The sequence below is a fragment of the Nocardiopsis sp. iso_40 genome (assembly GCF_056173285.1).
Genome location: NZ_CM149666.1, coordinates 1,775,984 through 1,830,903 on the forward strand (window position 1 = coordinate 1,775,984; position 54,920 = coordinate 1,830,903).

Sequence of the window (54,920 nt, forward strand, 5' to 3'; positions counted from 1 at the left end):
CACCACCTCGGGCTCCTGGGCCTCCACCGCCGGGTTGCCGCGTCCGCGCAGCAGGAACCAGGCCTGGAACGCCGCCGCCAGCACGATCACCACGGCGATGACCGAGGTCAGGTGCATACCTTCGGTGAACGCCAGCCGCGCCGAGTCCATCAGCGCCGCCCCGCTGGTGCCGCCCAGGTCGGCGGCGGTGTCGGCGGCCCCGCCCAGGGTCTCCCGCGCCGCGTCGGTGGCGTCGGCGGGAACCCCGTCCACCTCGGTGAGGTGGTTGCGGTAGAACGCGGTCAGGACGCTGCCCAGCACCGCGACGCCCAGGGCCCCGCCCAGCTCGTAGGCGGTCTCGGAGATCGCGGAGGCGGCGCCCGCCCGCTTGGGCGGGGCAGCCGACATGATCGCCCCGTTGGTGAGCGTCTCGGCGAAACCGGCACCCAGGGCGATCAGCAGGAAGGCCGTGACCACGAGGCCGATGCCGCGGCTGACGTCGTCGGCGGGGGTGAGCACCAGGGTGGCGAACCCGGCCGCCGTCACGAGCAGGGAGGCCCCGATCACGGTGGCCAGGCTCAGGTGCCGCGCCACCCGGGCGGCGATCAGGCTGGCCACGACCGACAGGACCAGTCCCGGCAGCAGCACGACGCCCGCGCGCATCGGTGAGACGCCGAGCACCAGCTGCAGGTACTGGGTCAGGAAGAACAGCGACCCCACCATGGAGAACACGATCATCAGGTTGGTGAGCACAGCCACGCTGAACACGCGGGACCGGAACAGGTCCACGTCGATCAGCGGGTCCCTGAGCCCGCGCTGCCGCCGGACGAACAGGTAGCCCAGGGCCAGGCCGAACACCAGGGACAGGACCGGCAGGAGTTCGGGGCCCTCGGTGGCCAGTTTCTTGACGCCGTAGACGGCGGGCAGCATGGCGCCGAGCGAGAGCACGACGCTGAGCAGGTCGATCCGGCTGGAGTCGGGGTTGCGGGACTCGCGCACCAGCAGCGGCACCAAGCCCAGGATCAGCGCCATCACGGGCAGGTTGATCAGGAAGACCGAGCCCCAGAAGAAGTGCTCCAGGAGCCAGCCGCCCAGGATCGGGCCGAGGGCGGCGCCGCCGGAGAACCCGGACGCCCAGATCGCGATGGCCAGCAGCCGCTGGCGCGGGTTCAGGAAGATGTTGCGCAGCAGGGACAGGGTCGAGGGCATCAGCGAGGCCCCCGCGACGCCGAGCAGGGCCCGGGCGAGGATCAGGGTCTCGGCGTTGGGGGAGAAGGCGGCCAGCAGGGAGGCCGTGCCGAAGGCGGCCGACCCGGCCATGAGCAGGCGGCGCCGTCCGATCCGGTCGCCGAGCGACCCCATGGTGATCAGCAGCCCGGCCAGGACGAAGCCGTAGATGTCGATGATCCACAGCAGTTGGCCCGAGGTGGGTTTCAGTGCCTCGCTCAGGGCGGGCACGGCGAACCCGAGCACGGTCATGTCGACCGAGATCAGGACGACGGGCAGGACCAGGACGGCGAGTGCCGCCCACTCGCGCGGTCCCGCGAGCGCGGGCGGGCCCCCGTGGTTCCCGTGCGCGCGGGTGGTGCCGTTGCCGGCCTCGGCGGAACTCATCTTTCCCTCTCGGTCGGTGGGTGTCGCGCCGCTCGGAGCGAGGGGCGTGCGGGGCCCGGAGGGGTGTCGTTGCCGTCCGGGCGGGGCGGGAAGTCTGGTCGACCGAGGGTGAGGACACGGCTCGGGACTCTTCAACCGTCCAGCCGGTACAGTACCGTCCAGCCGGTACAGTGTCAATCGTGAGCACATCGAACACACGCGAGCGCATCCTCGACGCCCTGCAGGACATCCTGATCAGCGACGGCTACTCCTCGGTGACCCTGGAGGCCGTCGCCAGGGCGGCCGAGGTGTCCAAGGGCGGCCTGCTCTACCACTTCCCGTCCAAGGCGGACCTGATGGACGGGCTGGTCAAACGCCTCGGTGAACTGGCCGAGGCCGAGTTCGCCGAGGCCAGGGAGAGCGAGGAGGGGGTGGTCCGGATCTTCCTGCGCACCTCGACGCCGCAGAGCACCGAGGAGAGGGAGCTGTACTGGTCGGTCATCGCCGCCCTGCGCAGCCACGAGGACCTGGGGGAGGAGTCGGTCCGCTACGTGCAGTACCTGTTCACCCACTGGGGCGAGCTGCTGCACGAGGAACTGACCGACCCGGTCCTGGCGGAGACCATCCTCCGCGCCGGCGACGGCCTGTACATGGCCGAGATCGCCGGGCTGCCCAGGCCCGACCCCGAGCTCACCCGGAGGATGATCGACCGGCTGGTCGAGGAGTCGGACCGGGTGCGCCGCAAACGTTGAGCGGGCCCGGTCGGAGCCGGTCATGCGGTACCCGGACCCGACCCCGCCCGGTCGGTCACGCGACGGCCTCGCCGGACATCCCCGGAGGTTCCGGGGGCGTCCTCCGGGCCGCCTCGGCGCAGCCGCACGGGCCGTCCTCCCCGCTGCTTCTGGGATCATCGTGGTCGGTGCACCCCGCGGTGGTCCCGGCCTCGGCGGGGCATTCCGTTTTCCGCCGCCCGGGGGCGGGTATTGCGCGGGCACGAGCGCCGGGCGTCGGCCTCGGGCGGTGTCGAAGGCCCTTGCCGACAGGTGCCGGGGCTGTCTCCGGAAGGTGACGGTGTGGTGCTGTTCACGTGTCCCGGAACGTGGTTTACTTCCCAGTAACTTCGTTGCCGCTACCGGGCTCCGGGCACCTCGGAAGCCCGCCGAACTGGCGAGGTGAGGTGTGCACTACCTGGATATGCGGGGCGTGCCGTGTCGAACGGGAGGATTCCCTTGGCAAGACTGTTCACACCCCGCCGGAGCGTCCACGGGGTGAGGACACGCACACGGGAGAGCGGGGAGCGGATGCACAGGCTCACCAACCAGGTACGGCCGTACGCCTGGGGAGCGCGCACCGCCATCCCGCGCCTGCTGGGAACCGAGCCCGACGGCACGCCGCAGGCGGAGCTGTGGCTGGGCGCCCACCACGGCGCCCCCAGTACCGCCCACTGCGACGGCGGCCCCCGGCCCCTGCCCGGCCTGATCGCGGAGGACCCCCGCCGCGTGCTCGGCCCCGGCACGGCCGAGCGCTTCGGCGCCCGCCTGCCCTACCTCCTCAAGTACCTGGCCGCCGAGGCGCCGCTCTCCCTCCAGGTGCACCCCGACGCTGCCCGGGCCCGCTCCGGCTACGAGGCCGAGGAACGCGCCGGGATCCCGGTCGACGCACCCCACCGCAACTACCGCGACCCCCACCACAAACCCGAACTGCTCCTCGCCCTGGAGCCCTTCGAGGCGCTGTGCGGCTTCCGTGAGCCCGCCGCCACCGTCGCCGACCTCATCGGCCTGGACAACGAACTGGCCGACCTGCTGCGCCGGGACCTGTCCGCCGCCGACACCCACGGCGCGCTCCGAGCCGCCCTCACCCGCCTGCTGACGCTCCCCGACACCGACCGCGGCCGACTGATCGGCGACTTCGTCCGGGAGTGGTCCGGCAGGGGCAGACGCGGCGCCCACGCCGAGATCGTCGTGGACCTGGCCGACCGCTACCCCGGCGACCCCGGCGCGGTCGCCGCGCTCCTGCTGAACCGGGTCACCCTGTGGCCCGGGCAGGCCCTCTTCCTCCCCGCGGGCAACCTGCACGCCTACCTCCAGGGCACCGCGGTCGAGGTGATGGCCAGCTCCGACAACGTGCTCCGCGCCGGTCTGACCGCCAAGCACGTCGACGCCCCGGAACTGCTCGACGTGGTGGACTTCTCCGTACTGCCGATCCCGTACGCCCAGCCCGGTTTCCTGGACGGCCGCCGCGAGTTCCGCCCGTCCGCCCCCGAGTTCGCCCTGCACGAGATCGGCCCCGGCCGGATCGCCGCCCACCTGCCCGGCGACGGCCCCACCGTGGTCCTGGCGCTGCACGGCAACGTGGACCTGGTCGCCGAGGTCGGCGAGGGGGTCACCCTGCGCCGCGGGGAGTCCGTGTTCGTCCAGGCCGACAGCGGACCCATCAAGGTCGAGGGCCACGGCCACGTCGTCGCCGCCACCGTCGGGGAGCACTGAGGGCCGGGGCGGGGCACCCGGCGGGACTGGCAGAGAACACCGGGCACCACCGATAGCCTGGGCCCTTCTGTCCACGTGTTTCCAAGAGGGGGACCCCACCATGGCGCTCGAGCGTCCCGAGATCGACTTCATCGAGGGCCCGCCGCCCGCGGACCTGGAGATCACCGACATCACGGTCGGCGAGGGCGACCAGGCCGGGCACGGCAGCACCGTCAGCGTGCACTACGTCGGCGTCGCGCACTCCTCCGGCGAGGAGTTCGACGCCAGCTGGAACCGCGGCGAGCCCCTGCGCTTCCGTCTGGGCTCCGGTCAGGTCATCTCCGGCTGGGACCAGGGCGTCATGGGCATGCGTGTCGGCGGCCGCCGTCAGCTGGTCATCCCGCCGCACCTGGCTTACGGCGACCGCGGCGCCGGCGGCGTCATCAAGCCGGGTGAGACCCTGGTGTTCGTCGTCGACCTGGTCGACGTCAACTAGGCCTCCGAGCACAAGGGCCCGTGCCGCGCTGGCGCACGCGGCACGGGCCCTCCCTCGTTCCCGCTAGCTACCCAAGGGTTGCGCCCACCTTCACGTGGCCCTTGAGCAGGTCGCGGGCGATCGTGCGGCGCTGGATCTCGTCGGTGCCCTCGAAGATGCGCAGCAGCCGGACGTCCCGGTAGAAGCGCTCGATGGGCAGCTCGCGGGTGTAACCCATGCCGCCGTGGATCTGCATGACGCGGTCGACGATCTCGTTGGCCTTCACGCCGCCGAACAGCTTGGCGATCGACTGGGCGTGCCGCGAGTCCTTGCCCTGGGAGACCTGCCAGGCGGCGTGCAGCACCAGCAGGCGCAGCGCCTCGATCTCGGTCTGGGAGTCGGCGATCATCCACTGGATGGCCTGCCGGTCCGCGATGGGCGCGCCGAAGGTCTCGCGGGTCTTGGAGTAGTCGACGGCCATGTCGAGCAGGCGCTCGCAACCGCCCAGCGCGCGGGCGGGCAGCAGGTAGCGGCCCTTGCCGATCCACTTCATGGCGAGGGCGAAGCCGTACCCCTCCTCGCCGAGGATGTTCTCGTGCGGGACGCGTACGTCCTGGAAGATCAGGGCGGCCGGGCGGCGCTCGCCCATGGTGTCGATGGGCTCGGAGGTCCAGCCCATGTCGCGGTCGACGAGGAAACAGGTCACCCCGCCGTTGGCGCCCTTCTCGGGGTCGGTGACCGCGAAGACCATGGCGAAGTCGGCCTCGTTGCCGCCGGTGATGAAGGTCTTCTCACCGTTGATCACCCACTCGTCGCCGTCGCGGACGGCCTTGGCGCGGATGGCCTTGGCGTCGGAGCCCGCGTTCGGCTCGGTGATGGCGAAGCAGGACTTGCGCTCGCCCTCGATGGTGGGCAGCAGGTAGCGGCGCTTCTGCTCCTCGTTGGCGTAGTAGAGGATGTTGTCGGCCTCACCGCCGAATTTGAAGGTGAGGAAGGTCCGGCCGAGCTCGATCTCGATGAGGGCCTCGCTGATCGCGTCCAGCCCCATGCCGCCGTACTCCTCCGGGGTGGCGACCCCCCAGAAGTCCGACTTGCGGGCCAGTGCGCGCAGCCGGTTGTTCTCCTCGCGGGTCAGACCGGGCGGGTGGCCCTCGCGCTCGCGGCGCAGCACCTCGTTCTCCAGCGGCATCAGCTCCCGCTCGACGAAGGTTCGCACCCAGCTCTGGACGGCGCGCTGCTCTTCGCTCAGTGAGAAATCGATCACGGCTGCTCCCAAGTAACCTAACGCTGTTCGGTTATTTGAGGGTACGTTGTGCCCCCTTGTCCGCGCAAGGGTGGAACCGAACGGTGTGAGGTGGCAGGTGGAACCACTGATCCCCCCGGGGAGCGGACCGTTCCGGCAGGTCCCGCGGGGTCCCGGGCCGCTTCCGGCCGGTCCTCGGCGGGAAGGCGGGCCGCGGTGGAGGGGTGCGCGGGCCGCGGTGGGGGCCGCCGAGCGGCAGAATACGGAGCACGCCGTGCGATGATCGGCGCGGATGCCGGACGGACCGGCCCGACGGCGCAGTGCAGAAGGAGAGCCTTTCCGTGGCCCGACCGAAGACACCGATGCTGAGCAAACCGGCGATCCGCGGGGCCGCGCTCACGCTCATCGACCGGGACGGGCTGGAGCAGCTGTCCATGCGCAAGCTCGCCCAGGAGCTGGCCGTCCAGGCCGCCTCGCTCTACAGTCACTACCGCACCAAGGAGGAGCTGCTCAGCGAGGTCGCCGAGGTGGTCACCACGCACATCGACGTGTCCGGTTTCGAGGGCGGCGACTGGCGCGGGGGCCTGGCCGGATGGGCCCGCTCCTACCGGAGGGCCCTGGCCGAACACCCGAACCTGCTCCCGGTGATCGCCGCCGGGCCCGGCCGCAGGGAGGAGGCGCTGCGTCGCGCCGACGCCGTGCACGGGGGGCTCGTGAGCGCGGGCTGGCCGCCCCGCTACGCCACGATGATCGGGGCCTCCACCAAGTACCTGGTGGTGGGTGCCGCGACCAACTCCTTCGCGCGCGGGTTCGACGACGACGTCCGGATCTACCAGGACCGGTACCCCAACCTGTCGCAGGCCCACCGGCTGCCCGAGGTCGCCGCGGAGATCGACGAGGACAGCTTCGAACTGGCGCTGACGGCCTTCCTCGACGGCCTGGTCCCCGTCTACGACCGGGTCCGGAGCTCGGTCGGGGACGGCGCCGGGCACTGAGCCACCGGTCGGGCCCGTCCGGGGCCGAGCCCCGGGTCAGGGAGCGGGGGCCATCGAGTCGATCCACGCGCAGAGCAGGTCGAGTCCGGCCTCACCGCGTCCCCGGTCGCCGGTGACGAGGTAGTCGGTCTCCAACCCGGAGAACGCCGAGTTCAGCAGGGTGGCCAGGCTGAGCGCCCGGTCCCCGGGGACCCCGCGCAGGGTCAGGCAGGAGGCGACGAACTCCGCGCGCCCGCGCACGAACCCCGCGCTGGCCGCGGGCAGGCGGCCCGAGGCGGCGAGCCCCTCGATCTCCCGGATGAGCCGGGTCATGGGCAGTTCCTCGCCGAGCCCCCGCCGCCAGGCGTCCCGGACGATGCCGCTGACCGGGACCGCCGGGTCCTCCCAGCCCTTCGTGGCGAGCAGTGCCCGGTGCTGGCGCTCGTCCAGGCGGGCCAGGACCGCGGAGAGCAGCTCCTCGCGGTCGGCGAAGTGGTGGGTCAACACGCGTGTGCTCTGGCCCAGGCCCTGGGCGAGGCCGCGCAGGGTGAATCCGGTGATCCCGGTGTGCGCGAGCTGTTCGATGACGGCGTCCAGAACCTCGCGGCGCCTTGCGGGGTCAGCTTTCCGGGCCATGTCTACCTCCTGGGCCAACTCTGGCACACGGATTCAGGTAACACTTGTTACCCTCATTTCATGCGCTGCCCTCCACTCTGGCTGTCCGCCCTCTCCCTGGCCGCCTTCACCGTGCAGACCGACGACTTCATCGTCGTCGGGGTCCTGCCCGCCATCGCCTCGGACACCGGGACCTCCGAGACTGCCGCGGGCCAACTGGTCACCGTCTACTCCCTGGTCTACGCCCTCGCCGCGCCGCTCTGGGCGGTCCTGCTCGCCGGGCTGCCGCTGCGGCGGGTCCTGCTGGCCGCCCTGGCCGTGTTCACCCCAGCCAACCTGGTGGTGCTGTGGGCCGACGACTACCCGGTGCTGATGGCGCTGAGGGCGCTCGCGGCGCTGGCCGCCGCCGTGGTGCTGCCCGCCGCGCTCGCCGAGGCGGCGGAACGGGCGCCCGAGGGGCGCAGGGGGCGGTACCTGGCCACGGTGATGACCGGCCTCACCGGTGCCGTCCTGCTGGGGGTACCGGTCGGGACGTGGGTCGGTGCCGCCTTGGGCTGGCGGGCCGCGTTCGTGTTCTGCGGGCTGCTCGGCGCGCTCGCCCTGGTCCTGGTGGCACGGTCGCTACCGGGCTCGGAGGCGCCACCGCGGCGGGGAACGGGTCCGGGCACGGCGACAGCGGTCCGCGCCGGACAGGCGGCGTCCCTGCGGCCGCTGCTCGACCGCGCCGTCACGGGTCTGCTGGCGGCCACCGTCCTGGTGGTCGCGGGCAACCTGGCCTTTCAGACCTATCTGGCGCCCTTCCTCGCCGGGCTGTCCGGAACGGGCCCCCGCCAACTGGCCGTGCTGCTGATCGCTGCCGGGATCGGTGGTGTGGTCGGGACCCGGTACGTGGGAAGGATGGTGGACCGGGTCGGCGCGCGCAGGGCGTTCGGGCTGGCCTGTACCGCCTTCTGCCTGACCATGGCCGCCTTCGCGCTCCTGTGGGTGTTCGCCCCGGTCCCGGCCGGGGTGGCCGCGGTACTGCTGGTGTGCTGGTCCACGGCGGCCTGGGCGGTGCCGACCGCGGTGCAGGCGCTCACCCTGGCCCGGGCGGGGCAACGGGGCGCGACCCCGGTGATGGCGGTGCTCAGCAGCGCGGTGTACGCGGGTGCCGCCCTCGGCGGGTCGGTCGGCGGGGCCGCCGTGGCCGTCGGCGCAGGGGCGGTGCCGGTGGCCGCGGCCCTGACCGCCGCGTCCGGCATGGCCCTGGCGCTGCTGGTCACCAGGCGTCGACGTAGCGGCCGGACCGCTCACCGGGACCGTCCGTCGCCGGGGCCCCGGCCAGGGCCGCGGTGACCCGGGCCCGGGTCTGGGCGGGGTCGATCACGTCGTCCAGCTCGAACACCGAGGCCGCGCTGGTCGCCCTGCCGCGCTCGTAGGCCGCGGCGAGCAGGGCGTCGAAGGCGGCCTCCCGCTCCCGGGGGTCCTCGACGGCCGCCAGCTCCTTGCGGAACCCCAACCGGACCGCTCCCTCCAACCCCATCGGGCCGAGCTCCCCGCTGGGCCAGGCCAGGCTGGCGACGGGGGCGCGCAGGTGGCCGCCGGCCATGGCCTGGGCGCCCAGGCCGTAGGCCTTGCGCAGCACCACGGTCACCATCGGAACGCGCAGTTGGGAACCGATCAGGAACAACCGGGAGAAGTGCCGGACGGTGGCGGTGCGTTCGGCGTCCGGGCCGACCATGAACCCCGGGGTGTCGCACAAGGAGAGCACGGCGAGCCCGTGGGCGTCGCACAGCTGCAGGAACCGGGCGGCCTTGTCCGCGCCCTCGGCGTCGATGGCGCCGCCCAGATGGCCCGGGTCGTTGGCGATCAGGCCCATCGGCCGCCCCTCGATCCGCACCAGGGCGGTGACCACACCCGGCCCGAAGCGGCGGCGCAGCTCCAGCACGGAGCCGGTGTCGGCCAGGGTGTGGACCGCGCGGCGGACGTCGTAGGCGCGCAGCCGGTTCTCCGGGACGACGTGGCGCAGCAGCCGCTGGTCGGCGGTCTCCCAGCCGCCGACGGGGCCCTGGAAGTAGGACAGGTAGTCGCGGGCCGCGCGCACGGCCGCCGCATCGTCCTCCACGAGCAGGTCGATCACCCCGTTGGGCTCCTGGACCCCGACCGGGCCGACCTCCTCGGGGCGGTGGACGCCCAGCCCGCCGCCCTCGATCATCGCCGGCCCGCCCATGCCGATCGTGGCATCGCGGGTGGCGATGACCACGTCGCAGCAGCCCAGCAGGGCGGCGTTGCCCGCGAAGCAGCGGCCCGAGGCCACCCCCACGGTGGGGACCCGGCCGCTGAGGCGGCCCATGGCGGAGAACGTGGTGACGCCCAGGGCGGACGCGGTGTTGGGATCGATGTCCCCGGGACGGCCGCCGCCGCCCTCCGCGAAGAGCACGACCGGGAGCCGGCGCCGGTGGGCGAGCTCCAGCATGCGGTCGGTCTTGCGGTGGTTGATCACGCCCTGGGTCCCGGCCATGACGGTGTAGTCGTACGACATGACCACGCAGTCGGTGCCGTAGTCCGGTCCGTCCGCGGACCGGGCGCCGCGCTGCGCACCGGTTCCGGCCCCCGTCCCGTCGCCGTACCGGTCGGCGTTGACCCGGCCGATCCCGGTGACCATGCCGTCGGCGGGGGTGTTGGCGGCCAGGTCCTCGTCGGAGCGGCGGCCGCGCTGTGCGGCGACGGCCAGCGCACCGTACTCGGTGAATCCGCCGTCCCCGCACAGGTCGGCGATGTTCTCCCGGGCGGTGCGCCGGCCCAGGCGGTGCCGTTTGACCACCGCCTCGGGGCGGCGCTCGTCGGTGCCCATCGCGTGGCGTTCGAGCACCTCGGCCAGGTCGGGGCGGATGCGGTCGGGGTCGACGCCGTCCTCGGCCGGCCCCGCCTCCTCCTCGGCGCCGTCCGGGGCGAACCCGAGCAGGTCCTCGCCCTCGCCGACGGCGGCCCCGACCACGGCTCGGACCTCGCCGACCGTCCCGGAGGCGGGCGCGGCCAGCACGTGCTCCAGCTTCATCGCCTGGAGCACCACCAGGGGAGCCCCGGCCCGGACCCGGTCGCCGGGTTCGGCCTCGACCGAGACGACCGTCGCGGCGAAGGGCGCGGTGAGGCCGGTGGCGGAGCCCCCGTTCGGTGTTTCGGCGGTGGCGGTCCCGGCCGCGGCGATGAGTTCGGCGAGGTGCTCGCCGACGAAGGCGGTGGTGGCGGTTCCGGAACGGAAAACGGGGTGGCGCAGCACCGCCCGCAGGAAGGCGATGTCGGTGTCGGCCCCGGCCACGGTGAACTCGGCCAGGGCCCGCTCGGCCCGGTCGGCGGCGGCGGTCAGCCCGCCGCGCGGGGCGTGCGCGACCACCTTCGCCAGCAACGGGTCGAAGCCGTCCCCGGCGGTGTGCCCGACCGCTCCGTGGGTGTCCACCCGTACACCCGGTCCGGTGGGCGGGGCGAAGGCGGTCAGCGTCCCGGAGGAGGGGAGCGCCGCCCCGTCCGCGCCGGTGGTCTCCAGGTTGACCCGGGCCTGGACGGCGTAGCCGCGCGGGGCGGGGACGTCCTCCTGCCCGAGGCCCTGTTCGGCCAGGGTGCGGCCCAGCGCCACCTCGATCTGGGCGGTGACCAGGTCGACCCCGGTGACCTCCTCGGTGACGGTGTGCTCGACCTGCAGGCGCGGGTTGGCCTCGACGAAGTGGAAGGCGGGGGCGCCTGAGTCCTCGGCGGCCCCGGGAGCCCCGACGAGGAACTCGAAGGTGCCCAGGCCGGAGTAGGAGACCTCGCGGGCGAGGGTGAGGGCGGCGTCGAGCAGCCGTCGGCGGAGTTCTTCGGGCAGGCCCGGGGCGGGGGCGGTCTCGACCAGTTTCTGGTGGCGGCGCTGGATGCTGCACTCGCGCTCCCACAGGTGGGTCACGGCACCGGTGCCGTCCCCGAGCACCTGGACCTCGACGTGCCGGGCGCGTCGCAGCAGCCGTTCCACGTAGAGGTCGCCGTGCCCGAGGGCGTGTTCGGCCTCCGAACGGCAGCGCTCGTAGGCGAAGGCCAGGTCCGCCGGGTCGGCGACCGCGCGGATACCGCGCCCGCCGCCGCCCGCCAGGGCCTTGACCATCACCGCCCCGCCGGGGCCGAGCCGTCTCAGGAAGGCCTCGGCCTCCTCCAGGGAGGTCGCGCCGAAGGTGCCGGGCAGGACGGGGACCCCGAGGCTCTCGGCCAGGGCCCGCGCGCGTGCCTTGTCGCCGAACAGGGAGAGCGTCTCGGGGGAGGGGCCCACGAAGGCCAGGCCGGAGGCGGCGCACAGTTCGGCGAAGCCGGCGTTCTCGCTGAGGAAGCCGTAGCCCGGATGGACGAGTCGGCAACCCGTCTCGCGGGCCACGGCGACCAGCCGTTCGCCGTCCAGGTAGGCGGAGGGGCCCGCGGCGCCGAGCGGGCGGGCCTGGTCGGCGAGACGGACGTGGGCGGCCCCGGAGTCCTCCGCCGCGTACACGGCGACGGTGCCGATCCCCAGGGAGGCTGCGGCCCGGAGCACGCGCACGGCGATCTCACCCCGGTTGGCGACGAGCAGGCGGGTGGGTTCGGACACGGGGGGTCCCCTTCCTCGGCCGGTGGGCGAACCGAGTCTGCACCCCCGTTGACATTGATGTCAACGATTGTGGTTCTGGGATACTCGCCCCCATGGAGAAGAAGGAGTGGGCGACCCGCGCCAAGTACGACCGAGCCGACAGCGCCACCCGCGCGGCCCTGCTCACGGCGGCGCGGAGGGTGTTCGAACGCAACGGCTACGCGCGCACGACCGTCGCGGGGATCACCGCCGGGGCCGGGGTCGGCCGGGCCACCTTCTACGTGTACTTCGCCTCCAAGGAGGAGGTGTTCGCGGTTCTGGCCGAGGGGGTGCGGGACCGGTTCCTGGCCAGCCAGGAACTCGACGGGATCGACGCCGACGACCCGTACGCGGTGGTCCGGGCGACCGTCACCGCCTTCCTGGACGCCTACACGGAGAACCTCGCGTTCGTCACCGTGCTCCAGCACCAGTCGCTGTCCGACCCGGCGATGGGGGAGCTGTGGGAGGAGATCCACGGCCTGCCCCGCCGCCGCTCCGCCCGCTACACCCGGCGCCTGGTGGAGCGGGGGGCGGCGGACCCGGCGGCCTCCCCGGAGGCGGTCGCCCGGGCGGCCGGAGGCATGGTCGCGGCCTTCGCCGGCGGCCTCGCCTCCTCCCCGGGCGACCGCGACCGGGCCGCCCGGGAACTGACCGCGATGTACCTCCGCCTGCTGGGGCTCCCGGAGGAGTGACGGAGCCGGGCAGGGGCGCCCCGGGCGGGCTCAGCCGCGGGCGAAGTCCTCGCCGGTCAGCTCGGCCGACCAGGCCCACAGCCGTTCGGCCTGTTCGGGGTCGGTGGCGTGGGCGGCGACCCCTCGCTCGCCCCGCTCCGGGTCCGCCCGCTCCGGGAGTTCGGCGATGTCGGCGTTCTCGCAGTACAGGCCGCCCATCCCCGCTAGCCGGGCGGAGGTGGCCGCCCACACCTGGGTGGCTGCGCCCTGTTCGGGGGTCTTGAAGGTCGGGTTGACCGTGTTGCCCTGCTCGTCGATCCACCCGCGTTCGACCATCTCCCCGGTGGTCATGTGCCGCTGCAACCGGGTGAGGATCGCGCCGGGGTGCAGGGAGAAGGCCCGGACCCCGTGGCCGCTGCCGAGCCGGTCCAGGTGCACGGCGAAGAGGACGTTCGCGGTCTTGGCCTGGGCGTAGGCCGTCCAGCGGTCGTAGCCCCGCGCGAACCACGGGTCGTCCCAGCGGACACCGGAGGCGTGGTGTCCGGAGGAGGCAACCGAGACCACCCGCCCGCCGCCGTTCGCGATCCTCGGCCACAACCGGTTGACCAGTGCGAAGTGCCCCAGGTGGTTGACGGCGAACTGGGCCTCCCAGCCGGGGCCGACCACGGTGTGCGGGCAGCCCATGATCCCCGCGCTGTTGACCACCAGGTCGATCCGCTCGTGCGGGAAGGCGTCCGCGAACGCGCGAACGCTCCGCAGGTCGGCCAGGTCCAGCTCGCCGACCTCCGTGCCCGGGATCCGCGCGAGAGCCTCCTCCGCCTGGCCGGGCCTGCGTGCCGGGACGACCACGCGGGCGCCCGCCCCCGCGAGGGCCCGTGTGGTCTCCAGTCCGATCCCCGAGTGGCCCCCGGTCACCAGGGCGACCTTCCCGGTCAGGTCGATGCCGTCGAGGACCTCGGCCGCGGTGCTGCGCATACCGTGGCCGGAGCCGATTCTGCTCTGTTGTGTGCTCATGCGGCTCACGCTAGGAGCTGGAGCGCGCTCCAGGTCAAGGACCGTGCCCCGGATCCGGGACGTCCCCCGGGGCCCGCGGAGGCGGCACGCGTACCCCCGGTGGCATGCGCGGGAGGGCGACCCGACATGCGGGGAAGGACATCCCGGCGCTGCGCGTTTCCCGGAGCGGGGGGAACGTAGCATCTGCTTCGACACGGTGTTCGACGAGGAGAAGACGGTACTCATGGCTGAGAAGCGCGTGGTCTGGGCGAAGAAACTGCCGCAGGTCTACAAGAAGCTCGACGAGGTCGACCTGGTGATCGCCGAGCACCTGGATGTCCGGCTGCTGGAACTGGTCAAACTCCGCTCCTCCGTGCTCAACGGCTGCGCGTTCTGCGTGGACCTGCACACCCGGAAGGCCCTCGGCGAGGGCGAGTCCCAGCAGCGCCTCTTCCTCGTGTCCACCTGGTACGAGGCCGGGGACCGTTTCACCGAACGGGAGCGCGCCGCCCTCGCCCTGACCGACGAGATGACCGAGCTGGGCGGCCACGGCGTGTCCGACGAGGTCTACGAAGAGGCCGCCGAGCACTTCGACGAGACGGAGCTCGCCGCGCTGATGTCCGCCATCGCCATGATCAACCTCTACAACCGGCTCGCCGTCACCAGCCGGTTGCATCCCAGGGAGCACTGACCGGCCCTCGGCCGTCCGGGGCCGACGGACGTTCCGGGACGGGGCGCGCACGAAGGCCGCCCCGCCCCGGAACCGCGGGACGGGGCGGCAGCGGCGCTCGGCCGCGCCGGGTCAGCCGGTGTGCTGCTGACGCTGGCCCGGCCCCTGCTCCTGGCCCTGTTCGGGGGAGCGGGCGGGGTGGGGCGTCGAAGCGGGACGTTCGTGGGCGGCCCGGTATCCGGCGCGGTAGCCGGACTCGCGGGAGTCCTCGGACGCCTCGCCCTCCTCGCCGCGGATCGCGGCGGGCCAGCCGGCGGTCAGGCCGTAGACGACCAGGAGGTCGACGGCGATGACCACCACCGACCACAACGGCATGGCGACCAGGAAGGCCAGTTGGGCGATGGCGTTCAGGGAGGCCAGGACGATGCCGAAGGCCCGGGCCCAGGTGCTGCCGGAGAGGACCGCCAGACCCGCCACGACCAGTACCGCACCCCACAGGCCGAGCAGGAGGCCCCAGGCCTCGTACTCCAGGACCAGCATCTGTGACTCGGCGGCCACGTAGAAGCCCGGGGTGAAGAACGCCGCCAAGCCCTGGATGATGTTGATCGCGCCGGTGACGATGAGCAGCGTCGAGACGAAGTACTGCCAACCGTTGGCCTGTGTCCGCATAGGTGCTCCTTTGCCGGTCGATCCGCGGGCCGGACGGTCCGCCGGAGCCGACCCCTCGGGTGTGACGAGGAGGCGGTTCGTACGCCGCACCTTCATCATCAGCCACGCGGTGTAAGGGGGAGGGAACCGGTTCGCCCGGATCCGGCAAAGCCCGGGTGCGCCTTTGCGGCCCGCTCCCGGGGAGGCGGGGAGGGGCGTGGCGTCCGGCGGAGCGGGGGCGTGTCCGCGGACGGCGGGGCCTGGTTCCGGTCCGGACCCGCGGTCTTTTATTTGCTTTTACGTAACAACGTATAATCCTGTACCGTGGGGCCGTGCCAGAACGAACCACGCAGGAACGCCTCGCCGAGCTGGAGGCCCGGGTCGCCGAACTGGAGCAGCGGGGCCGGGCGCGGGGGGCCCAGCGCGCCGATCCGGACTACGCGGAGCGCTTCTTCGCCTTGGAGGCGCTCAGGGAACGTGCTCCCGAAGAGGGAGCCGTGGTCTTCGCGGGCGTCGTGCCGGTCGGGGGGCAGCCGGTCGAGTGGCAGAGCGGAATCCCGGTCGACCGGCTCGAAGGCCTCGACTGGTCCCAGTTGGCGGGCGGTCTCGACGCCCTGGGAAACCCCGTTCGGCTCAGCCTCCTCCACGCCGTCTGGTCCGGAGTCGGCACCGTCGCCGAACTCAAGGAACGCGCGGAGTTCGGCACCAGCGGCCAGATCTACCACCACGTCAACCTGTTGGCCGCGGCGGGCTGGCTCACCACCCGCAGGCGGGGCCACTACGTCATCCCACCGGAACGGCTGGTCCCCCTCATGGTGATCCTCGCCGCGGCCAGGGGCTGATCCCTTCCGGTCCCTTCCGGGGAAACCCCCGTCCCCGCACCCGTTCCCCGCACTGTTCACCGTGAAGGCGTTTCGGCCTCCTGGAGCCCACGCATCCTCTCTTTATTGACAAAAGAGAAAAACCGGTCATCTCCCTTTTGTTGCTGTTCCGTGTGGTGCCGATAATTTTTTCTGTGCTGGCTGTCGGGCCTGATCGGCGGAAAGTCCACGTTCCTTCCGGCGGTGGACTAACGTGAAATCCACCCCCCGGAAGAACTCGGTTCCGGGGCGGTGGGACCCCTGCTCTTATTACGGGCCCGTGGAACGAAAAAGACTCCGCCAGCCGCACGAACGCCGTGAGGAATCCATTCATGGCAGTACACCTGTCCGACCGGAAACGCCCCCTTCCGCGCCCCGGCCAACAGGCACTCGTCGCTCTCCTGGCCGCATCCGCACTGACCGCCCCGGCCTGGTCCTGGGCGGTGTTCGAGAGCCCGGCGCCGACCCGCACCCTCATCGCCCTGGTCGGCGGCGCGGTCGGGGTCCTGCTGTGCGCGGCCGTGGCCACCGCGGCCCACCAGGCGGCGGCCGCACGCATCGCCCGAGCCCACAGCACCAGGGTCAGCGGTGGCGCGCGGATTCTGGAGGAGGAGGCGGCTTGGGTCGTCGACGCGCTCCTGCCCGCCGTCTCCCAGGCCGCCCGGGAGGGGCGCTCGGCCCAGAGCGTGCTCGCCCGGCACCCCCGCCCCGGCCACCCCACGATCGACCGGCTCGCCCACGCCGTCACCACCCAGGTCGCCAGCGCCGAACACCGCTCCGCCCAGGACCGGGACGCCCGCGCGGAGATCGAGGACGAGGTCGCCGACCTGGCCGACTCCGTCCTGCCGCTGATCGTCCACCGGGTCCACGAGGACCGCACCACAGCCGCCGAGACCCTCGCCCAGGAGTTCCAGGACGTCCACGAACCCGTCGCGAGGCTGCGCCGCCGCGTGCTGGACGAGATCCTGGCCGCCGAACGCCGTTCCGCCACGGCGCTGGTCTCGGCCGCCAACTCCGGTGCGCGCATCCAGGCCCACCTCACCACCCTGCTCGCCCAGCTCCGTGACCTGGAGGACCGTTACGGCGACCGAGCCGACATCTTCTCCGACCTCCTGAGGGTCGATCACAACGTCTCCCGCACCGGCCGCCTCGCGGACGCGTTCGTGGTCCTGGCCCAGGGACGCTCCGGGCGCCGCTGGACCCGGCCCATCGTGATGGAGAGCATCCTCCGCGGGGCCATGGGCCGCATCACCGCCTACCGGCGGGTCCGCCTGCACTACACCAGCAGGGTCGCGGTGGTCGGTTACGCGGCGGAGGGTGTCATGCAGGCACTCGCCGAACTCATGGACAACGCCGCCAACTTCTCCGCGCACGGTACCGACGTCCACGTCTACGTCCAGGAGGAGGACACCGGGGTCACCGTCACCGTCGAGGACAGCGGGATGGGGATGCGCCAACGCGAACGCCGCGTCGCCGAGAACCTCATCGCCGAGCCCCGGACCCTGGCCACCCTCCCCGGTATTCGGACCGGGCTGGCGGTCGTGGGCTGCCTGGCGGACAAGTACGGCCTGAAGGTGAGTTTCCGGCCCTCGGCCAGGGGCGGCGTCGGGGTGGTCGTCCTCATTCCGCCCAACCTCATCACCGAACCCCGTGCCCGGGTGCGGCGACCGCGTGCGGCCACCGCCGGTACCCCCGTGGTCAGCGTCCCCGGGGCCGACGCCCCCGGGGCCGGTACGCCGCCAGCCGCAGTGCCCCCGGCAGGCACTCCCGCCGCCGGGATTCCAGTGGCAGGGACGCCGGCAGCCGGGACGCCGGCCGGTCCGCCGCCCCCGGCAGGGGGCGCCGCGGACCGCCCGCCCCTGCCCCGGCGCGACGCCCGCTCCGGTCCCGCGGGCCCGGAACCGTCCCACACCGGCCCCGGACAGCCGACCGGGCCCGTCAACCTGCCCCGGCGCCAACGCGGCCACACCCTGGCCGAAGCGGTCCGGGAGAACCCCGAGCAGCTCCTGCCCACCGCGCGCAGGCACCTCGACCCCCAGGCGCGCAACGGGATCCCCACCCGGTTCGCCGCCTTCCGGGACGCCGGTGCCCCGCCCGAGGAGAACGGCCGGGACAACACCCGGGAGGGCGGCCGATGAACACGGTCCCCGCCGCGTACCAACCGAAACCGACCGAAGAGGAACGGAGGGAGGGGCACCGGGCCGTACCGGGTCCGGACCACCGCCCCAAGAACCCGATGACGACCACGGATGCCAGCCTCAACTGGCTGCTGGAGAACCTGAGGCACCGGACACCGGGCATCCGACACGTCCTGGTGCTGTCCAGGGACGGGCTCAGGATGTGCCACAGCCGGGAACTGGACACGGACCGGGCCGACCAGCTCGCCGCGATCTGCGCCGGGATCCAGAGCCTGTCCCTCAGCGCCTCCGCCGAGTTCGGCGACGCGACCGGTGCGGGCCAGGCCATGCTGGAGTACGGCGGCGGGCTCCTGCTCGTCGTCGGCGCCGGCGAGGGCGCCCACCTGGCCGTCGTCGCCGGTTACGAGGCGGACGTCGGCGCGGTCGCCCGCCACATGAACGAACTCGTCGAACGGATCGCCGTCCACCTGCCGGCCGAACCCCGCCGCAGGCCCCACGAGGCGGCCTCGCCCCGATGAACACGGACCATCTCGACAGTGAGGCACCGGACCGGCTGTACACGGTCACCGGAGGGCGCGGCGACCCCGCAGACCCCGGCGTCCCCGCCCTCGACTCCGTCACCCTCCTCGTGGCCGAGTCCGAACCCGCGCCGCACATGCAGTCCGAGCACGCCGACATCCTCCGGTTGTGCACACGTCCCACCGCCGTGGTCGAGATCTCCGCCGAACTCGGGCTCCCGGTGAGCGTCGTGCGGATCCTCCTCGTCGACCTGTTGGACACCGGGGCGGTGGTGGCCCGGCACCCCGTCCCCTCCACCCCGCAGGAGGGGCCGCGGCACGACCCCGACACCCTGAAGCAGGTGCTCCTTGCCCTCCAACGCCTCTGAACGGACGACCGGGACGGCCACGGCAGCCGACCGGGGGACGACGGCCACGGGACGGCTGCCCCTCGCCAGCACGGCGAGCAACGCCCTCAAGATCGTCATCGTGGGCGGGTTCGGCGTGGGGAAGACGAGCATGGTCGGTGCGGTCAGTGAGATGCGCCCGCTGAGCACCGAGGAGATCATGACGCGGGCCAGCACCGGGGTCGACGACCTCAGCGCCGTCCGCGACAAACGCACCACCACGGCCGCGTTCGACTTCGGCCGGATCACGGTCGACGCCACCCGGGTCCTCTACCTCTTCGGCGCCCCCGGCCAGAAACGCTTCTGGTTCCTGTGGGAGCAGCTCTTCGTCGGCAGCCTCGGCGCGGTCGTCCTCGTCGACACCGACCGGGTGGAGGAGTCCTGGTACGCCATCGACCGCCTCGAACACCACCGGACGCCGTTCGTCGTCGCGGTCAACCGCTTCGGCCCGGGCCCGAGCCTGGCCGACGTGCGCACCGCCCTGGACCTGTCCGACGACGTCCCGCTGCTGGAGTGCGACGCGCGCCGCCGCGAGTCCAGCCGCGACGTCCTCATCGCTCTCGTCCACCACCTGGCCAGACACCGTCCGACCACGTCCGAGGCCGGGCACGCGTCCATTTCGGAGGGGTCGTCATGAACAACACCGCGGGAACACCGGGAACCGCCGTCCGCCCGCCGGGGCGGGGTCCGGCGCCCCTGTCACCCGATCACGAGAACGCCATGCGGTTCTACGGGCCCGACATCGCCCGGGACCCGGTACCGCTGTACGAGGAGATGCGCAGACGCTTCGGCCCGGTCGCCCCCATCCTCCTCGACGGCGACATCCCCGCGTGGTTCGTCCTCGGCTACCGGGAGCTGCACCACGTCACCGGCAGGCCCGAGTGGTTCGCCAGGGACTGCCGCCGCTGGAACCTGTGGGACCACGTCCACGACAGCTGGCCCCTCCTGCCGTACGTGATGTGGACCCCGTCGGTGATGTTCACCGAGGGCGCCGAACACCAGCGCAGGGCCGGGGCGATCGGTGACGCCCTCGACGCCACGGACCGCGCCGACCTGCACGCTCTGTGCCGTCAGATCTCCGACCGGCTCATCGACCAGTTCGCCGGTGACGGTGAGGCCGACCTGGTCAGCCAGTACGCCCACCGGATCCCGGCAGCGGTGGTCGCCCGGTTGTACGGCCTCCCCGAACCGGAGGTCCCCGGAACGGTCCGGGACATCCTCCTCTCCCTGGACGTCACGGCCGACGCCACCCGGGCCCACCAGCGGGTACAGGAGCGGATGCGGCGGATCGTCGGCGAGCGTCGGGCCCACCCGCGCGACGACGTCCCCTCCCGGCTGCTCCTGCACCCGGCGGGGCTCACCGACGAGGAGGTGGTCATCGACCTGCTCGTGATCATGTCGGCGGCCCAGGCGCCCACGGGGAACTGGATCGGCAACACACTGCGGCTCATGCTGCTCGACGACGACTTCTCCCTGACCCTCCAGGGCGGGCGCAGCAGCGCGGGCGAGGCGCTCAACGAGGTGCTGTGGAAGAACACCCCCACCCAGAACTTCATCGGCCGCTGGGCGGTGCAGACCTGTGAGCTGGGCGGGCGCCGGATCAACCGGGGCGACCTGTTGGTGCTGGGACTGGCCGCGGCCAACTGCGACCCCCGGCTCAACACCGGGGACCTGGGTATCCACGGAACCAACCGGGCGCAGATGTCGTTCGGGCACGGGGAACACGGCTGCCCGTTCCCCGCGCCCGAAGCGGCGGAGGTGATCGCCCGCACCGCGGTGGAGACCCTGCTGGACCGGCTGCCGGACGTGCGGATGGCCGTGCGTCCCGAGCAACTGCGCTGGCGGCCCTCGGTGTGGATGCGCGGTCTGTTCGAACTGCCCGCGAGGTTCAGCCCGATCACCGGCTGAGGACCCTGCCCCGCGCGTCGTGCCCCCGCCAGCGGCCAGGCGCCCTCAGCGGGTGGGACGGGGGCGGGGCACCGGTGAGAACTCCAGCGGGAGTTCGCGCAGGCCCCGGGTGAACAGGCCCTGCTCGACCAGTTCGGCTCCCTTGGCCAGCCGCACGTCCGGCATGGCGTCGAGCAGGTCGTTCACCCCCACCCGGACCTCGGCCTCGGCCAACAGGGCGCCCACGCAGAAGTGCCGGCCCAGGGCGAAGGAGAGGTGTTCGGCCGCGGCGGAGAATGAGGTGGCCTCCGCCAGTTCCGTGCGGAACAGGTCGAAGGTGTCGGGGGCTGCGAAGCGGTCGGGGTCCCGGTTGGCCGCCCCGATCAGGCAGGTGACGGTGGCCCCCGCGGGTACCGTGCCGCCGCCGATCCGTACGTCCCGCACGGCCTGGCGCATGATCATCTGCACGGGCGGGGTGAACCGCAGCGACTCGGCGAAGGCGCGGGGGATCAGGGAACGGTCCTCGCGCACGGCCGCGAGCTGGTCGGGGGACGCGATCAGGTTGGCGAACAGGCTGGCCAGGGCCTTGTCCGTGGTCTCCCCGCCGGCTGCCAGCAGGAGGCTGCAGAAGGCCTTGACCTCCTCGTCGGACATCCGGGCGCCGTCCACCTCGGCCAGGCAGAGCCGGGAGAGCAGGTCGTCGCCGGGGTTCTCCCGGCGTTCGGCGATGATCGGGAGCATGTACTCCGCGAACTCCTCCCGGGTCCGCAGCCCGGCCTCGGCCACCCCGGGGTCCTGGGAGAGGTTGCCGAGGAAGGCGATGATCGAGGTGTACCAGTCGTGGAAGCGGTCGTGGTCGGCCTGGTCCAGACCGAGCATGTCCACGATGACGTTGATCGGGAACCTGGTCGCGTACTGGGAGACGAGGTCGACGCGGCCGGCGGCGCGGAAGCCGTCGATGAGCGCGCGGCTGTTGCGCTCGATCACCGGGAGGAACCGCTCGCGCAGGTCCCGGCCGCGGAAGGCGGGCACGACCAGGGCCCGGCGCACCGAGTGCTCGCGCCCGTCGAGCTGGAGGATGGTCCGCCCGTGGACCGGTTCCAGCTGCCAGCCGTAGTTGTCCGTGCAGAAGTCTCCCTCCCGGTCCTGGAAGACGCGCCGCACGTCGTCGTAACGGGAGAGGACGTAGCTGGAGGTGGGCTCGTGCCACAGGAGCGGGGAGCGCTCGCGCAGCAGGGAGTAGGCGGGGTAGGGGTCGGCGAGGAACTCGGGGGAGAGCAGGTCCGGGATGCCGTGGGCGGTGGTCACACGATCACGCTCCAGGTCACGGGGTGGCAGGGGGAGGCGTCCGCGGTGGGCGGGTGCCCGGTCACAGTCCATCCCTGCCCCCGATGCCCGCGCCGTGAACCCGGTGCCCGGGCGAAAAGGGCGCCGGGCCCGCGTCCTCCGCTGCCCGCGGCTCCGCGCCCGGACACCACGACCGTCCCGGTCGGGGGCCGTCACGGCTCCCGACCTCAGCGGACGAGTTCCCGCCAGTCGGCCGGAACCCGGTCGGCGGGAGCGGGCACCGGCTGGTCCCGCGGGCGCGAGGTCGGCGCAGCCAGTTCCGGACCCCGGCCGACCTCGCGGGTACGGAAGTCGTAGAACCACTCCTCGCCCGGTTCGAAGCTCTGCACGATCGGGTGGCCGGTGGCCTCGAAGTGGCGGGTGCCGTGCCGGGCGGGTGAACTGTCGCAGCAGCCGACGTGCCCGCACTCCGCGCAGCGGCGCAGGTGCACCCACCACCCGTCGCCGGCGAGACACTCCTGGCAGCCGTCGCCGCTGGGCGGAACGGCCGGGTCGATCCCGTTGCTCATGGCGCCACGCTACCCGCCGCGGCGGGCAGGGAGGGTGAACCACGCCCGGGCCGCGCACCGGCGCCCGGGGTGCCGGGCCGAGCGGGGCGGCCGATAACCTCGTCGCCGTCGCCCCGAACAACCTGGAAGGCACTCCCATGAGCGAGGAGCTGTCCGTGCGCGTCGACGGTCACGTCGGCGTCCTGGAGATCCACCGCCCCCCGAACAACCACTTCGACCTCGACGTCCTCACGGAGCTCGCGGACACCGCCGAGGAGCTCAGCGCCCCCGGCGGCTGCCGTGCCCTCGTGCTGTGCTCGGAGGGCAGGAACTTCTGTGCCGGGGTGGACTTCGCCTCCGGCGGGGTCGGCGACACCCCCGTCCGGACCCTCGACGCCATCTACGGCCAGGGGCTGCGCCTGTTCTCGCTGCCGGTGCCCGTGATCGCCGCCGTCCAGGGTGCGGCCGTGGGCGGCGGGCTCGGCCTGGCGTGCGCGGCGGACTTCCGGGTGGCCGCGCCCTCCACCCGTTTCCACGCCAACTTCGGACTGCTCGGCCTGCACCAGGGCTTCGGGCTGACCGTCTCCCTGCCCCGCATCGTGGGGGAGCAGCGGGCCGCCGACATGCTCTACACCGCCCGCCGGGTCCACGGCCACGAGGCGCACACCATCGGACTGGCCGACCAGCTGGTCGCCGACGGCGCCGTCCGTGAGGGCGCGCTGGAGTACGCGCACCGGATCGCCGCCTCCGCGCCGCTGGCGGTGCGTTCGATGAAGGCCACCATGCGGGCCGACCTGCTCGCAGCGCTGCCCGCAGCGCTGCACCGGGAGGTCGTCGAACAGACCAAACTGCTCGGCACCGAGGACAACGAGGCCGGGGTCGCCGCCTCCCTCGACCGCACCAGTGCGACCTTCACCGGGGATTGACTTCCTCCCCTCCCTGAAGGGAGGGGATTCCGATACGCGCTTGCGCGCGTATGGGCCCTAAGGCCCGGCCCTCACAGGCCCGGTTTCCTGCTTCGTTGCCGACTGCGGAAGGGAGGACCCTTGCCGACTGACACCAGCTCCCCAGGCATCACCCGAGACTGCTTCTCGGGCTGCGACTCGACCAGCCGCAAGGATGTTCTTGGCCGCGTTGACATCACGGTCGTGCCGTGTGCGGCAGGCCGGGCACGTCCAGTGCCTCGTGCCCAGGGAAAGCTTGGCGAGCAGGTGCCCGCAGTCCGAGCAGGTCTTGCTGCTGGGGAACCACCGGTCGACCACCGCGATGGTGCGTCCGGCCCGGTGGGCCTTGTACTCCAGATGGCGGCGGAACTCGCCCAGGGCGGCGTCCAACACCGAACGGTTCAGCCCGGACTTCTGGGCGACCTGCTTGCCGGGGGCGTCGACGGTACCCCGGCAGGAGCGGGTCATCCCGGACACGTTGAGGTCTTCGATAGCGACCAGGTCGTGCTCGCGCACCAGACGGGTCGTGGTCTTGTGCAGGAAATCTTGCCGTGCGTGGCGGACCTTGCGGTGCGCGATCGCGACCTTGCGCTTGGCCTTGCGGCGGTTGTTGGAACCGCGCTGTGTGCGGGCCATCCGCCGCTGGTACCGGGCCAGATTCTTCGCCTTACGCTCCAGGTGCCGGGGGTTGGGAATCTTCTCCCCGGTGGACAAGGTGGCGAAGTCCTTGACCCCCAGGTCGATACCGACCTCGGAGTTGCACTCGGGTGCGCGCTCGGGATCAGCCGCCTGTACAGCGAAGGTCGCGTAGTAGCGGCCGTCCGGCTCACGGGAGAGGACCACCATGGTCGGGTTCAGCGCTGTGAGATCCACCTGCGGCCAGGACCACGCCACCGCCAAGGGCCGGGTCTGCTTGGCCAGGAACACCTGCCCGTTGCGGATGCGGAACGCGCTGCGGGTGTAGTGCGCCGACTGGCGACCGGTCCTGCTCTTGAACCGGGGGTACTTGGCGCGTTTGGCGAAGAAGTTCGCGAACGCGGTGTGCTGGTGCCGCAGGGCCTGCTGGAGCGGGACCGAGGACACATCGGCCAGGAACGCCAGGTCTTGGCCGCGCTTCCACCCGGTCAGCGCCTGGTCGGTCTGCTTGTACGAGGTTTTCTCGCCGCGCTGGTGGTATGCCGTGTGGCGCTCAGCGAGGGTCTTGTTCCACACCAGGCGCACGCATCCGAACGTGCGGCCCAACTGGGCCGCTTGTTCGGGGTCCGGGTAGGCCCGGCACTTGTACGCCGTCCGCATACAACAAAGCATGCACCAAGGAGGGGCATGTGTAAGGCAAAACAGCAGAGCGCAGGCGGGCTGTCCCGGATTCCTCCCCGGCCTGAAGACCGGGGCATCCTCCGGGAGGAACGGTGACCCGCCCCGGTGGCGGCGTCGGCGGGGCGCGTGGCCGCCGGAGGCCGGGGCCGCGGGCGGTCTCCCGACCGCCCGGGTCACCCGGGTTCGTCCAGGGCTCTCAGGTCTGCCGCTCGGAGTGGCCCAGAGGCCGCTCGGGGGCGACCCGGTCCCGGACCAGCCTCTTGACGTCGGCCGCGTCGGTGAAGGCGGCGTCGCTGCTGCGGGACCAGACGGCCTCGCCGTCGACACGGATCTCGAAGACGCCTCCGGTGCCGGGCACCAGGGCGACCTCGCCGAGTTCGGCCTCGAAGGTGGTGAGTAGTTCCTGCGCCATCCACGTCGCGCGCGGCAGCCACCTGCAGCGCGTGCAGTACTCGATTTCCAGCCGGGGTTTCCTCACCTGTTCTGACACGGTCACCAGTATGCCCGGTGCCTGACAGCGGGACCTCCACCGTCGCCGTCAGGGTCCTCCCGTCGGCCGCGGTGGTCGCGCCGCGCACCGCGGTCCGGCCCCGTCCGACCCGTTCAGCCGACCGGGACGTCGATCCGTACCCGGTCGGTCCCGCCGTCGGAGAGGAACAGGGCCAGCAGCTCGGCCCGTTCACCGACCTCCGTCCGCTCGGCCCCGGTCAGCGCTCGCAACGGGGTGACGGCCACGGCGCCGTCCTCGGACCGCCAGGTCGCGGCGACGCGGCCGTCCACCAGCACCACGCGCTCACCGGCGACCGACAGGCCCCGGTGCCGGTCGTCGATGATCCGCCCGCGGTGGTGGTAGCCGAGGACCGCGTTGTCGAACGCGGGCAGGAACCGCACCGGGGCTTTTGTGGCGGGGTCCGGGCGCGGGGCGTCGGGCAGGTCCAGCAGTTCCCGGCCGCGTTCGTCGCGGAAGGAGACCAGCTCCTCGCGTGTGGCGGCCACCGCAGCGGGCAGCCCGGCCAGCCCGCACCAGGAACGCAGGTCGGTGGAGGTCGCGGGTCCGTAGGCGGCGAGGTAGCGCCGGACGAGGGCCCGGCCGACGGGGTCGGTGCCCTCCGGGGCGGGCGGGGCGGGCTCTCTCCCGAGCCAGGAGGAGAGCAGGACGTTGCGTACCCCGCCCCTGGCCCGCCACAGGCCGCGCGGCGGGGCCTGCACGACGGGGAGCAGCGCCGAGACCAGCATCTCGCCCAGTGGCCGTCGGCCCGGTTCGGGCCAGCGGTGGGCGAGCGCCGCCACGAGTTCGCCCATGGTGCGGGGCTCACCGTCGGACATCACCGCTCGGCCCGCCCCGGCGAGCTCCGCCAGGTCCACCTCCCGGAGTTCGTTCCGGTAGACGCCCATGACCTTCTGGCGCAGCATGGCGTCGAACCGGCTCCGCCAGGCGAGGGCGTCCTCGGCGGTGACCAGGTGCACGGTGCGCCGCATGAGGTGGACCCGCACCACGCGGCGTTCGGTCAGCAGTTCCGACAGTTCCGACGGGTCGAAGGAGCGCAGCCGCGACCAGAGCCCCACGAACGGCTCCTGCGGCTCCTGCGCCTGGAGGCCGCCGAGGTGGGCCACGGTCTCCAGGGCCGACGTGTCGGTCGGGGCGAGCAGCGCCTGCCTGGCCAGCGTGGCGCGGTTGAGCGCCCGCTCGTCCAGGACGGGCTCGGTTCCGGTGGGCATCGCCTGCTCCTGAGGTCCTCGTGGTTTCCACGGGAACGATCCCAGAGGTGGAGGTCGGGACGTGTCCGCCACTTCCCGGGGCCGGGCCCGCCCCGGCGGTCAGTTGGACCGGATCGGCTCGCTCGCCTCCGCCGCGGGTTCGTCCTCCGCCGGTGCGGGGTGCGCGGTCGGCGCGCCGACCGGCTCCGCCCGCTCCTCGCTTCTCAGGTCGCGGCAGAAGCTGACGACCACGCCCACGATGATGACCAGGAAGGGCGCCGAGGCCACGATGACGGTCTGTTGCAGCGCGTTGAGCCCGCCCGAGAACAGCAGGATGATCGCCAGGGCTCCGGTCATCGCCCCCCACAGCAGCAGGATCGGCGTCCGGGGCCGGATGGAACCGCGTGTGGTGAGCATGCCCAGTACGTAGGTGTTGGCGTCGGCTCCCGAGACGAAGAAGAGCACCGCCAGGATCACCACCAGAGCCGTCGTGACCGAGGGGACCGGGAACTCGGCCAGGGTGGCGAAGAAGGCGCTGTTGAGGTCGGCCGCGGTGGCTCCGGCGATGTCCGTGCCGTGGTTCAGGTCCAGGTCGATGGCCGAACCGCCGAAGACGGAGAACCAGGCGAAGAAGGCCAGGCTGGGCATGCCGAGGACGACCAGGACGAACTGGCGGATCGTGCGGCCGCGCGAGATGCGGGCGAGGAACAGGCCGACGAAGGCGCCCCAGGACACCCACCAGGCCATCATGAAGTACGTCCAGCCCTGGAGCCACTCCGCGTCGCCGAAGGCCGGGCCCCGCAGGCTCATCAACAGGAAGTCGCCGCCGTACTGGCCGAAGGACTCCAGGAAGAGCGAGATCAGGAACGCGGTCGGGCCGAGGAGGAGCACGAACAGGAAGAGCACCGCGGCGACCGAGAGGTTGATCTCGCTGATGTAGCGGATGCCGCGCTTGATCCCGGAGGCCGCGGAGAGGCTGAACAGCGCCGTGACCACGACCACGATGACGACCTGGGTGGTGATCCCGGTGGGGGTGCCCAGGAGCCGGTTCAGCCCGTTGTCGATCTGCAGGGCTCCCAGGCCGAGGGAGGTGGTGGTGCCGAACAGGGTGGCGAAGACCGTGAAGACGTCGATGGCCTTGCCGAGGGGACCGTCGGCGTGCCGCCCCATCAGCGGCCGGAACAGGGCGCTGACCAGTCCGGGGCGCTTCCTGCGGTGCATCGAGTAGGCCAGGGCCAGACCGAAGATCGCGAAGATCGCCCAGGCGTGCAGTCCCCAGTCGTAGAAGGAGTACTGCAGGGCCAGAACCGCCGCCCCCGGGGTCCCCGCCTCGGCCAGGCCGTGGGGAGGGGTGGTGAAGTGCGAGATCGGCTCGGCGATCCCGTAGGAGACCAGGCCGATGCCCATCACCGTGCACAGGATCATGGCGATCCAGGTGTGGGTGGCGAACTCGGGGCGGTCCTCGTCCGAACCCAGCCGGATGCGCCCGTACCGGCTGCAGGCCAGCCCGGTCAGGAGCGCCAGGAGCAGGAGGGGGAGCAGCAGGTACGCCCAGCCGAAGCTGCTGGTGATCCGGTTCAGCGCGGAGCTCATGGTGGCCGTCTGGTGCTCCGGGGCGGCCACGCCCCAGACCACGAACAGCGCCGAGATGGAGAGGGAGGCCCAGAAGACCACCCCGACGGTTCCTCGTTCGGTGGTGTCATTCATGGGTCGACTCCTCTCTCGCGACGTCGGCCACCTTCGGTGGTGACACACGGCACGAGGGTTCGCACGGCTGTGGGCCGTCGCGTTCGTCTGGTCTGGGGCCAAGGGCGGGTTGCACGGAAACGGGCCGCCTGTTCGTCGGTGGATGATCGAGACCCCGGGAGCCCCTCCGCGGTGTGCGGGGCGTGCCGAGCGGAGAATCAGGACGGATCGGGGTCGAGGCGAGCGCGCGGGACCCCGAGGGGATACCGGTGGCGGCGAGGAGGACCCCGTGACATCGGCGGCAGGCCCCCGTCCGGGTCGGCGCGCCGCGTTCGACAGCACGGCCGCGCGCTGGCTCAGGGGCCTGCGCACACGGTTCCGACTGACGGGCCGACCGGGAAACGGTCGCGTGTCGGCCCCCGGACAGGGATGCCGCGGGACCGGCCGAGCCGGGTCGGGCCGAGGAACCGGCGGAGCCTCCGAACGAGCGTACTCGCATGTGGGAGCGGGTGCCGCCACTCCGGCCCCGGAACCCTGTGCCGCCCCTCTCACTGCCCGGGCGGCCGCCGGACGGACAGGGCCCGACCCGCGCCCCCTCTTCTGGGGCGGCCCGGGCCAGGGGCTCGGCAGCCCCGGAAACGACGAGAGGCCAGATCCGAAGATCCGGCCTCTCGTGCTGCTTGTGGGCGATACAGGACTCGAACCTGTGACCCCTACCGTGTCGAGGTAGTGCTCTAGCCAACTGAGCTAATCGCCCTCATGGGAATGAGGTTCGCATGGAGCCGGAGACGGGAATCGAACCCGTGTGCAGGGATTTGCAGTCCCTTGCCTCAACCACTCGGCCACTCCGGCTTACAGGAAGCACGAGGGTGCCGAGCGGCACCCATGCGTGCCTCTTCTCCGAGCGGACGACGGGATTCGAACCCGCGACCCTCACCTTGGCAAGGTGATGCTCTACCAGCTGAGCCACGTCCGCGTGCGGCCTGGGATGTTCTCCCGGGCCTGATCCGATTGTGCCACCTGGGGCGGCGCTATGCGAATCGTTCGAGCGGACGACGGGATTCGAACCCGCGACCCTCACCTTGGCAAGGTGATGCTCTACCAGCTGAGCCACGTCCGCACGGCGAGTTCTCGGTTCGGCTCCGGTCTCCGCCGGTGCCGCGTCCCTCGCTGCGTTAGGAACTCTAGCGGAAGTTGGGGCAAGTGCGAAATCGACTTCCGCCGGAGGGCTCCTGCGCCCTGCCGTGGCAGGCCCGGCCGGCCCGCCGCGGCGGCATTGGCTACTTCTCCACGTGGGCGGGGGAGGAGGGCATGTCGGGCCGGGGCGGGGCGGACAGGTACTGGCCGACCCGCTCGATCACCTTGTTCATCTCGTAGGCGATGAGCCCCACGTCGCTGTCGGCGTCCGACATCAGGGCCATGCACGCGCCCTCTCCCGCGGCGGCCACGAACAGGAAGGCGCGGTCCATCTCGATGATGCTCTGCCGGATGGTCCCGGCGGAGAACTGCTTGCTGGCTCCTCCCGCGAGACTGTGCAGACCGGAGGCGATGGCCGAGAGGTGCTCGGCGGCGGGGCGGTCGAGGCCGCTGGAAGTGGCCATCAGGAGTCCGTCGGTGGACAGGACGATCGCGTGCTGTGTGCCCGAGGCGCGGGTGAGGAGGTCGTCCAGCAGCCAGCTGAGTTCGCCGCGGGCGGTGCTCGGTGGGGTCATGTCTCTCTTTGCTGTGTCTGGTGTGGTCGCGAGTGACAGGGGCACGCGCGCTGCGGAACGCTTCACGTACACCGGTCGGAGAGGCGGCGGGGGCGGGCGCCACCGGTCCCGCATAAGCGTTGCCCAGATGATAGTCATTCGTAACTTATCTGTCCGGCTGCAGCCGTCGGTTCCGGGTGGGCCGCATCGGAGGGCCGACTCCGTGACCAGTGGAGACGCCCCCGTAAGGAACGCGGGAACCGGACCGGCGGCCGGTGCCGGACAGAGGACTTGCCAAGGCGCGGACCCGGCGGGTACGGGCGGGTACGGCGGATTCTCCGGGCACGGCGGGTGCCGCAGGTGGGAGGATTCGGGAAGAGACCGGCCCGACCAGGGCCTTGAGAACTCGGGGGTTGGAATGAGGGTGTGGATCGCCGGCGCCGGTTACGGCCGCGGCGCCGTGCTGGAGGACGAGGACGCGCGTATCCCCGTGACCGACCACGGGATCACCGTGGGGGACGGGGTCTTCGAGACGGTCCGCTCACAGGGCGGCAGGCCGTTCGCGCTCACCCGCCACCTGAGGCGGCTGTCGCGGTCCGCCCGAGGACTGGGCATGGCCGAGCCCGACCTGGAGCTGATCGCGGACGGCGTGGCCCGGGCGGTGGCCGCGAACCCGGAGCTGCCGGACGCCCGGGTGCGCATCACCGTCACGGACGGGACCGGCCCCCTGGGCTCGGACCGGGGCCGGGGGGAGCAGACCGCCATCGTGGCCCTTGGCCCCTTCCCGGGCATCGCCCCCGCCACCGACGTGGCCCTGGCGCCCTGGCCGCGTAACGAGTTCGGCGCGCTTGCGGGCCTCAAGACGACCTCCTACGCGGACAACGTGCGCGCCCTCGCCTACGCGCGTGAACGCGGGGCCAGCGAGGCGGTCTTCCGCAACATCAGCGGGAACCTCTGCGAGGGCACCGGCAGCAACGTCTTCGTGGTGCTCGACGGCCGGCTCCTCACCCCTCCGCTCTCGGCCGGTCCGCTCGCGGGCATCACCCGGGAACTGGTCCTGGAGTGGTTCGGCGGTGCGGAGGAGGACGTTCCGATGGAGCGGCTCCCGGAGGTCACCGAGGCCTTTCTGACCTCCACCGGCCGCGACGTACAGCCGATCCTGAACATCGGTGACCAGCGGGTGTCCGCCGAGGCGGGCCCGGTCACCGCGAAGGCCAGGGCCGTGTTCGCCGAGCGTTCCGCGGCTGACCTCGACCCGTGACGGGCCCCTCCGGGCCCGCCGGAGGCGGCACGAAGGGGCGGGGACGGCGCCCGGGCGCCGTCCCCGCCCCTTCGTCGGTCCTTCCCGCCGCCCCGCCGACATGCGGGACCCCCACGGGCGCGGAGGTGCCGCCGGACCTTCGCCTCAGGAGTGGAGGTGCTGCTGGATCTCCTCGTCGAGGTCGACGAACTGGGCTTCCTGCCCGGCCGGGACGATCTCGTAGGTGCGGTGGAGGAACTCCGCGAGGGGGGCGACCTGGGTGTCGAACTCGGCCTGCCCGAAGGGCGAGGAGAGCGCGATGCTGACCGAACGGTCCCCGCTGTCGTCCTTGGAGGGCCACACCCGGACGTCTCCCTCGCCGACCGGGCGCACGATGCCCACGGTGAGGAGTTCGCGCGCGAAGATCCACTCGACGGGGTTGTCCTCGCCGGTGTGGAAGGCGACGCGAATCGCGTACGGGTCCTCAGAGCTGTAGTCGAGTCGTGCTACCAGTGGAACCGCGGTGCGCTCCGGGACCACGAGTCGCAGGCCCAGCTCGGCGGTGGCAGTGGTGTCGCTACTGTTCATGTTCGCCAAACCTTTTCTCGTCCGGCCCAGGCGTCCTGGGGCGCGAGCCGGTTGCCGTCTCACTCGCTCCAACGCGGGTACCCGCGGACCATGACGTGAGTACGGAGACTTTTCTTGGTCGATGGGACCGGAGGTCTCGCTGCCCGCCCAGCGGGGCCAGCGCGCCGCGGGGCGGCACCACGATCCTTCGTCACTGTAATGACCAGGGGAAACCAAAGATTTCCCCATGATGAGTGGCCCGTGTCACGCGGAGGTCAATCCGCGGTCGTCTCGGGAGGGTCCACGGAGGCGGGAACTCCTACTCACTGCGGGGATCGCGGCTGGCAAAGGAATCCTGTGGGACTCCGTCAGCCATGATATGTGACCTCAGTCACACCTGTGTGGCCCCGTGGGCGGCCGGGGGTGCATCAACCACCCCCGAACATGCGCTAGAGTTTTTCTTGTCCGGCCGAGAGGGCGGACGGGGCACAGCCCCCAGGGCGATTAGCTCAGTTGGCTAGAGCGCATCGTTCACACCGATGAGGTCACTGGTTCGAGTCCAGTATCGCCCACAGCCGGGAGGGCCCACTCCGTATCGCGCGGAGTGGGCCCTCTTTTTTTGGTTTTGGCCCTGCAAGGCCCGGGCAACGTGCGCGTATGCGTCCGCAGGCCGGTTTTCGGAGGTTGCCCGGTGCGGGAAAGGTCCCCGCCTATTCCTCGGGTACGCCGCGCGGGGAGTCGCGGCCCCGGAGTGCGGCCCTGGCGGCTCTGCGCGAGCGCAGGCGCGACAACAACTCGCTCCTCATCCGCATCGCCCACCTCTCACCCCTTCGGGACCACACCCGGGCGGGCCTCAACAGCCGGTGGGCCCAGCGGAACTCGCTGCTGAGTATGAGCATGCCGAGGAGAACCGAGGCGATCCCCGGCCCGGGGACGATCATCATGACGACCCCGGCCAGAATGACGACGGTGCCCACCGTGCCGACCAGGATGCGCCACGGAAGGTGCAGGGCCGGGTGGGTGTGCATGCGTCTGCGGAAGAGGCGCAGCCGTGCGCGCAGGCGCCTCCAGCGGCGGATTCGGGCGTGGTGAGTGGGGGATGTCTCCCGGGCGGAAGGCCCGTTTGGTGGGCTCGGTGACATGCGCTCACAGTATTCGGTCGATACGACGGGTGTGTTCGGGACGGAGGCGATACACGAGGTCGGATGTCTGCTGATTGTCACCGATCTCGTTGACCGGATCAATGGTTCCTTCAGCAGTGGCGTTGAACCACCGAAAACATGACGATTGCTGACAGAAAACTCTGATGTCGGCAGGTTCATCCCCGCCGGAGTCCGCCTCAGGGGTCGCCCGGCGATCGGCTGTGGAGGTCGCCGCACTGCGGCGGAACAGGCCGAATCCCCGGACCGAATCGGGATGATTCCCTACTTCGGCCCGGACCCCGGCCGGAACGGGGGGCGGGCGTGCCCGCGGCCGCCGGCCGCCGGACCTGTGGACAACCAGAAGCGGTCCCACCCCGGAGCCGATAGCATCGGGGTGCGAAAACCCTGGCCGCCGTGTCCGGCGGCCGGTTCGCGTCCACGACATCGACGTATCCCTAGGAGTCACCGTGTCCGCCGCGTCTGAGCTGCACATCACCCTCGCCGGAACCCCGCGTGCGGTGGCGGCCACGACTACCGCGGGGCAGGCACTGGAGGCGGACGGCAGGACCGTGATCGCCGCCCTGGTCAACGGGGAACCCCGCGACCTGGCCTGGGAGCTCTCCGACGGAGACACCGTCGAGCCGATCGCGATCGACTCGGAGCAGGGACGGGCGATCCTGCGCCACTCCACCGCGCACGTCCTCGCCCAGGCCGTCCAGGAGCTCTTCCCCGAGGCCAAGCTGGGTATCGGCCCGCCCGTCGAGAACGGTTTCTACTACGACTTCGACGTGGCCGAGCCCTTCACCCCCGCCGATCTCAAGAGCATCGAGAAGAAGATGCAGCAGATCATCAAGCAGGGGCAGCGCTTCGACCGCCGTGTCGTCTCCGATGACGAGGCCCGCGCCGAGCTGGCCACCGAGCCCTACAAGCTGGAGCTGATCGGTCTCAAGGGCGGTGCCGCCGAGGCGGCCGACGGTGCTTCCGCCGAGGTCGGCACCGGTGAGCTCACCATCTACGACAACATCCACCCGCGCACCGGCGAGCAGTGCTGGAAGGATCTGTGCCGGGGCCCGCACGTCCCCACCACCAAGGTGGTCCCGGCCTTCAAGCTCATGCGCACCGCCGCCGCCTACTGGCGGGGCAAGGAGACCAACCCGCAGCTCCAGCGGGTCTACGGCACCGCCTGGGAGAACAAGGACAGGCTCAAGGAGTACCTGGCCTTCCTGGAGGAGGCCGAGAAGCGCGACCACCGCAAGCTCGGCTCCGAACTCGACCTGTTCTCCATCCCGGACGAGATCGGTTCCGGCCTGGCGGTCTTCCATCCCAAGGGCGGCATCATCCGCCGGGTCATGGAGGACTACTCCCGCAAGCGGCACGAGGAGGGCGGCTACGAGTTCGTCTACTCCCCGCACGCCACCAAGGGCGCCCTGTTCGAGAAGTCGGGGCACCTCGACTGGTACGCGGACGGCATGTACCCCCCCATGCAGCTCGACGGCGGTCAGGACTACTACCTGAAGCCGATGAACTGCCCGATGCACAACCTGATCTTCGACGCGCGCGGGCGCTCCTACCGTGAGCTGCCGCTGCGCATGTTCGAGTTCGGCACCGTGTACCGGTACGAGAAGTCCGGTGTGGTGCACGGCCTGACCCGCGCCCGGGGCTTCACCCAGGACGACGCGCACATCTACTGCACCCGCGAGCAGATGGCGGACGAGCTCGACTCGCTGCTGACCTTCGTGCTGGACCTGCTGCGCGACTACGGTCTGGACGACTTCTACCTGGAGCTGTCCACCAAGGACCCGGAGAAGTACGTCGGTGACGACGCCAGCTGGGACGAGGCCACCGACACCCTCCGCCGGGCCGCCGAGAAGCAGGGGCTGGAACTGGTCCTGGACCCGGGCGGCGCCGCCTTCTACGGTCCCAAGATCTCCGTGCAGGCCAAGGATGCCATCGGCCGTACCTGGCAGATGTCCACCATCCAGCTGGACTTCAACCTGCCCGAGCGCTTCGACCTGGAGTACACCGCCGCGGACGGCACCCGCCAGCGCCCGGTGATGATCCACCGCGCCCTCTTCGGTTCCATCGAGCGGTTCTTCGCCGTGCTGCTGGAGCACTACGCGGGCGCCTTCCCGGCGTGGCTCGCCCCGGTCCAGGCGGTGGGCATCCCCATCGCCGACGAGCACGTCCCCTACCTGCAGGAGGTCGCCGCCAAGCTGCGCGCGGAGGGGATCCGGGTCGAGGTCGACGCCGGAGACGACCGGATGCAGAAGAAGATCCGCAACGCCCAGAAGCAGAAGGTGCCCTTCATGCTGCTGGCCGGTGACGAGGACATCAGCAAGAACGCGGTGTCCTTCCGTTACCGCGACGGTTCACAGAACAACGGAGTCCCCGTGGAGGAGGCGGTCGCCGAGATCGTCACCGCGGTCCGTGAGCGCCGCTGACGAACTCCCCGCCGACGGCTTCGGCACGGAGCCCGTCCCGAAGCCGTCCCACGGACGCGGAGAGCGCCCGTCCCCTTTCTGGGGCGGGCGCTCCGTCTTCTCCCGGAGGGGCCGGGTCAGCCGCGCTCACTCTGGCCCTTGGGCTCCTTGTCGTCCTTGAACAGGTCCTCGCGGGAGATCTTCGCGGTGGCGTTGGGGTCCGCCGTGGTCTCCTCCTCGTCATCGCGGAACAGGTCCTCGCGCGAGATGCGGTGTGTGGCATTGGGGTCACTCATGGGGGTTCCACTCCTTGTGCGTTGGGGTAAGCCGGATTTTATCCGTCCTCGGCACGGGGGCCGCATGTTCCCGCCCCCGCCCCTGCTCCCGCGCGGGGCAGCGGGTACTCGGGGCCACGGATCAGCACTCGGTGGTATCGCGTTCCCACGCCTGGGCCGGGACCCGGTCCACCAGGTCGATCAGATAGTCGGCGGCGGTCAGGGCGCGGTCCGGATCCAGGTGCATGGCAGCCCAGGTCAGGACATGGGAGCCGGTGAAGCGTACCGGCAGGGAGCGTGACCGGCAGTCCGACAGCAGCCAGGAGACGGTGTCCTGGCCCAGGACGGCGCGGGTGAAGTCGTCATCGGTGCCGACGGTGCGAAAGGCTTCGGAGAAGGCCCGGCCGACTTCCTCCGGACCGCCCCGGCCGTCGAGGGACACGATACGGGCCAGGTCACGACGGTGGATCTCCAGGTCCGCGCCGGGCCCCGGGGTCCGCACCGCGACGACCCGGTAGGTCTGCCGCTCCTGCCCGGCGCCTCGCCGCGAGACGGGGGAGGCGCTGCGGGTGACCTCGAACATGGTCGTCAGGTGCGTGCCCCGGCGTCCGGTGAGCACGTGGCGGGCACGTGTGCCGGGTCCCTGGACGGTCCGGGGCAGGACCGCGTCCTCCAAGGGGCTCGGGTGGTGCTCGGTGTAGTGCCAACCGTGTTCTCGGGCCCATGCCTGGAGTTCGGCGGCCCGCTCCTTGCGAAAGTGCGCGGCGACCGTGATCACCCCGGCCGACACCACCACGGTGACCAGGGCGAGCAGGGACAGGGCGCCTTCCATCCGGTGTCTCCTCGGGTGGGGAACGTGAGGAGCCAGGGACCCGGTACGGGCCCGCCGAGGCGGGCCGGGTCTCCGCGGACCCGGAAATCAGGGGGCCCGCACTGGCCTTGTCAGTCCATTCTGTGCCGATTGGTGGTGCTTGTCACCCCTCAGGGGCGCCCTGCGGTGGCACAGGGAGGAGTAGACCCCGCGAATGGAGGCGGAACCGGCAAGCGCCTGTCCGGAAGCGGACAGGCGCTTTCAGCGTCCGAGCCACGGCAGGTGTCCGGGGTCGCGCTCCGCCGACCAGCTGGCACGCGCCGCGGGGACGGTCGCCCCGCCGGTGCCCGTCGTCCCCCCGACCGCCCGCAGCAGATGCAGGATCTGCGCCGGGGAGGGCCGGTATCCGGGCGGTTCGATCAGTGCCGCCCGGACCGGGACGACCAGCTCCCCGGGCACCCCGGTCAGGTCGGCCTCACCGCGCAGGACCCGTTGGGTCAGCGCCTCGGGGCTCCCGCGGCCGAAGGGGTTGCGTCCGGTAGCGGCGTAGGCGGTCAGCTGGCCCCAGGCGAACACGTCCGAGGCCGCGGTGGCGGGCGCCCCCCGGAGGCGTTCGGGGGCGATCCAGCCGGGGGTGCCCATCACCCCGCCGGTCCTGGTGTGCACGGTGCCGTCCAGGGTGCGGGCGATCCCGAAGTCCAGGATGCGCGGGCCGTCGGGGGAGAGGACGACGTTGCTCGGTTTGAGGTCGCTGTGCGCGACCCCGGCCCGGTGGATGTCGGCGAGGGCGGCGGCCACCCCCGCGGCCACCCCGGTCAGGGCACCGCCGAGCAGTCGGCCCACGCCCTTGACCTGCCCGCGCAGGGTCGGTCCGGGCACGTACGCGGTGGCCAGCCATGGCATCTCCGCCTGCGGGTCGGCGCCGACGAAGCGGGGCACGAAGGGGCCGCGCACCCGGCGCAGGGCCCCGACCTCCCAGGCGAAGCGGGCGCGGAACTCCGGTTCGTCGGCCAGTTCCGGGTGCACGGCCTTGACCGCCACCAGCCTCCCGAACCGTGACCGGCCCAGGTAGACGGTGCCCATGCCACCGGAGCCGAGCCGCCCGAGCAGGCGGTGCGGGCCCAACCGGACCGGGTCGTGCGCGCCCAGGGGTCTTATCGGCGGGCTGTCGGTCTTCCCCCGATCACGCCTCAGGCGAGCCATACCGCTCCTCGGTCGTGTGGGCGGTGCGCGTCGGCGGGCGGACGCCGTGCGGGAGACGGGGCGGGAAGGGCGCGGGCACGGGGCGGGAGAGGAGCACGGTGGCGAAACCTCGTGGGGGTAGGGGGCGCGGAGGCGGGACCCACCGGTGACGGGCCCGTCACCGGATGGCCCCAGCACGGTGGACGCCCCAGGACCCGGGAAAGTTCGGCCGAGGCGCGCCCCGCCCCTCGACCGGGGATTCGGCACGCGGGTGCGCGCCCGCCCTTCCGCCACTGCCCGGGAACGCCGCAGCTCCCGGGTAACGTCGTGGGAATTCCGCGGACAGAAGGGTTTCGGGAGCGCCGGCGGTGTTCTCCGACAGAGTTTCCGGAGCTCTTCTTACCCGGCCCCGTTACGGGGCTCTCAGACCTCGATAACGTCCAGCGCGCTCTCCAGCCCCTGGAAATCATCCGCGTTCCGGGTATAGAGCGGGAGCCCGTGCACCGAGGCGACGGCGGCGATCATCAGGTCCATCCTGCGTGGCTTGGGGCTACGGTTCGCGGCGATGGTCAACGCCACGAGGGTGCCGTAGCGGGCAGCGGCCTCTCCGCCGAACGGAAGGGGGACGAAGTCCACGGCCGCGGCCTGGAGTCTCTCCGTGCGGGAGGCCCTGGCCACAGGGTCCTTCGCCATGGCGACCCCCTGGTGCAGTTCGGCCATCGGGAGGTTATCTCGGGAAAGTGGGGCAGGAGTGCGGGATCGAGATCAGGTAGATCAATGAACGTGCAGGTGTCGAGCACCCCGGTTTCGTGGCTCTCAACCATCCTCGCCCTCGCTGATCCGGTCCTCGTCGCCGAAGAACTCGTCGGCTTCCTTCCTCATGGCGGCATGGTCGATTCGAGGCAGGCGTCGGTGACGCTCCACGAGTTCCCCGGCACTGAGCCTGCGCCTGCGTGCCAGGGGCCGTACCTCGGCCACATCGACTCCGTTGCGCGTGACGTGGAAGGCCTCCCCGGCTTCCACGGCATCCATGACGGCGGCGGCCTTGTTGCGGAACTCTCTCCGCGTGATCGTCTTCATGAATCGAACGTAGCTCTGCGTGTCTCGCCGTGCTACGTATTGTCGAAGGTTCAGGTAGGAGAACGCGGCCCCGGGGACTCCGTTGTCCTCGGGGCCGCGTAACCGTGGGGATCAGGCGGGCAGTCCGAGCTCCCTGGCGATGAGCATCTTCTGGACCTCGCTCGTGCCCTCGCCGATCTCCAGGATTTTGGCGTCCCGGTAGAAGCGCCCCACCGGGTAGTCGTTCATGAACCCGTAGCCGCCGAAGACCTGGGTGGCGTCGCGGGCGTTGTCCATCGCCGCGTTGGAGGCGATGAGCTTGGCGATGGCCGCCTCCTTCTTGAAGGGCTCGCCCGCCAGCATCCGCGAGGCCGCGTCGTAGTAGGCCAGGCGGGCGCTGTACGTGCGGGCCTCCATCTCGGCGATCTTGAACTGGATGGCCTGGTACCGGCCGATGCTGTTGCCGAAGGCCTGCCGTTCGTGGGCGTAGCGCACGCTCTCGTCCACGCATCCCTGGGCCAGGCCCACCGACAGCGCCGCGATGGCGATCCGCCCCTCGTCGAGGATGCGCAGGAACTGGGCGTAGCCGCGGCCGCGCTCGCCCACGAGGTTGGCCTCGGGGACCCGGCAGTCCTCGAAGACCAGCTCGTTGGTGTCCGAGGCGTTCCATCCCACCTTCGAGTACTTCTGTCCGAGGGAGAACCCCGGGGTGTCCCTGGGGACCAGGATCGAGGAGATCTCCGGACGCCCGTCCTCCCGCGTACCGGTCACGGCGGTCACGGTGACCAGGGCGGTGATGTCGGTGCCCGAGTTGGTGATGAACGACTTGGTCCCGTTGATCACCCACTCGCCGTCCTCCAGGCGCGCCGTGGTCCTGGGCGAGCCCGCGTCCGAACCGCCGTCCGGCTCGGTCAGGCCGAACGCCCCCAGCGCCTCGCCGGAGGTCAGCCCGGGCAGGTAGGTCTTCTTCTGCTCCTCGGTGCCGAAGCGGTGGATCGGCATCGCACCCAGCGACACCCCCGCCTCCAGGGTGATGGCCACCGACGAGTCCACCCGGGCCAGCTCCTCCAGGGCCAGGCACAGGGCGAAGTAGTCGCCGCCCATGCCGCCGTGCTCCTCGGGGAACGGCAGCCCGAACAGGCCCATCTGACCCATCTTGGCGATGATGTCGTAGGGGAAGGCGCCCCGCTCGTAGAAGTCCCCGATGACCGGGGCGACCTCGGTCCGGGCGAAGGTCTCCACGGCGGCCCGCAGGTCGGCGTGCTCGGTCGAGAGTTCGTGACGCTTCATCACTGCTGCTCCTCGCTGGTGGCGGGGGTGGAAGGGGTGCCGGCCGGGTTCTCGGCCGACACGGGGAACGGTTCGACGGTCACCAGGACCGCGTCCATGGGCACCGGGGCACCCGGGCGGACCGCCACCTCGGTGACGGTGCCGTCGACGGGCGAGGGCACGGAGTGCTCCATCTTCATCGCCTCGACCACCGCCAGGGCGGTTCCGGCGGTGACCTCCTGGCCCACCCGGACCGGTACGTCGAGCACCGTGCCCGGCATGGGGCTGCGCACCGTCCCGTCGGCGGCCGCCTCGTCCGCGCGCAGAGCGGCGGCCACCGGCTCCTCGTGCAGGGTCCAGGCGGCGCCGTCGAGCCCCAACCACCGGTGCGCGGTGGCCGGGTCGTCGGCGCGGAGGTAGGTGCGGGTCCGGTCGGGGGTGGTGACGGTGAGCCGGGAACCGTCCGCGGAGCGCCGGGCGCGGACCGCCACGGCCCCGGTCTCCCCGGCTGCTCCGGCGACCCTTTCGGCCCCGTCCCCGGCCACGCTCACCAGGTACCGGCCGGCGCCCCCGTCCCGGCGGACGCGGACCACGACGGCGTCGTGCCCGGGCGACCGCAGCCGCCACGGGGTCCAGGCCGGGCCGCCCATCCGCCATCCGTCGGGTACGGCGAAGCGGTCCGCGCTCGGCGGGCCCTCCAGGTCCAGTTGGTGGTCCAGGGCGGCGGCCGCGTACACCTCGGCGGGTACCCCCTCGGGTGCGGCGGCGGGGGGATCGGCGGCGATCAGGTCGGTGCTCAGGTCACCGGCCGCCACCCGAGGGTGGCGCAGCAGCCGCCGCAGGTACGCGGTGTTGGTGACGCAGCCCAGCAACAGGTAGGAGCCGAGCGCGGCGTCCATCCGGGCCAGCGCCTCGGACCGGTCCGCCCCCCAGGTGACGACCTTGGCCAGCATGGGGTCGAAGTCGGAGGTCACCGACCCGCCCTCGGCGATACCCGAGTCCACCCGCACCCCCGGCCCGGAGGGCTCCCGCAGCGCCAGGACCGGCCCGCCCGAGGGCAGGAAACCCCGGTCGGCGTCCTCGGCGTAGACACGGGACTCCACCGCGTGCCCGACCCAGGACACCTCCTCCTGGGTGAAGGGCAGCGGTTCCCCGTTCGCGACCCGGAGTTGGAGTTCCACCAGGTCCACGCCGCGCTCGCCGCGGACGGCCACGACCTCCTCGGTGACCGGGTGCTCCACCTGCAGCCGGGTGTTCATCTCCAGGAAGGAGAAGGACAGTTCGCCGCCGGGCCCGGTCTCGGCGATGAACTCGACCGTGCCGGCGCCCACGTACCCGCAGGAGCGGGCGGCCGCCACCGCGGCCTCACCCATGGCGGCGCGCTGCGCGGAGCCGAGCAGCGGCGACGGTGCCTCCTCCACCACCTTCTGGTGGCGGCGCTGCAGGCTGCACTCGCGCTCTCCCAGGTGCAGGACGTTGCCGTGGGTGTCGGCCAGGACCTGCACCTCGATGTGGCGCGGCCGTTGGACCAGCTTCTCGACGAGCAGGGTGGAGTCCCCGAAGGAGGCCAGTGCCTCGCGGCGGGCGGCCGCGGCGTCGGCGAGCAGGGTGTCGGGGGAGTGGACGGCCCGCATGCCCTTGCCGCCGCCGCCGGCGGAGGGCTTGATCAGCAGCGGGTAGCCGGTCTCGGAGGCGGCGTGCAGGAGTTCGTCGTCGGACAGGGGCTGTCCGGGTTTCTCGGTGAACCCGCCCAGGACGGGTACTCCGGCTCGGGCCACCGTGTCCTTGGCGCGGATCTTGTCGCCCATGGCCTCGATCGCGGAGGCGGGCGGGCCGACGAAGACCAGGCCGGCCTCGGCGCAGGCCCGTGCGAAGCCGGCGTTCTCGGACAGGAAGCCGTACCCGGGGTGGACCATGGTGGCGCCGCTCGCGGCGGCAGCCGCGACGATGCCCTCGGCGTCGAGGTAGCGGTCCACCCTGAACGCCTCGTCGGCGGCCAGGGTGTGCGGTGATCCGGCGTCGGCGTCGGTGTACACCGCGACCGAGCGCAGTCCCGTCCGACGCAGGGTGCGCATGACGCGGAGCGCGATCTCACCCCGGTTGGCGACCAGCACGGTGGCCGGTCCGGTGCTGTCGGGTGTTGTGTCTGGCGTCGTGGTCAAGGGTTCCTCACATCCGGAAGACGCCGTAGCCCACCGGGTCCAGGGGCGCGTGGCGGGCGGCGGACAGGGCCATGGCGAGCACGTCCCGGGTGTCGGCGGGGTCGATGACGCCGTCGTCCCACAGGCGGGCGGTGGAGTAGTACGGGCTGCCCTGTTCCTCGTACTGGTCGCGGATGGGCGCCTTGAAGGCCTCCTCGTCCTCGGCCGACCACTCCTCGCCCCGGGCCTCCTTCTGGTCCCGGCGGACGGTGGACAGCACGGAGGCGGCCTGTTCACCGCCCATCACGGAGATGCGGGCGTTCGGCCACATCCACAGGAAGCGGGGCGAGTAGGCGCGGCCGCACATCGAGTAGTTGCCCGCCCCGAAGGAACCGCCGATGACCACGGTGAACTTGGGGACGCGGGCGCAGGCCACCGCGGTGACCATCTTGGCCCCGTGCTTGGCGATGCCGCCCGCCTCGTAGTCGCGGCCGACCATGAACCCCGAGATGTTCTGCAGGAACACCAGGGGGATGGACCGGCGGTCGCACAGTTCGATGAAGTGCGCGCCCTTGAGCGCGGACTCGGCGAACAGGATGCCGTTGTTGGCGATGATCCCGACCGGGTGGCCCTGGATGTGCGCGAACCCGGTGACCAGGGTGGTGCCGTACTCGGACTTGAACTCGGTGAACTCGCTGCCGTCGACCACCCGGCCGATGACCTCGCGCACGTCGTAGGGGGTCCGGGTGTCGGCGGGCACCACCCCGTAGAGCTCCCCGGGGTCGAGCTCGGGCGGGCGCGGTTCGCGGACCTCCCAGGCGGGCGGGTCGAGCGGCCCGAGGGTGTCGGCGATCCGCCTGACCCTGGTGAGGGCGTCGGCGTCGTCGTCGGCGAGGTGGTCGGTGACCCCGGAGATCCGTGAGTGCAGGTCGCCGCCGCCCAGTTCCTCGGCGGTGACGACCTCGCCGGTGGCGGCCTTGACCAGGGGCGGACCGCCGAGGAAGACCGTGCCCTGTTCGCGGACGATGACCGCCTCGTCGCTCATCGCCGGAACGTAGGCGCCGCCGGCGGTGCAGGATCCCAGGACCGCCGCGATCTGCGGGATGCCCGCCCGGGACATGGTGGCCTGGTTGTAGAAGATGCGGCCGAAGTGCTCCCGGTCGGGGAAGACGTCGTCCTGCATGGGCAGGAAGGCGCCGCCGGAGTCGGCCAGGTACACGCAGGGGAGGCGGTTGTGCAGTGCCACCTCCTGGGCGCGCAGGTGCTTCTTGACCGTCATCGGGTAGTAGCTGCCGCCCTTGACCGTGGCGTCGTTGGCGACCACGACCGTCGGCCGTCCGGCCACGCGGCCGACCCCGGCGATCATCCCGGCTCCGGGCGCGTCCTGGCCGTCCCTGCCGTAGAGGCCGTAGGCGGCCAGCGGGGCGATCTCCAGGAACGGTGAACCGGGGTCGAGGAGGAGGTCGACGCGGTCGCGGGGGAGGAGTTTGCCGCGCTCGACGTGGCGCGCTCGGGTCTTCTCGGGGCCGCCGAGGGCCGCGGTGGCGATCCGCTCCCGCAGCTCCAGTGCGAGCGCGCGGTTCGCGGCGTCGTTGGCGGCGAACGCGGGACCGGCGGTGTCCACCGCCGAACCGAGCACAGGTGCCCTGCTCATGGTGTCCTCTCGTGGAGGGATGTTAATGCTCACTAACAACAGTGATGTTAGTAACTACTAACATGGGTGTCCAGGGCCGGGAGCGGCCCGGATCACCGGATCGGCTCGACGAGAGGTGGACGGATGGACGCGGGACAGGGGCCGGCGGGGCACAGACAGACGGGGCAGCGGCCGACGGGTGAGCGCAGGACGGCGATCCTGGGCGCGGCCGCGCGCCTCTTCGCGGCTCGGGGCTACCGCGGGGTGACCATCGACGACCTCGGGCGGGCGGTCGGCACCACCGGGCCCGCGTTCTACCGGCACTTCCCCGGCAAGGAGGCGCTGCTCGGTGAGGTCCTCGTGGACATCAGCGACCGCCTCTCCCGGCGGGGGAGCGAACTCGTGGCCGGGGCCGGGAGCCCCGGGGAGGCCCTGGAGGCGCTGCTGCGCGGACACATCGAGTTCTCCCTGGACGAGCCCGACCTGATCACCGTGCACGACCGGGAACTGGGCAACCTCACCGAGGAGGACCGCGGCCGGGTCCGGCGCCTCCAGCGCGGCTACGTGGAGGAGTGGGTCGGCGTCCTCGCCGAACTGCGCCCGGCGAGCCGGCCCGCCGCCCTGCGCGCCTCGGTGCACGCCGCCTTCGGTCTGCTCAACTCCACCCCGCACAGCCGGGGCGCGCTGTCCCGTGACGAGATGGCCGCCCTGCTGCTCCGGATGGGCTCCGCGGCCCTGCTCGCCGGGGAACCCCCGGCCCATGTCGAGATGGACCGCCGCTGAACGTGGCTTTGCCGGCTCACGGGTAGGCCGCGCACTAGTCTCCCGGGTCTCGGGCCCGGGAGGTGCGCGTCCGTCTCCGAGGCAGGCCCCTTCTTCCGCGCGGCGTCCGCCTCATCGGGGAGACGTGCCGGTGCCCGCCTGTCCGAGGGGCACGCGGGGGCGGCCCCGCGGCCTCGGCCAACAGCGTGAGGGGGACGATGTGAACACGGTGACCAGGGGATTCCGCGGCCGCAGAGGCGGTGACCCCGCCCGGATCCCACCGGGCCAGTACCAGACCCACGACTTTCCGGTCCTGTCGGCGGGACCCACCCCGCGGGTGGACACCGACGACTGGACCCTCACCGTCACCGAGGAGACCGGACGAACCCTGAGCTGGACCTGGGAGGAGTTCCTGGCCCTGCCCCAGGAGCAGCCGCACGTGGACATCCACTGCGTCACACGGTGGTCCAAGCTCGACACCGACTGGACCGGGGTCAGCCTGGACGTGCTGTTGGCGGAGGCGGAGACCACGGCGGAGCACGTCCTGGTGTCCGGCTTCGGCGGCTACACCACCAACATTCCGCTCCAGGACCTGACCGACGGCCAGGCATGGGTGGTGCACGCCTTCGAAGGTGAGCCGCTCGCCCCGGAGCACGGCGGGCCCGCCCGGCTGATCGTCCCGCACCTGTACTTCTGGAAATCGGCCAAGTGGGTGAGCGACATCAGCCTGCTCCACCAGGACGAGCCCGGGTTCTGGGAACAGGCCGGGTATCACGACTACGGCGACCCCTGGCGCGAGCAGCGCTACCGGGGCGACTGATGGCCGTGTGGCGGCCAGCCGTGCTGGTGGACGACCGCTGGGAGAGCGGCAGCGCCCGCACGCTGGTGCTGGAGGTCCCGGGCTGGCCCGGACACCGTGCGGGCCAGCACGTGGACGTGCGACTGAGGGCCGAGGACGGTTACACCGCGGAGCGCTCCTACTCGGTCTCCTCGGCTTCCGGGGGACAGCGGATCGAGCTGACCGTGCAGCGGGTGGCGGGCGGGGAGGTCTCCCCCTACCTGGTGGACGAGTTCGCGGAGGGCGACCGGGTGGAGGTGCGCGGCCCCCTGGGCGGCTGGTTCGTGTGGGACGCGAAGTCCCCCGATCCGGTGGTGCTGGTGGGCGGCGGCTCCGGCATCGCGCCCCTGATGTCGATGGTGCGTGAGCGGCGCAGGGCGGGCAGCCAGGCGCTGTTCCGCGTCCTGTACTCGGTGCGCACGCCCGAGGACCGCCTCTACCGGGGCGACCTGGGGTCACCGGCGGACGGGGGCTTGGACCTGTTCGTCGCCTACACCCGGCGCGCGCCGGAGGGTTCGGTGCGGACCCCGGCCCGTCTGGGCGTCGCGGAGCTGAACATCCACGGGCTTCCCGCGGAGTTCGCGCCGATGTGCTTCGTGTGCGGGCCGACCGGGTTCGTGGAGACGGTGGCTGACGCCCTGGTGGCGTTGGGCCATGATCCGAGGCGGGTGCGGACCGAGAGGTTCGGCCCGGGTGGAGGTGCGTGATGAGTGAGCCGGGGCATCTGGACGCCAATGTCCTCGCCGGACCGTTGTCGGAGGTCCTGTGCGTGGACCTGACCGCGGCCGAACGGCACTGCGCCGTGTGCGGGGCCGAAGGGGCCTTCGCCGAACTGCACGTGGTGGCGGACGGCCCGGGTCTGGTCGCGAGCTGTCCGAGCTGCCGGACCCTGGTCCTGCGGTTGGTGCGCACCTCCGACAGCCTGTGGCTGGATCTCGGGGGGAGCGGAACCGTCCGGGTGTGGACCGGGACCTGAGGGGCGGGCCCGGGGGACTCCAGGGGTGGATCGGCCCGTTAACCGGTCCGGCGCGCGGCCCGAGAGCCGGATCGGGGGCGCGAACGCGCGGAAGAAGGGGCGGGCGGCCCCGGCCGCCCGCCCCTCGCGCCCGGTGCCCTACGGCAGGCCGACGCCGCCGGCCACGTCGTCCACCGGCTGGGTGACGTCACCGGTGTCGGTGCCGTCGACCGGAAGCTCGCCGGTCACGTCGTCGCTCTCCACCGGCACGTCGTCGGTGCTGACGGGAAGGTCGAGCTCCTCGAGGGCGCCCATCGGGTCCTCGAACTCCAGCAGTCCCCGGAGCAGTTCCAGCGCCTCGGGGTCGCTGAGCAACTCCACCGCTTCCTCGTCGGCAAGGATCTCCTGGACCTGCGGGTCCTCGAGCAGGGCCGCCGCTTCGGGTGAGGGTTCCTGCACCGTGTCGGTGACCCCGTCCACGGGCTCGGTGACCTCCTCCGGCGGGTCCGCGAAGGCGGCCCCCGCACCGGACACGGTCACTCCGGCGGCCAACACGGTGGTGGCGGCGATCCTGGTGAACGCACGCATACTCGTTCCTTGCCCCTCTCCGAAACACGGGTCAGCACTTTCCGTTTGTGCATGACCACACACAGTGATCAAGTGTCGCTTCTGGGGCGCCAAAGGCGGGTCTCCTCCTCCTGAAGAACCCGCATGCCTTTCCCCGCGAGGGCCAACAACGGACAAAGGCCTCGGGGCGGCTGGTGTGGGAACCGCCGAAATCGATGCCTCCCCCGTACATTCGGCACCGGTGAAGTGGGTACGCCCGCGTCCGACGGCCCAACAGACGCGAAGGACGTCCCTCCCCCCGACACGGAGAAGGAGCGGTGTACTTATGTCTCGGCCTCGGATCGTAGTGGTCGGCGCGGGTTTCGGTGGCCTCCACACCCTGCGTCACCTGGAACGGCGCATTCCCAACGGTGCGGCGGACCTCGCCCTCGTGGCACCACACGACTACATGCTCTACAGCCCGTTGCTGCCCCAGGTGGCCTCGGGGCTGCTCACCCCGCAGTCGGTCGCCATGTCGGTGCACCGGCTCACCCGCAAGACCCAGCTCGTCCCCGGCCACGCGGTCGGTGTGGACACCCGGGACCGCACGGTCGTCGTACGGCGACCCACCGGCGAACTCGCGCCCTGCCGATACGACCGGCTCGTCCTGGCGCCCGGCGGCCTGACGCGGGGCTTCGACATCCCGGGACTCACCGAACACGCCTACGGTGCCAAGACCCTGGCGGAGGCGGTGCTGTTGCGCGACCACGTGCTGGCCCAGCTGGAGTTGGCCAACGACTCGCGCGACCCGGTCGAACGGGAGGAGCGCTGCCGGTTCATCGTGGTCGGCGGCGGCTACACCGGCGTGGAGACGGCGGCCTCGCTGATGAGGCTCTGCGAGGAGGCCGCCCGCCGCTACCCCGAACTCCGTTCCGTCATCCGCTGGCACCTCGTCGACATCGCGCCGAAGGTCCTGCCCGAACTCGGCGACCGGCTCGGCCGCAAGGCCCTCGACCTGCTCCGCAACCTGGGCATCGAGGTGAAACTGAAGGTCAGCGTGCGGGAGGTGACCGCCGACAAGGTGGTGCTCACCGACGGGCGGGCCCTGCCCTGCCGCACCCTCATCTGGACCGCGGGCGTCACGCCCAGCCCGTTGATGGAGACCCTCGGCAAACCGACCCAGCGCGGCCGCCTGGAGGTCGGCGCGGACCTGTCCGTGCCGGGGCTGCCGGACGTGTTCGCGCTCGGGGACGCCGCGGCCGTGCCCAACCTCTCGCACCCCGAGAGCGACTACTGCCCGCCCACGGCCCAGTACGCCAGCAGGCAGGCGGCCACCGCCGCCCACAACGTGGTCAACTCGGTGCTCGGCAGGCCGTTGCGCGAGTTCAAACACAAGGACATGGGGCTGGTGGTGGACCTGAGCGGAAAGGACGCCCTGGCCAGAATCCTCCAGTTCGAGCTGAGCGGCCTCCCGGCGCTGGCGGCCACCCGCGGTTACCACATGGCGTCGGTGCCCTCCTCGACGGCGCGGGCCCGGATCCTCGCCAACTGGGGCATCCGCGCCTTCACCGGGGGCGAGATCTCCCGGCTGGGGTTCGCCGACGACGGACGGCCGTCCTCGTTCGTGGCCAACGAGTCGGTGGACTACCTGGACCCGGACGCCTCGCGGTCGCAGGGCGCGCGACTGCTCGACAACGAACGGGAGCGTTACGGCGAGGACTGATCCGCTCCGGCCCCTTCGCCTCCGGAGCGCTCGGGGAGGGCGGCGGCCTCCCCGTCCGCGCCGCGTCGGCGCAGGTACAGGATGAGGGCGGTCGCGGCGGCGGCCAACGCCAGGGACAGCAGCACCTGCCGGGTCCCGAAGCTCTCCGGAAGGTCGGCGAGGAAGCGTCGGCTGGGCGAGTCCGGGTCGAGCAGGATCACGCCGGCGAACACGACGGACAGGGCGGTGGTGGCCGCGGCCACCACCGCTCCGCGCGTTCCGGTCAGCCCCATCCGGCGGCGCAGGACACCGCCCGCCTCGACGATCCTGCTCACGCGGACCAGCCGCAGGGTTCCGGCGGCCCGGACCAGGCGCAGGACCTGGGCGGGCCCGAGGGCGAGGACGACGGCGGGCAGGGTCGCCGCGGCGACGAACGTGCTCCACCGGTGCGCTCGCAGCCAGTCGAGTTTGTTCTCGGCCAGGGCGATGAGCAGGATCCACTCGGTCCACAGGACCAGCCCCGCGGCCCAGTTGACCCAGCGGCCGGTCTCGGCCCACCGGCCCTGCCCCCACAGGTCGAGGAAGACCGCCGGGACGGAGACGATCGCGCTGACCAGGACGGGCAGGGCCAGACGGGCTTCCAGGGCGCGGGCGCGGCTGTTCGCTTCGGGGGGCATGCCGGTACGTTAGCCGGTGTGCGGCGGCCGGGCCGTGGGGCGGCCGGAGCCGGTGGGACTGCGGAACGGGGCGACGGCCGTCAGGACCGCACCAGCCGGGCGATCGCCTCCGAGGCCTCGCGCACCTTCTCGTCCGCCTCGTCGCCGCCGTTGGCGACGGCGTTCGCCACGCAGTGCTTGAGGTGCTCGTCGAGCATGGACAACGCGAAGGAACGCAGCGCCTTGTTCACCGCCGAGGTCTGGGTGAGGATGTCGATGCAGTACTGGTCGTCCTCGACCATCCGCTGCAGGCCCCTGATCTGCCCCTCGACACGTCGGAGCCGGTTGATGTGGCTCTGTTTGTCGTTGCTGTAACCGTGGGTCGCGGCCATGCCACCGTTTCCGTGTTGTTCCTGCTCAGCTGCCATAACAATACCCCCTCAAGGTATTCAAGTGCGGAGCTTCGAGGCCTATTCCGCCCTTCCGGCCCTCGCTACGCGAACGATTCGTCACCAACCCGGCGTTAAGAGAAGTTTCCCAGACGGCCGGGAGCGGTCGCCCCGTCCGCGCCGCCGGGGCGTGCCACGGGCGTGGTGCGGCGACCGCTGCGCCCGCGCCCCGCGTAAACGTTCGGTCCGGACCGGGCAATCCCGGGGCCGGGGCCTTGTCCCGGTCGGGCACCGCACCGACCATGGCGGTATGAGCGACAGCGCCGAACAGGACATCATGACGACCATCCGCGGCCTGATGGACGAGGAGCACGCGCTCCGCTCCGCCCCGGGAGGGCTGGAACCGGGGGAGCGCGGCCGGATGAAGGAGGTCGAGGAGGCACTGGACCAGTGCTGGGACCTCCTCCGCCAGCGCAGGGCCCGCAGGGAGTTCGGCCAGGATCCGGAGGAGGCCAGGGTCCGCCCCGTCTCCGAGGTCGAGAACTACCGGCAGTGACCCGCCGACCGCGCTGAGAACGCCGCGCGGGCGAACCAACCGCCCTTCACGGGCGTCAATACCAGGGGACCGGTGTCCGGCCGCGCGCCCGGCCCGGCACCCACCCCCTGCCCGGCGCCGACGAAGGACCCCCCATGCTCGCCTCCCTCACCGGTCTCGGCCTGGCCTCGGCCGCGGGGCTCAACGCCTACGTCCCCCTCCTCGTGGTCGGGCTCGTGGCCCGTTACACCGACCTCGTCCCGCTGGGGCCGGCCTGGGCGTGGCTCGAACACCCCGCCACCCTTGTCAGTCTCGGTGTGCTGCTCGTCGTGGAGTTCGTGGCCGACAAGGTGCCCGCGCTCGACAGCGTCAACGACCTCCTCCAGACCCTCGTCAGGCCCACCTCGGGCGGGATCACCTTCGCCGCGGGGACCTCCGCGGTCGGACTCACCGAGATCACCGGCGAAGCCTCCGGCGCGGCCGCGGCCACGGGCGGGATCGCCTGGGGGTCGGTGATCGTGGGGACGGTCGTCGCCCTCTTCTTCCATCTGGCCAAGGCGCTGGCCCGGCTGGTGGTCAACACCCTCACGTTCGGTGTCGGTGCTCCCGTGGCCTCCTTCGCTGAGGACGTGGTCAGCTTCGTCGCCTCGGTGATCGCCGTGCTGCTGCCCCTGCTCGTCCTCATCGTGTTCCCGCTGATGGTCGCTGCCGGGGTGTGGGCCGTGCGCAGGGGCCGCAGGGCGCGGGCGCAGCGCCGTGCCCGCCGTCTCGGCCCGGGCGGCGTACCGGGGCCGGGGCCGGTCCCCGGGCCGGGACCCGGCCGGGGACGGAGCCGCCGCGGACCGTGGTGAGGTGGCGGGAAACGCATACCGGAACCGGTCCGAGGCGTCGTAAAGTGCTCCCAATGGCTGAGATGACTTCCCCGAGAACCGACACCCACCACATCGTCTGGGACTGGAACGGCACCCTCCTCGACGACAACCACGCCAACCTCGCCGCGGTCAACGCGGTGTGTGCCCGGTTCGGCCGCGAGCCGGTCGGTATGGAGTACTGGCGCTCCGTCTTCCGCCGCCCCCTGGTCCCCTGCTACGAGGAGCTCCTCGGCCGGGCCTTCGCCGAAGGCGAGTGGGAGCACGCCGAGAAGCTCTACGACACCAGCTACCTGGAGCACCTGCCCAGCTGCGAACTGGCTTCGGGGGTCCCCGACGTGCTGCACGAGTGGGCCGGAGCGGGAGGCACGCAGTCGCTGCTGTCCATGGCCTCGCACGACCACCTGGTGCCCCTCGTCTCCGGGCGCGGCCTGCAGGCGCACTTCACCCGGATCGACGGCCGCAGGTTCGACACCGAGCACGACTCCAAGGCCGAGCACCTGGTCCACCACCTGGAGAACCAGGGGCTGGACCCCTCCCGCGTCGTGCTCATCGGCGACATCGACGACGACGCGCGCGCGGCACGCCAGGCCGGGGCCCGGGCCGTTCTGGTCACCAGCGGCCTGATGGCCCGCGAGCGCCTGGAGGCCACCGGCGCCCCGGTCGTGGACTCACCGGTGGCGGCGGTCGACGCCGTCCGTCGGCTGGGCTGAGAGCCGGTCCGCCCGGTCGGCCGCCGAGCCCGCCGACCGACCGTCGGATACCTGTCGGACCACCGACGGGGGCTGATCCCACCTGTCCGAGATGGGCCATGGCGCTCCGTCGCGGTCAGCGCCGCGCACCCGCCCCGAGGGCCCGGACCGGGGCGGGTTTTCCGCGTACGCGCGGCCCCGCGGTGACCTGCGCACTTCCCATCCGACTCCGCGCGCCGTTACGCCGGACCGGACCGTGGGCCCGGTCATGCGGTGTTGTTAGATGGGTCGCACAGCCACACACAGCCACGCGATTGGGAAGGCGGGCCAATGACGGAGAGCAGCGTGCCCCGTGTGCTCTGGGAGCCCGACGAAGCACGGATCGAGTCCTCCAACATCGTCGCGTTCGCCCGATGGGCCGCACGGAACAAGGGGGTGGAGGCCTTCGGCGGAAGCGGCTCCACCGCCGCCGCGGACTTCGACTACGACGCCCTGTGGCGCTGGTCGGTAACCGACGTCGACGGCTTCTGGGCGTCGGTCTGGGAGTACTACGGGGTCCGGGCCCGGACCCCCTACGAGCAGGTCCTCGCCGACCGGAGCATGCCGGGCGCCCGGTGGTTCCCCGGAGCGACCCTCAACTACGCCGAGCACGTGTTCGAGGGCCGTGACGCCGACGAGGTGGCCATCCGGCACGCCACCGAGCTCCGCGAGCTCGGCGCCTGGACCTGGGGCGACCTGCGCCGGCGTACGGCCGAGATCGCCGCGGCCCTACGCGGGCTCGGGGTGGGCGAGGGCGACCGGGTCGCCGCGTACCTGCCCAACCTCCCCGAGACCGCGGCCGCCTTCTACGCCGTCGCCTCCCTCGGTGCGATCTGGTCCTCCTGCTCTCCCGACTTCGGCGTGCGCAGCGTGATCGACCGCTTCGCGCAGATCGAACCCAAGGTCCTCCTCGCCGTCGACGGCTACCGCTACGCCGGCAAGGACTTCGACCGCCGTCCGGTGGTGGAGGAGCTGCGCGCCGCGCTGCCCACCGTCGAGCACACGGTCCTCCTCGACTACCTCGCCCCCGGCGCCGCCCTCGACGGCACCCTGCCCTGGGACGAGTTCGTCGCCTCCGGCTCGGGGGCGGAACTCGCCTTCACCCCCGTGCCCTTCGACCACCCCCTGTGGGTGCTCTACTCCTCGGGCACCACCGGCCTGCCCAAGGCGATCGTCCAGGGCCACGGCGGCATCCTCCTCGAACAGCTCAAGAACCTGAACCTGCACCTGGACGCCCAGGCGCACGACCGGGTCCTGTGGTTCACCACCACCGGCTGGATGATGTGGAACTTCCTGGTCAGCGTCCTGCTGACCAAGGCCTCCATCGTGCTGTACGACGGAAGCCCCGCCCACCCCTCGCCCTCCACCGCCGCCTACCGGTCCCCGGACGCGGAGCCCCCCGCGCCGGACCTCGGGTCCCTGTGGGACCTGGCCGCCGAGGCCGGGGTCACCGTCTTCGGCACCAGCGCCGGGTACCTGTCCTCCTGCATGAAGGAGGGCGTCCACCCGCGCGAGGGACGGGACCTGTCCGCGCTCAAGGCCATCGGCTCCACCGGCTCCCCGCTCAGCCCCGAGGCGTTCGCGTGGGTGTACGAGGAGTTCGGATCCGACCTGTGGCTGTTCTCCACCAGCGGCGGCACCGACATCTGCAGTTGCCTGGTCGGCGGCACCCCCACCCTGCCGGTGTACGAGGGCGAGATCCAGTCCCGCGGCCTGGGCATGGCCGTGGCCGCATGGGACCCCGAAGGCAGGGAACTCGTCGGTGAGGTCGGTGAACTCGTCGTCACCGAACCGGCCCCGTCCATGCCGGTGTTCCTGTGGGGCGACACCGACGGCGAGCGCCTGCGCGACAGCTACTTCTCCGTCTACCCGGGGATCTGGCGGCACGGCGACTGGATCGAGATCACCGACCGCGGCACCGCGATCATCTACGGCCGCTCGGACTCCACCATCAACCGCGGCGGCGTGCGCATGGGCACCAGCGAGATCTACCGCGCGGTCCTGGCCCTGGACGAGGTCGTCGACGCCCTGGTCGTGGACGTCCCCCAGGGCGACGGATCCTCGAAGATCGAACTCTTCACCGTGCTGCGCGAGGGCTCCGACCTGGAGGGCGACCTGCCCAAGGAGATCGCCCGCCGGATCCGCACCGACTGCTCGCCCCGGCACGTCCCCGACCGGGTCCGCGCCATCCGGGCCGTGCCCCGCACCCTGTCCGGCAAGGTGCTGGAGGTCCCGGTCAAGCGCATCCTCATGGGGGAGAGCCCGCAGAAGGTGGCCAGCCGCGACTCCCTCGCCAACCCGGAGGCACTGGACTACTTCAGCGACCTGGCCGGCGACGGTTCCTGACCCGCTCGGACCCTCCGGGCCCGCCCCCCTGACCCCGCCGGGGGCGGGCCCGGTCGGCGGGCGGCCGGGCACGGCCGCGGCTCGCCCGCGCACAGAGCCGGGCGTAGCCTGACAACGTGCCACAGAACCGATCCGACCACACGCCCTCCGCCCCCGGGGCCGCTCCCGCCGAACACCGGATCGACGGTGTCGACGCCGCGCGTGCGCTCGCGGTGTTCGGGATGTTCGCCGTCCACCTCGGGGTGGTCTCCTTCGGGCTGCTGCCCGAGGAACAGGGCTGGGAGCTGCACAGCCTGGTACGCGGCAACTCCTCGGCCCTCTTCGCCTTCCTCGCCGGAGTGTCCCTGTCGCTGATGACCGGACGCACCCGACCCCTCCGGGGCGACTCCCTGCGCAGGGCCGCCGTCCGCATCCTGGCCCGTTCGTTCCTGATCGGGCTGCTGGGTTTCGTCCTGGACGCCTTCGCCGTCCCGGTCGCGATCATCCTCACCTACTACGCCGGTTTCTTCGTCCTGGCCCTGCCACTGCTCCGGGCCCGTGCCGCCCTGCTGTGGACGGCCGCGGGGACGCTGGCCCTCGTGGGTCCGGCCGTGTCCTTCCTACTGCGCCAGGACCTGTTCCCGGGAGGCGTGCGGACCAGCGCCCTCTCCTCGTTCACCGAGTTCTTCCTGACGGGCTACTACCCGGCGATCACGTTCATGGCGTTCGTGTTCGCGGGTATGGCGGTCGGTCGGACCGACCTGACCGCCGTCGCGGTACGGATCCGGACGGCGGTCGCCGGGGCGCTCATGGCCGCGGCCGGCTACCTGGGGTCCTGGGTGCTGCTCAACCCCCTGGGCGGGCTGGACCGGCTGACCGAGGCGCACAGCACCTTCCTCGACGGTGCTCCGCTGAGCTCGGTCGACGCCCGGACCGCCGAGGAGTTGCGCTACAACACGACGGACGCCGCGCACAGCATCAGCG

Annotated in this window: 52 protein-coding genes and 5 tRNA genes (2 of these 57 running past the window's edge); 27 read left to right on the forward strand and 30 right to left on the reverse strand. The window is 71.9% G+C overall.

Going from position 1 to position 54,920, the window contains the following annotated elements:
- Positions 1-1,593 carry the 5' portion of an MFS transporter gene (locus AC0VYD_RS07835; protein WP_475479259.1) on the reverse strand. 108 nt of this gene lie to the left of the window's left edge, so only the first 1,593 of its 1,701 coding nucleotides appear in the window; it begins with the start codon at positions 1,591-1,593; the stop codon falls past the left edge of the window.
- Between the two features lie 179 nt (positions 1,594-1,772).
- On the opposite strand from AC0VYD_RS07835, the gene AC0VYD_RS07840 reads away from it, so the two are divergent.
- From AC0VYD_RS07840 to AC0VYD_RS07850, 3 genes are all read left to right on the forward strand, one after another.
- Positions 1,773-2,324, forward strand: a complete 552-nt coding sequence (locus tag AC0VYD_RS07840) for a TetR/AcrR family transcriptional regulator (protein ID WP_191273206.1) — start codon at positions 1,773-1,775, stop codon at positions 2,322-2,324.
- Positions 2,325-2,873: 549 nt separating this feature from the next.
- Positions 2,874-4,058 (forward strand): mannose-6-phosphate isomerase, class I, encoded by a 1,185-nt coding sequence (manA, locus tag AC0VYD_RS07845; protein WP_475480218.1) that lies wholly within the window; start codon positions 2,874-2,876, stop codon positions 4,056-4,058.
- A gap of 100 nt (positions 4,059-4,158) precedes the next feature.
- Positions 4,159-4,533, forward strand: coding sequence for an FKBP-type peptidyl-prolyl cis-trans isomerase (locus AC0VYD_RS07850; protein ID WP_191273208.1), 375 nt, complete (start codon positions 4,159-4,161; stop codon positions 4,531-4,533).
- 67 nt (positions 4,534-4,600) lie between these two features.
- On the opposite strand, the gene AC0VYD_RS07855 is transcribed toward AC0VYD_RS07850, so the two are convergent.
- A complete protein-coding gene (locus AC0VYD_RS07855; RefSeq protein WP_475479260.1) occupies positions 4,601-5,776 on the reverse strand; it encodes an acyl-CoA dehydrogenase family protein in 1,176 nt (391 codons plus the stop codon).
- 320 nt (positions 5,777-6,096) lie between these two features.
- Here AC0VYD_RS07855 and AC0VYD_RS07860 point away from each other — a divergent pair, with 320 nt between their 5' ends.
- Positions 6,097-6,750: a TetR/AcrR family transcriptional regulator gene (locus AC0VYD_RS07860; RefSeq protein ID WP_475479261.1), complete on the forward strand. Its 654-nt coding sequence runs from the start codon at positions 6,097-6,099 to the stop codon at positions 6,748-6,750.
- A 36-nt stretch (positions 6,751-6,786) separates the two neighbouring features.
- On the opposite strand, the gene AC0VYD_RS07865 is transcribed toward AC0VYD_RS07860, so the two are convergent.
- Positions 6,787-7,365, reverse strand: coding sequence for a TetR/AcrR family transcriptional regulator (locus AC0VYD_RS07865; protein WP_475479262.1), 579 nt, complete (start codon positions 7,363-7,365; stop codon positions 6,787-6,789).
- Positions 7,366-7,425: 60 nt separating this feature from the next.
- Here AC0VYD_RS07865 and AC0VYD_RS07870 point away from each other — a divergent pair, with 60 nt between their 5' ends.
- On the forward strand, positions 7,426-8,679 hold the full coding sequence (locus AC0VYD_RS07870; protein WP_475479263.1) for an MFS transporter: 1,254 nt from the start codon (positions 7,426-7,428) through the stop codon (positions 8,677-8,679).
- On the opposite strand, the gene AC0VYD_RS07875 is transcribed toward AC0VYD_RS07870, so the two are convergent.
- Positions 8,603-11,929, reverse strand: a complete 3,327-nt coding sequence (locus AC0VYD_RS07875) for a carboxyl transferase domain-containing protein (RefSeq protein ID WP_475479264.1) — start codon at positions 11,927-11,929, stop codon at positions 8,603-8,605. The genes AC0VYD_RS07870 and AC0VYD_RS07875 overlap by 77 nt on opposite strands.
- 92 nt (positions 11,930-12,021) lie before the next feature.
- On the opposite strand from AC0VYD_RS07875, the gene AC0VYD_RS07880 reads away from it, so the two are divergent.
- The gene (locus AC0VYD_RS07880) at positions 12,022-12,639 is read left to right on the forward strand and encodes a TetR/AcrR family transcriptional regulator (RefSeq protein ID WP_475479265.1); all 618 of its coding nucleotides are present in this window, start codon (positions 12,022-12,024) and stop codon (positions 12,637-12,639) included.
- A gap of 30 nt (positions 12,640-12,669) precedes the next feature.
- Here the strand turns inward: AC0VYD_RS07880 and AC0VYD_RS07885 are convergent, their stop codons facing one another.
- Positions 12,670-13,632 (reverse strand): SDR family NAD(P)-dependent oxidoreductase, encoded by a 963-nt coding sequence (locus AC0VYD_RS07885; RefSeq protein ID WP_475479266.1) that lies wholly within the window; start codon positions 13,630-13,632, stop codon positions 12,670-12,672.
- Between the two features lie 223 nt (positions 13,633-13,855).
- Between AC0VYD_RS07885 and AC0VYD_RS07890 the strand changes: the two genes are divergently transcribed.
- Complete coding sequence (locus AC0VYD_RS07890) at positions 13,856-14,302, forward strand: carboxymuconolactone decarboxylase family protein (RefSeq protein ID WP_452548502.1); 447 nt, start codon at positions 13,856-13,858, stop codon at positions 14,300-14,302.
- A gap of 111 nt (positions 14,303-14,413) precedes the next feature.
- Here the strand turns inward: AC0VYD_RS07890 and AC0VYD_RS07895 are convergent, their stop codons facing one another.
- Entirely contained in the window at positions 14,414-14,950 is a 537-nt protein-coding gene (locus tag AC0VYD_RS07895) for a DUF7144 family membrane protein (RefSeq protein WP_475479267.1), read from the reverse strand.
- 311 nt (positions 14,951-15,261) lie between these two features.
- On the opposite strand from AC0VYD_RS07895, the gene AC0VYD_RS07900 reads away from it, so the two are divergent.
- The 6 genes from AC0VYD_RS07900 to AC0VYD_RS07925 all read left to right on the forward strand — a co-directional run bounded on the left by AC0VYD_RS07900 (position 15,262) and on the right by AC0VYD_RS07925 (position 20,739).
- On the forward strand, positions 15,262-15,771 hold the full coding sequence (locus tag AC0VYD_RS07900) for an ArsR/SmtB family transcription factor (protein ID WP_475479268.1): 510 nt from the start codon (positions 15,262-15,264) through the stop codon (positions 15,769-15,771).
- 350 nt (positions 15,772-16,121) lie between these two features.
- Positions 16,122-17,927, forward strand: coding sequence for an ATP-binding protein (locus AC0VYD_RS07905; protein ID WP_475479269.1), 1,806 nt, complete (start codon positions 16,122-16,124; stop codon positions 17,925-17,927).
- 98 nt (positions 17,928-18,025) lie between these two features.
- A complete protein-coding gene (locus AC0VYD_RS07910; protein ID WP_475479270.1) occupies positions 18,026-18,445 on the forward strand; it encodes a roadblock/LC7 domain-containing protein in 420 nt (139 codons plus the stop codon).
- Positions 18,442-18,813 (forward strand): DUF742 domain-containing protein, encoded by a 372-nt coding sequence (locus AC0VYD_RS07915; protein WP_475479271.1) that lies wholly within the window; start codon positions 18,442-18,444, stop codon positions 18,811-18,813. Before AC0VYD_RS07910 ends, AC0VYD_RS07915 begins: the two co-directional genes overlap by 4 nt.
- Complete coding sequence (locus AC0VYD_RS07920; protein ID WP_475479272.1) at positions 18,794-19,468, forward strand: GTP-binding protein; 675 nt, start codon at positions 18,794-18,796, stop codon at positions 19,466-19,468. Before AC0VYD_RS07915 ends, AC0VYD_RS07920 begins: the two co-directional genes overlap by 20 nt.
- Positions 19,465-20,739, forward strand: coding sequence for a cytochrome P450 (locus AC0VYD_RS07925; protein WP_475479273.1), 1,275 nt, complete (start codon positions 19,465-19,467; stop codon positions 20,737-20,739). Before AC0VYD_RS07920 ends, AC0VYD_RS07925 begins: the two co-directional genes overlap by 4 nt.
- A 45-nt stretch (positions 20,740-20,784) precedes the next feature.
- On the opposite strand, the gene AC0VYD_RS07930 is transcribed toward AC0VYD_RS07925, so the two are convergent.
- Together AC0VYD_RS07930 and AC0VYD_RS07935 are read right to left on the reverse strand one after the other, a co-directional pair.
- Positions 20,785-22,026 (reverse strand): cytochrome P450, encoded by a 1,242-nt coding sequence (locus AC0VYD_RS07930; protein ID WP_475479274.1) that lies wholly within the window; start codon positions 22,024-22,026, stop codon positions 20,785-20,787.
- 206 nt (positions 22,027-22,232) lie between these two features.
- Entirely contained in the window at positions 22,233-22,574 is a 342-nt protein-coding gene (locus tag AC0VYD_RS07935) for a UBP-type zinc finger domain-containing protein (RefSeq protein ID WP_475479275.1), read from the reverse strand.
- Between the two features lie 137 nt (positions 22,575-22,711).
- Between AC0VYD_RS07935 and AC0VYD_RS07940 the strand changes: the two genes are divergently transcribed.
- Positions 22,712-23,479 (forward strand): enoyl-CoA hydratase/isomerase family protein, encoded by a 768-nt coding sequence (locus tag AC0VYD_RS07940; RefSeq protein WP_475479276.1) that lies wholly within the window; start codon positions 22,712-22,714, stop codon positions 23,477-23,479.
- A 57-nt stretch (positions 23,480-23,536) separates the two neighbouring features.
- On the opposite strand, the gene AC0VYD_RS07945 is transcribed toward AC0VYD_RS07940, so the two are convergent.
- From AC0VYD_RS07945 to AC0VYD_RS07985, 9 genes are all read right to left on the reverse strand, one after another.
- Entirely contained in the window at positions 23,537-24,793 is a 1,257-nt protein-coding gene (locus AC0VYD_RS07945; protein ID WP_475479277.1) for an RNA-guided endonuclease InsQ/TnpB family protein, read from the reverse strand.
- Positions 24,794-25,010: 217 nt separating this feature from the next.
- Complete coding sequence (locus AC0VYD_RS07950; protein ID WP_473040724.1) at positions 25,011-25,304, reverse strand: SelT/SelW/SelH family protein; 294 nt, start codon at positions 25,302-25,304, stop codon at positions 25,011-25,013.
- 113 nt (positions 25,305-25,417) lie between these two features.
- Positions 25,418-26,533, reverse strand: coding sequence for a winged helix DNA-binding domain-containing protein (locus AC0VYD_RS07955; protein ID WP_475479278.1), 1,116 nt, complete (start codon positions 26,531-26,533; stop codon positions 25,418-25,420).
- A gap of 99 nt (positions 26,534-26,632) precedes the next feature.
- Positions 26,633-28,219, reverse strand: coding sequence for a BCCT family transporter (locus AC0VYD_RS07960; protein WP_475479279.1), 1,587 nt, complete (start codon positions 28,217-28,219; stop codon positions 26,633-26,635).
- A gap of 662 nt (positions 28,220-28,881) precedes the next feature.
- Positions 28,882-28,955: transfer RNA gene (locus AC0VYD_RS07965), tRNA-Val, on the reverse strand.
- Positions 28,956-28,975: 20 nt separating this feature from the next.
- Positions 28,976-29,050, reverse strand: a tRNA-Cys gene (locus tag AC0VYD_RS07970).
- A gap of 51 nt (positions 29,051-29,101) precedes the next feature.
- Positions 29,102-29,174 (reverse strand) — tRNA-Gly (locus AC0VYD_RS07975).
- Between the two features lie 71 nt (positions 29,175-29,245).
- Positions 29,246-29,318 (reverse strand) — tRNA-Gly (locus AC0VYD_RS07980).
- Between the two features lie 160 nt (positions 29,319-29,478).
- Positions 29,479-29,910, reverse strand: a complete 432-nt coding sequence (locus AC0VYD_RS07985) for a roadblock/LC7 domain-containing protein (RefSeq protein ID WP_191273248.1) — start codon at positions 29,908-29,910, stop codon at positions 29,479-29,481.
- 397 nt (positions 29,911-30,307) lie between these two features.
- Between AC0VYD_RS07985 and AC0VYD_RS07990 the strand changes: the two genes are divergently transcribed.
- Positions 30,308-31,150 (forward strand): aminotransferase class IV, encoded by an 843-nt coding sequence (locus AC0VYD_RS07990; RefSeq protein WP_475479280.1) that lies wholly within the window; start codon positions 30,308-30,310, stop codon positions 31,148-31,150.
- Between the two features lie 144 nt (positions 31,151-31,294).
- On the opposite strand, the gene AC0VYD_RS07995 is transcribed toward AC0VYD_RS07990, so the two are convergent.
- Complete coding sequence (locus AC0VYD_RS07995; protein WP_191273252.1) at positions 31,295-31,717, reverse strand: SsgA family sporulation/cell division regulator; 423 nt, start codon at positions 31,715-31,717, stop codon at positions 31,295-31,297.
- 477 nt (positions 31,718-32,194) lie between these two features.
- Between AC0VYD_RS07995 and AC0VYD_RS08000 the strand changes: the two genes are divergently transcribed.
- Positions 32,195-32,268 (forward strand) — tRNA-Val (locus AC0VYD_RS08000).
- Positions 32,269-32,406: 138 nt separating this feature from the next.
- Here the strand turns inward: AC0VYD_RS08000 and AC0VYD_RS08005 are convergent.
- A complete protein-coding gene (locus AC0VYD_RS08005; RefSeq protein WP_475479281.1) occupies positions 32,407-32,724 on the reverse strand; it encodes a PGPGW domain-containing protein in 318 nt (105 codons plus the stop codon).
- 581 nt (positions 32,725-33,305) lie between these two features.
- Between AC0VYD_RS08005 and thrS the strand changes: the two genes are divergently transcribed.
- Positions 33,306-35,279: a threonine--tRNA ligase gene (gene thrS, locus AC0VYD_RS08010; protein ID WP_475479282.1), complete on the forward strand. Its 1,974-nt coding sequence runs from the start codon at positions 33,306-33,308 to the stop codon at positions 35,277-35,279.
- Between the two features lie 116 nt (positions 35,280-35,395).
- On the opposite strand, the gene AC0VYD_RS08015 is transcribed toward thrS, so the two are convergent.
- From AC0VYD_RS08015 to AC0VYD_RS08050, 8 genes are all read right to left on the reverse strand, one after another.
- On the reverse strand, positions 35,396-35,554 hold the full coding sequence (locus AC0VYD_RS08015; RefSeq protein ID WP_473040718.1) for a hypothetical protein: 159 nt from the start codon (positions 35,552-35,554) through the stop codon (positions 35,396-35,398).
- 121 nt (positions 35,555-35,675) lie between these two features.
- Positions 35,676-36,365, reverse strand: coding sequence for a hypothetical protein (locus tag AC0VYD_RS08020; protein ID WP_475479283.1), 690 nt, complete (start codon positions 36,363-36,365; stop codon positions 35,676-35,678).
- Positions 36,366-36,605: 240 nt separating this feature from the next.
- Entirely contained in the window at positions 36,606-37,547 is a 942-nt protein-coding gene (locus AC0VYD_RS08025; RefSeq protein ID WP_475479284.1) for a serine/threonine-protein kinase, read from the reverse strand.
- Between the two features lie 402 nt (positions 37,548-37,949).
- Positions 37,950-38,219, reverse strand: coding sequence for a PIN domain-containing protein (locus AC0VYD_RS08030; protein ID WP_475479285.1), 270 nt, complete (start codon positions 38,217-38,219; stop codon positions 37,950-37,952).
- 123 nt (positions 38,220-38,342) lie between these two features.
- Positions 38,343-38,606 carry a type II toxin-antitoxin system Phd/YefM family antitoxin gene (locus AC0VYD_RS08035; protein WP_475479286.1) on the reverse strand — a complete coding sequence of 88 codons (264 nt, stop codon included), beginning with the start codon at positions 38,604-38,606 and terminating at the stop codon, positions 38,343-38,345.
- Between the two features lie 111 nt (positions 38,607-38,717).
- The gene (locus tag AC0VYD_RS08040; RefSeq protein ID WP_475479287.1) at positions 38,718-39,875 is read right to left on the reverse strand and encodes an acyl-CoA dehydrogenase family protein; all 1,158 of its coding nucleotides are present in this window, start codon (positions 39,873-39,875) and stop codon (positions 38,718-38,720) included.
- On the reverse strand, positions 39,875-42,016 hold the full coding sequence (locus AC0VYD_RS08045; protein WP_475479288.1) for an acetyl/propionyl/methylcrotonyl-CoA carboxylase subunit alpha: 2,142 nt from the start codon (positions 42,014-42,016) through the stop codon (positions 39,875-39,877). Before AC0VYD_RS08045 ends, AC0VYD_RS08040 begins: the two co-directional genes overlap by 1 nt.
- 7 nt (positions 42,017-42,023) lie before the next feature.
- Complete coding sequence (locus tag AC0VYD_RS08050) at positions 42,024-43,634, reverse strand: carboxyl transferase domain-containing protein (RefSeq protein WP_475480219.1); 1,611 nt, start codon at positions 43,632-43,634, stop codon at positions 42,024-42,026.
- Positions 43,635-43,772: 138 nt separating this feature from the next.
- Here AC0VYD_RS08050 and AC0VYD_RS08055 point away from each other — a divergent pair, with 138 nt between their 5' ends.
- The 4 genes from AC0VYD_RS08055 (at position 43,773) to AC0VYD_RS08070 (ending at position 46,204) form a co-directional block, all read left to right on the forward strand.
- On the forward strand, positions 43,773-44,411 hold the full coding sequence (locus AC0VYD_RS08055; RefSeq protein ID WP_475479289.1) for an SACE_7040 family transcriptional regulator: 639 nt from the start codon (positions 43,773-43,775) through the stop codon (positions 44,409-44,411).
- 199 nt (positions 44,412-44,610) lie between these two features.
- Complete coding sequence (locus AC0VYD_RS08060; RefSeq protein ID WP_475479290.1) at positions 44,611-45,210, forward strand: sulfite oxidase-like oxidoreductase; 600 nt, start codon at positions 44,611-44,613, stop codon at positions 45,208-45,210.
- On the forward strand, positions 45,210-45,935 hold the full coding sequence (locus tag AC0VYD_RS08065) for a ferredoxin reductase (RefSeq protein WP_475479291.1): 726 nt from the start codon (positions 45,210-45,212) through the stop codon (positions 45,933-45,935). The genes AC0VYD_RS08060 and AC0VYD_RS08065 overlap by 1 nt, the downstream gene beginning before the upstream one ends.
- Positions 45,935-46,204 carry a DUF6510 family protein gene (locus AC0VYD_RS08070; protein ID WP_475479292.1) on the forward strand — a complete coding sequence of 90 codons (270 nt, stop codon included), beginning with the start codon at positions 45,935-45,937 and terminating at the stop codon, positions 46,202-46,204. Before AC0VYD_RS08065 ends, AC0VYD_RS08070 begins: the two co-directional genes overlap by 1 nt.
- A 138-nt stretch (positions 46,205-46,342) precedes the next feature.
- Here the strand turns inward: AC0VYD_RS08070 and AC0VYD_RS08075 are convergent, their stop codons facing one another.
- The gene (locus AC0VYD_RS08075; RefSeq protein WP_475479293.1) at positions 46,343-46,771 is read right to left on the reverse strand and encodes a hypothetical protein; all 429 of its coding nucleotides are present in this window, start codon (positions 46,769-46,771) and stop codon (positions 46,343-46,345) included.
- Positions 46,772-47,075: 304 nt separating this feature from the next.
- Between AC0VYD_RS08075 and AC0VYD_RS08080 the strand changes: the two genes are divergently transcribed.
- Positions 47,076-48,452, forward strand: a complete 1,377-nt coding sequence (locus AC0VYD_RS08080) for an NAD(P)/FAD-dependent oxidoreductase (protein WP_191273273.1) — start codon at positions 47,076-47,078, stop codon at positions 48,450-48,452.
- Here AC0VYD_RS08080 and AC0VYD_RS08085 read toward each other — a convergent pair.
- The gene (locus tag AC0VYD_RS08085) at positions 48,437-49,108 is read right to left on the reverse strand and encodes a metal-sensitive transcriptional repressor family protein (RefSeq protein WP_475479294.1); all 672 of its coding nucleotides are present in this window, start codon (positions 49,106-49,108) and stop codon (positions 48,437-48,439) included. The genes AC0VYD_RS08080 and AC0VYD_RS08085 overlap by 16 nt on opposite strands.
- An 80-nt stretch (positions 49,109-49,188) precedes the next feature.
- Positions 49,189-49,479, reverse strand: coding sequence for a metal-sensitive transcriptional regulator (locus AC0VYD_RS08090; protein WP_191273738.1), 291 nt, complete (start codon positions 49,477-49,479; stop codon positions 49,189-49,191).
- 307 nt (positions 49,480-49,786) lie between these two features.
- Between AC0VYD_RS08090 and AC0VYD_RS08095 the strand changes: the two genes are divergently transcribed.
- From AC0VYD_RS08095 to AC0VYD_RS08115, 5 genes are all read left to right on the forward strand, one after another.
- Positions 49,787-50,032, forward strand: coding sequence for a DUF2630 family protein (locus AC0VYD_RS08095; RefSeq protein ID WP_191273275.1), 246 nt, complete (start codon positions 49,787-49,789; stop codon positions 50,030-50,032).
- A 134-nt stretch (positions 50,033-50,166) separates the two neighbouring features.
- Positions 50,167-50,862 carry a DUF4126 domain-containing protein gene (locus AC0VYD_RS08100; RefSeq protein ID WP_475479295.1) on the forward strand — a complete coding sequence of 232 codons (696 nt, stop codon included), beginning with the start codon at positions 50,167-50,169 and terminating at the stop codon, positions 50,860-50,862.
- Between the two features lie 53 nt (positions 50,863-50,915).
- Positions 50,916-51,593 carry an HAD family hydrolase gene (locus tag AC0VYD_RS08105; protein ID WP_475479296.1) on the forward strand — a complete coding sequence of 226 codons (678 nt, stop codon included), beginning with the start codon at positions 50,916-50,918 and terminating at the stop codon, positions 51,591-51,593.
- A gap of 309 nt (positions 51,594-51,902) precedes the next feature.
- Positions 51,903-53,957 (forward strand): acetoacetate--CoA ligase, encoded by a 2,055-nt coding sequence (locus AC0VYD_RS08110; protein WP_475479297.1) that lies wholly within the window; start codon positions 51,903-51,905, stop codon positions 53,955-53,957.
- Between the two features lie 116 nt (positions 53,958-54,073).
- A protein-coding gene (locus AC0VYD_RS08115) for a heparan-alpha-glucosaminide N-acetyltransferase domain-containing protein (RefSeq protein WP_475479298.1) crosses the window boundary here: on the forward strand, positions 54,074-54,920 show its 5' portion. The gene runs 416 nt beyond the window's last position; only the first 847 of its 1,263 coding nucleotides appear in the window; its start codon is at positions 54,074-54,076; the stop codon falls past the right edge of the window.

What these genes read in the sequence shown, in the direction of transcription:
- manA (WP_475480218.1), top strand. Translation starts at nt 2,874, where the DNA reads ATGCACAGGCTCACCAACCAGGTACGGCCGTACGCCTGGGGAGCGCGC.
- AC0VYD_RS07850 (WP_191273208.1), top strand. Translation starts at nt 4,159, where the DNA reads ATGGCGCTCGAGCGTCCCGAGATCGACTTCATCGAGGGCCCGCCGCCC.
- AC0VYD_RS07865 (WP_475479262.1), bottom strand. Translation starts at nt 7,365, where the DNA reads ATGGCCCGGAAAGCTGACCCCGCAAGGCGCCGCGAGGTTCTGGACGCC.
- AC0VYD_RS07870 (WP_475479263.1), top strand. Translation starts at nt 7,426, where the DNA reads ATGCGCTGCCCTCCACTCTGGCTGTCCGCCCTCTCCCTGGCCGCCTTC.
- AC0VYD_RS07880 (WP_475479265.1), top strand. Translation starts at nt 12,022, where the DNA reads ATGGAGAAGAAGGAGTGGGCGACCCGCGCCAAGTACGACCGAGCCGAC.
- AC0VYD_RS07885 (WP_475479266.1), bottom strand. Translation starts at nt 13,632, where the DNA reads ATGAGCACACAACAGAGCAGAATCGGCTCCGGCCACGGTATGCGCAGC.
- AC0VYD_RS07890 (WP_452548502.1), top strand. Translation starts at nt 13,856, where the DNA reads ATGGCTGAGAAGCGCGTGGTCTGGGCGAAGAAACTGCCGCAGGTCTAC.
- AC0VYD_RS07895 (WP_475479267.1), bottom strand. Translation starts at nt 14,950, where the DNA reads ATGCGGACACAGGCCAACGGTTGGCAGTACTTCGTCTCGACGCTGCTC.
- AC0VYD_RS07905 (WP_475479269.1), top strand. Translation starts at nt 16,122, where the DNA reads ATGGCAGTACACCTGTCCGACCGGAAACGCCCCCTTCCGCGCCCCGGC.
- AC0VYD_RS07910 (WP_475479270.1), top strand. Translation starts at nt 18,026, where the DNA reads ATGACGACCACGGATGCCAGCCTCAACTGGCTGCTGGAGAACCTGAGG.
- AC0VYD_RS07915 (WP_475479271.1), top strand. Translation starts at nt 18,442, where the DNA reads ATGAACACGGACCATCTCGACAGTGAGGCACCGGACCGGCTGTACACG.
- AC0VYD_RS07925 (WP_475479273.1), top strand. Translation starts at nt 19,465, where the DNA reads ATGAACAACACCGCGGGAACACCGGGAACCGCCGTCCGCCCGCCGGGG.
- AC0VYD_RS07935 (WP_475479275.1), bottom strand. Translation starts at nt 22,574, where the DNA reads ATGAGCAACGGGATCGACCCGGCCGTTCCGCCCAGCGGCGACGGCTGC.
- AC0VYD_RS07940 (WP_475479276.1), top strand. Translation starts at nt 22,712, where the DNA reads ATGAGCGAGGAGCTGTCCGTGCGCGTCGACGGTCACGTCGGCGTCCTG.
- AC0VYD_RS07945 (WP_475479277.1), bottom strand. Translation starts at nt 24,793, where the DNA reads ATGCGGACGGCGTACAAGTGCCGGGCCTACCCGGACCCCGAACAAGCG.
- AC0VYD_RS07955 (WP_475479278.1), bottom strand. Translation starts at nt 26,533, where the DNA reads ATGCCCACCGGAACCGAGCCCGTCCTGGACGAGCGGGCGCTCAACCGC.
- AC0VYD_RS07960 (WP_475479279.1), bottom strand. Translation starts at nt 28,219, where the DNA reads ATGAATGACACCACCGAACGAGGAACCGTCGGGGTGGTCTTCTGGGCC.
- AC0VYD_RS07985 (WP_191273248.1), bottom strand. Translation starts at nt 29,910, where the DNA reads ATGACCCCACCGAGCACCGCCCGCGGCGAACTCAGCTGGCTGCTGGAC.
- AC0VYD_RS07990 (WP_475479280.1), top strand. Translation starts at nt 30,308, where the DNA reads ATGAGGGTGTGGATCGCCGGCGCCGGTTACGGCCGCGGCGCCGTGCTG.
- AC0VYD_RS07995 (WP_191273252.1), bottom strand. Translation starts at nt 31,717, where the DNA reads ATGAACAGTAGCGACACCACTGCCACCGCCGAGCTGGGCCTGCGACTC.
- AC0VYD_RS08005 (WP_475479281.1), bottom strand. Translation starts at nt 32,724, where the DNA reads ATGCACACCCACCCGGCCCTGCACCTTCCGTGGCGCATCCTGGTCGGC.
- AC0VYD_RS08015 (WP_473040718.1), bottom strand. Translation starts at nt 35,554, where the DNA reads ATGAGTGACCCCAATGCCACACACCGCATCTCGCGCGAGGACCTGTTC.
- AC0VYD_RS08020 (WP_475479283.1), bottom strand. Translation starts at nt 36,365, where the DNA reads ATGGAAGGCGCCCTGTCCCTGCTCGCCCTGGTCACCGTGGTGGTGTCG.
- AC0VYD_RS08025 (WP_475479284.1), bottom strand. Translation starts at nt 37,547, where the DNA reads ATGGCTCGCCTGAGGCGTGATCGGGGGAAGACCGACAGCCCGCCGATA.
- AC0VYD_RS08030 (WP_475479285.1), bottom strand. Translation starts at nt 38,219, where the DNA reads ATGGCGAAGGACCCTGTGGCCAGGGCCTCCCGCACGGAGAGACTCCAG.
- AC0VYD_RS08035 (WP_475479286.1), bottom strand. Translation starts at nt 38,606, where the DNA reads ATGAAGACGATCACGCGGAGAGAGTTCCGCAACAAGGCCGCCGCCGTC.
- AC0VYD_RS08040 (WP_475479287.1), bottom strand. Translation starts at nt 39,875, where the DNA reads ATGAAGCGTCACGAACTCTCGACCGAGCACGCCGACCTGCGGGCCGCC.
- AC0VYD_RS08055 (WP_475479289.1), top strand. Translation starts at nt 43,773, where the DNA reads ATGGACGCGGGACAGGGGCCGGCGGGGCACAGACAGACGGGGCAGCGG.
- AC0VYD_RS08065 (WP_475479291.1), top strand. Translation starts at nt 45,210, where the DNA reads ATGGCCGTGTGGCGGCCAGCCGTGCTGGTGGACGACCGCTGGGAGAGC.
- AC0VYD_RS08070 (WP_475479292.1), top strand. Translation starts at nt 45,935, where the DNA reads ATGAGTGAGCCGGGGCATCTGGACGCCAATGTCCTCGCCGGACCGTTG.
- AC0VYD_RS08075 (WP_475479293.1), bottom strand. Translation starts at nt 46,771, where the DNA reads ATGCGTGCGTTCACCAGGATCGCCGCCACCACCGTGTTGGCCGCCGGA.
- AC0VYD_RS08080 (WP_191273273.1), top strand. Translation starts at nt 47,076, where the DNA reads ATGTCTCGGCCTCGGATCGTAGTGGTCGGCGCGGGTTTCGGTGGCCTC.
- AC0VYD_RS08085 (WP_475479294.1), bottom strand. Translation starts at nt 49,108, where the DNA reads ATGCCCCCCGAAGCGAACAGCCGCGCCCGCGCCCTGGAAGCCCGTCTG.
- AC0VYD_RS08090 (WP_191273738.1), bottom strand. Translation starts at nt 49,479, where the DNA reads ATGGCCGCGACCCACGGTTACAGCAACGACAAACAGAGCCACATCAAC.
- AC0VYD_RS08095 (WP_191273275.1), top strand. Translation starts at nt 49,787, where the DNA reads ATGAGCGACAGCGCCGAACAGGACATCATGACGACCATCCGCGGCCTG.
- AC0VYD_RS08100 (WP_475479295.1), top strand. Translation starts at nt 50,167, where the DNA reads ATGCTCGCCTCCCTCACCGGTCTCGGCCTGGCCTCGGCCGCGGGGCTC.
- AC0VYD_RS08105 (WP_475479296.1), top strand. Translation starts at nt 50,916, where the DNA reads ATGGCTGAGATGACTTCCCCGAGAACCGACACCCACCACATCGTCTGG.
- AC0VYD_RS08110 (WP_475479297.1), top strand. Translation starts at nt 51,903, where the DNA reads ATGACGGAGAGCAGCGTGCCCCGTGTGCTCTGGGAGCCCGACGAAGCA.